The organism is Streptomyces coacervatus, from assembly GCF_029223485.1.
Taxonomy (GTDB): Bacteria; Actinomycetota; Actinomycetes; order Streptomycetales; family Streptomycetaceae; genus Streptomyces; species Streptomyces coacervatus.
The window spans coordinates 401,688-459,358 of record NZ_JARHTP010000008.1 but is presented as its reverse complement, the minus strand read 5'-3'; the positions used below and the strand labels follow the sequence as shown (position 1 = coordinate 459,358).

Below are 57,671 nucleotides of genomic sequence, written 5' to 3'. Positions count from 1 at the left end.
CCGCCCGCCGACGACCCCGAGCGCACGGCCGAGGTGACCCGCGTCCCGCTGGGCGTGGTCGGCGTGATCGTGCCCTGGAACTTCCCGCTGCTGCTCGCGGCCCGCTCCCTCGGCCCCGCGCTCGCCCTCGGCAACACCGTCCTCCTCAAGCCCGACCCGCACACCCCCCTCAGCGGCGGCCGCCTCTTCGTCGAAGCCTTCGCCGACGCGGGGCTGCCGCCGAGCGTGCTGGAGGTCGTGCACGGCGACGCGGACGCTGGCTCGGCGCTCGTCCAGGCGCCCGACGTGGCCATGGTGTCGTTCACCGGGTCGACCGAGGTGGGCCGCGAGATCGGCGCCGTCTGCGGGCGGCTGCTCAAGCGGGTCGTGCTCGAACTCGGCGGCCAGAACGCCCTCGTGGTCCTCGACGACGTCGACGTGGAGCAGGCCGCGGCCGCCGGGGCCTGGGGCTCCTTCCTGCACCAGGGGCAGATCTGCATGTCCGCCCGCCGCCACCTGGTGCACCGGGCCGTCGCCGAGGAGTACACCGAGGCGTTCGCCCGGCACGCGGCCGCCCTGCGCGTCGGCGACCCGTACCGCTCGGACGCCCAGATCGGTCCGGTCATCGACCGGCGCCAGCTCACGACCGTCGCGAACGCCGTCGAGCAGGCCGTCGCGCAGGGCGCCCGGCTGGTCACCGGAGGGCGCCCGCAGCCGCCGTACTACCCGCCGACCGTCCTCGCCGACGTCACCGAGCAGATGGACGTCTTCCACACGGAGGTCTTCGGACCGGTCGCCACGGTCACTGCCTTCACGGATGACGCGGAGGCCATCCGCCTCGCCAACACCAGCGACTACGGCCTGACGGCCGCCGTCTACACCAGCGACACGCCGCGCGGGGAGTTGATTGGCCGTCAACTTCGTTGCGGAGTGACCCACATCGGCGACCAGACCGTCGTCCAGGACGCCGCCCTGCCCTTCGGCGGTATCGGCGCCTCCGGCAACGGCTCCGGCTTCGGTGGGCGCGCGAGCCTGGAGGCGTTCACCCGCTGGCACACCCTCACCACCAGCACCCCACCGCGCACGTACCCCTTCTGAGCCTCACCGAGGAGACTTCGTGGCAGCCAAGGTCGAGTTAGTGCCCCAGGTGGCGGACCCGCCCGAGGGAACCGTCGTGTTCCTCATCGGCATGCGGATCAACAGCTTCTGGAAGGTGCACCGCTGGCTGCCGTCCTTCGTGGCCATGGTCCCGATGCTGGTCGAGCTCAACAAGCAGAAGGAGTACGGCTTTCTGGGCGCCCGCACCTGGATGGGCCGCACGGTCGTGGTGATCCAGTACTGGCGCTCCATGGACGAGCTGATGGCGTACGCGCACGACACGAGCGCTTCCCACCGGCCCGCCTGGGGCCGCTTCAACCGCACCGTCGCCGACAACGGGGCCGTCGGCATCTACCACGAGGCGTATGTCGTCGACCCGGCACGCATGCACACCGTCTACCGCAACATGCCGCCGTTCGGCATCGCCGCGGCCACCGAGAGCCGGCCCCAGCGGGCCCTGCCGGTGCCTCGGGAGCGCGGCAGCGGGAGTCGACAAGAGCGGAGCACACAAGAGCGGAGCACAACGTGACGACCACACCAGGGCCCATCCGGGCCGGACAGGACGTCCAGTGGCGCCGGTGCGCCTCCTGCGGCGCGTACATCTACGGCAAACGACTCGACCGCAACCGCAAGGTGTGCCCCGAGTGCCAGTTCCACTTCCGTATCCCGCCCGACGTACGGACCGCCCAACTCGCCGACAGCGGCAGCTTCGAGGCGTTCCCCGACACGTACGCCCCGCGCGACCTGCTCGGCTTCCGCGACAGCAAGCCGTACCCGGACCGGCTCCGCGACGCCCAGGCAAGGACGGGCCGTCAGGACGCCGTGCTGGCCGGAAAGATGAGCGTGCACGGCCGCCAACTGGTCGTCGCCGTCCTCGACTTCACGTTCATGGGCGGCAGCATGGGCACGGTCGTCGGGGAGACCGTCGCCGCCGCGGCCCGCACCGCCCTCGCCGAACGGCTGCCGCTGCTTCTGATCGCCGCCTCAGGCGGGGCCCGGATGCAGGAGGGCGCGCTGTCGCTGATGCAGATGGCCAAGACCTCCCAGTGGATCGCCGCCCTGCGCGAGGCCCGCGTGCCGGTGATCAACCTCAACACCGACCCGACCTTCGGCGGGGTCAGCGCCTCCTTCGCGATGCTCGGCGACGTCGTCCTCGCCGAGCCCGGCAGCCTCCTCGGCTTCGCCGGACCCCAGGTCATCCGCAACACCATCCGCCAGGAGCTGCCGGCCGGTTTCCAGAGCGCCGAGTTCCTGCTGGAACACGGGATGATCGACGCCGTCGTACCGCGGGAGAGCATGCGGGAGCAGCTGGCGCGACTGCTCTCCCTGCTGGGACCGTCCGTCCCCGAACTCCCTGAAGGGTCCGGGGATTCGGTGCTCGTGCACCCGGTACCCACCACCCGTACCACCCGCGAGACCGTCGCCCTCGCCCGCGACATCCAGCGGCCCACCACCCTGGAGTACATCGGCTATGTCTTCGACGACTTCGTCGGCCTGCACGGCGACCGGGCCTTCGGCGACGACGCGGCGCTGGTCGGCGGTCTCGCCCGGTTCGGCGGGCAGAGCGTCGTGGTCCTCGGGCACCAGAAGGGCCATGACACGGCCGAGCTGGTACGCAGCAACTTCGGTATGCCGAACCCCGAGGGCTACCGCAAGGCGCTCAGGCTGATGCGGTTCGCCGACCGGTTCGGGCTGCCGGTCATCGCGTTCATCGACACGCCCGGTGCCTTTCCCGGCATCGGCGCCGAGGAACGCGGCCAGAGCGTGGCCATCGCCGAGTGCATCCTCGAACTGTCCCGGCTGCGCGTCCCGGTCGTCTCCGTGGTCACCGGCGAGGGCGGCAGCGGCGGTGCGCTCGCCCTCGGAGTCGCCGACGCCGTACTCATCCTGGAGAACGCCTACTACTCGGTCATCAGCCCCGAAGGCTGCTCCACCATCCTCTTCGGTACGGCCGAACACGCGGGCCGTGCGGCCGACGCCCTGCGCCTGACCGCCTCCGAACTGCTCCGCCTCGGCGTGGTCGACGGCATCGTGCCCGAACCGCCCGACGGAGCCCACACCGCCCCCCACACCACCGCGCTGACGGTCAAGAGCGCCCTCGCGCGGACCCTCGCCCCCCTGCTCGACCTCTCCGGCGAACAGCTCGTCGACGCACGACGGAGGCGGTACGACCGCTTCGGGGACCCTCAACTGCAGCCCGTAGTGGACTGGGAGACGCACGATGACCACTGAGGTGACCACCACCGCAACCGAGGAAGGCCCCGACACGGCGGCGGCCGGGATGACGGTGGAGGAGCTGCGGGCCCACACCCTGCGCCTCGCCGGTGAACTCCCCGGCACACTACGGCGGATCACGGTGCGGGCCGGCGCCCTCAGTGTGGACGTGGAGTGGGAGAACACACCTGTGCCGCCCGCGTCGGCGGCTCCGGCAGCACCGGCGGCCCCCGCGGCCGCGGCCGCCGCTCCGGTGGAGACGGACACCGCCCCTGCCGACCTGGTACGGGTCTCCGCGCCCCTCGTCGGCACCTACTACCAGGCCTCCTCCCCGGGCGCCGAGCCCTTCGTCAAGGTCGGCGACACCGTGGAGGCCGGGCAGCAGCTCGCCATCATCGAGGCGATGAAGCTGCTCAACTCCATCACCGCCGAGGTCAAGGGCACCGTGCACGCCATCCACGTACAGGACGGGGACGTCGTCGAGTACGCGCAGCCGCTCATCGACCTCGTCCCGGCCGGCTGAGACGAGGCGGACGACGACATGTTCGACAAGGTGCTCATCGCCAACCGCGGCGAGATCGCGCTCAGGATCATCCGGACCTGCCGCGACCTCGGGGTCCGTACGGTCGCCGTGTACTCCACCCCGGACGCCGACGCGCAGTTCGTGAAGTCCGCCGACGAGGCCGTGCACATCGGTCCCGGCGCACCCACCCGCAGCTATCTCAACATCCCCAACATCATCGGTGCCGCCGTGAAGACGGGCGCCGAGGCCGTCCACCCCGGCTATGGATTCCTCTCCGAGGACCCGTACTTCGCCGAGATCTGCGCCGACGACGGCATCACCTTCATCGGCCCGCCGCCGGACGTGATGGAGAACGTCGGCGACAAGGCCACGGCGCGCAAGCTCATGACGGCCGCCGGTCTTCCGCTGCTCCCCGGCACGACCGAGCCCGTCGACTCGGTCGAGGCCGCCGAGGAGATCGCACGGGACATCGGCTACCCGGTGATCATCAAGGCCGCGGCGGGCGGCGGCGGGCGCGGCATCACGGTCGTACGCCGCCCGCAGGACCTGCGCGACGCCTACACCACGACCCGGGCGAACGCCCAGGCGGTGTTCAAGAACAGCGCCGTCTATATCGAGCGCTACCTCACCGACACCCGCCACATCGAGATCCAGGTCCTGTGCGACGACTTCGACGGCGCCGTCCACCTCGGCGAACGCGACTGCTCCGTGCAGCGCCGGCACCAGAAACTGGTCGAGGAGTCGCCCGGGCCCGGCATCCCGTCCGAACTGCGCGCCAGGCTGGGCGCGGCGGCCGTCGCCGGGGCGCGCGCGGTCGGCTACCGGGGCGCGGGGACGGTCGAGTTCCTGCTGGAGGCGGACCCGGCGGCGCAGAACGCCTTCTGGTTCATGGAGATGAACGCCCGTATCCAGGTCGAGCACCCGGTCACCGAACTCGTCACCGGCGTCGACCTGGTCAGCGAGCAGCTGCGCGTGGCCTCCGGCTCCCCGCTCACCGTCAAACAGGAGGACATCGAGATCAGCGGCCACGCCGTCGAGTGCCGGATCAACGCCGAGGACCCCGACCGCGGCTTCGCCCCGACCCCGGGTCTGCTGGAGAAGTACCGTACGCCCGGCGGTCCTTGGGTCCGCGTCGACACCGACTACGTGCCCGGCTCCCGGGTCAGCCCCTACTACGACTCCATGATCGGCAAGCTCATCGTCTGGGGCCCGGACCGCACGACCTGCCTGGACCGGGCCCTGCGCGCCCTGTCGGAGTTCGAGGTGGCGGGCCCGGGCGTCCACACCACGATCGCCATGCACCAGGAGATACTCGGCCACCCGGAATTCCGCCGCGGAGGCGTCGCCACGGATTTCCTGGAACGGCACTTCGCCCTGTAGAGACCCGGAGGCGGACGTGTTCGCCGACATCGAAGTGGCGATACTGCGGCAGCTGGAATGCGGCAGGTCCGACGAATCCATTTCCCGCAGCCTGGGCGTCTCCACCCGCACGCTGCGCCGCTATCTGGCCGGAATGTGCACGAAGCTGGGCGTGAAGACCCGCTTCCAGCTGGGCGTTTCGGCCACGCGGCTGGGTCTGCTCGGCACTCCGTACACCCCGGTCACTCCGGACAGCTGACGTATGGAAATTCCTGGTCGTCGGCCCGGGAAATCCGTTCGGCGGCACCTGTACATTTCCCCGGGCGAATCCAAGAGTGAAGGTATGTCCCTGCGAATCGTCGTATCCAGCGTCTCCTCCGACGCGCACATGTGGAATCTGGTCTATCTTCAGCTCCTTCTCGAAGAGGCCGGGCACGAGGTGACCAACCTCGGAGTCTGCCCGCCGGACGGCACCGTCATGGACGCCTGCCGCGGCGCCGACCGGCCCGACCTCCTGGTGCTCAGCACCGTCAACGGCCACGGCCACCTCGACGGCCTGCGCCTGATCCGTGCCCTGCGCCGCGACCCCGAACTGGCGGCCCTGCCTGTCGTCATCGGCGGCAAGCTCGGTGTGCGGGGCGCGGACGCCGAGGAGGGCGGGCGGCTGCTCGACGCAGGTTTCGACGCCGTCTTCAACGAATCCGAGGAACCGGCCGGCCGTACTCTCGCCGCCTTCGGTGACTTCCTCGCCAAGCTGGCCCAGACAGTGGCCGTACGGGAACCCCTCGTCGTCGGAGCGCCGCACTGATGCCCCGGTTCGCCGACTTCGTCCGCACGGCTACCGCGGCGGGCCGACTCGTCGTACAGCCGCGCATGGGCTTCGGCGAACTCGCCCGGATGCGCGCCGGGTTGACCGCGGTGCGCGACTGCCGGGCCACCACCATCGGCACCGTCACCCTCGACAGCTACACCCGGGTCGGCGACTACGCCTCCGCCCGCCGCGCCCTGCGCGAGGGAGCCGAGCTCAACGGCTTCCCGCTGCTCGCCCACGGCGCCGGCACCGTACGCGACCTGCTGCGCGAGGTGTCCGGGGACGCCTTCCCGGTGCAGATACGGCACGGCTCACCGCTGCCCCTCGACCTGTTCCGCACCATGGTCGCCGCGGGCGTCGACGCCACCGAGGGCGGCCCGGTGTCGTACTGCCTGCCCTACGGCCGGGTCCCCCTCCCCGAGGCCGCCGACAACTGGGCCCGCTGCAGCGAACTCGCCGCCCGCGCCCCCGACCCCATGCACCTGGAGACCTTCGGCGGCTGCATGCTCGGCCAGCTCTGCCCGCCCTCCCTGCTGGTCGCACTCAGCGTCCTGGAGGCGATGTTCTTCCACGAGCACGGGCTGCGTTCGATCTCCCTCAGCTACGCCCAACAGGTGCACCTGGGGCAGGACTTGGAGGCCCTGGCCGCGCTGCGCGAGCTTGCCGCCGAGCGCCTGCCCGGCGTCCAGTGGCATGTCACGTTGTACACCTACATGGGCGTCTTCCCGCGCACCCCCATCGGCTCCTACCGCCTCGTCGAGGACAGCGTCCGCCTCGCCGTGCACAGCGGCACCGAGCGCCTCATCGTCAAGACGCCCGCCGAGGCCCGCCGTATCCCCGCGATCGAGGAGAACGCCGAGGCCCTGGAGTTCGCCGACGCCGTCGCCCGGCAGGCCGCCGCCGACTGCGCCGACACCAACTGCCCGCCGCCCACCCGCACCGGCCTGCTCACCGAGGCCCGCACCCTGATCGACGCCACCCTCGAACTCGGCCGCGCGGTCGGCTCCGCCCTGGTCACCGCCTTCGCCCGGGGCGTCCTCGACGTGCCGTACTGCCTCCACCGCGACAATGCCAACGCCGCCCGCGCCGTCATCGACGAGCGGGGGATGCTGGGCTGGTCGAAGGCGGGCGGCATGCCGGTCACGGTGCGCGACAGCGACGCCGTCTGCACCTCCCCGCTCACCGCCGACCGGCTGACCACCATGCTCGCCTACAACGAACGCCGCTACGACCGCGAGGACCTGGTCGGCTCGCTGCTGCGGAGCTCGGCATGAGGGCCCGCACGGTTGTCACCGACTCCTCGGCCGTGCTCGGCGGCCGGGTCTGTCGCGGTCGGTGCGCTCTCTTTCTGCGGGGCGCGGACGCGGCATGCACCGCCATGCTGACGTCCGACCGGCCGCCGGCCGTGTCGGCCTGCGACGAACGCCGTGATGACCGCGAGGACCTGGTCGGCTCGCTGCTGCGGAGCTCGGCATGAGGGCCCGCACGGTCGTCGCCGACTCCTTGGCCGTGCTCGGCGGCCGGGTCTGTCGCGGTCGGTGCGCTCTCTTTCTGCGGGGCGCGGACGCGGCATGCACCGCCATGCTGACGTCCGACCGGCCGCCGGCCGTGTCGGCCTGCGACGAACGCCGTGGCGACCGCCGGCACTTGGTCGGCCGGCTGCTGCGGGGTGCCGCATGACCGCCCGTACGGCCCTCGCCGGCACCCTCGCCGCCGTCCGCACCCTCGCCGCCGTCCGCGCCCACGGCGCCGTGCGCGCCCTGGTCTCCCAGGGCCAGCCCGGGCTCTCCCTGTGCGCCGCCGACGGCCGGTGGACCGGCCTCGACGCGGACATCGCCCGCGCGGTCGCCGCCGCCGTACTCGACGACTCGGAAGCTGTCGACTGGCGCCCCGCGGGATCTGCCGCCCGGCTCAGCCGACTCGCCGCCGGACAGGCCGACCTGACGGTCTGCAACGTCAGCTGGACCATGGGCCGCGAGGCCGCCCACGGACTCCTCTTCGCCGGAGTCACCTGCTACGACGGCGAGGGCTTCCTCGTCCCGGCCGGCTCCGGTGTCGACGACCCCGCCCAGCTCGCCGGCCGGTGCGTGGCCGTGCACACGGGCTCCACCTCGCTCGCCAACCTCACCGCCTGGTACGAGCCCAGGGGCCTGGCCGTCCGGCCCGTCGCCTACGACCGCCCGGCCGATGCGCTGCACGCCTACGCCGGTGGCGAGTGCGCCGCCTACGTCCTCGACAAGGTGGCCCTTGCGGGGGCGCGCCGCACCCTGAGCGACCCCGACGCGCATCGGATCCTGCCCGCCGAGATCTCCCGCGAACCGATGGCCGCCGTGGTGCGGGACGACGATCCCGGGTGGTTCCGCATCTGCCGCTGGGTGCTCCAACTCCTGTTCGCCGCCGAGTACGAGAGCCACCGCACCGGCAGCGCGGGCCGCGAGGCCGTCGCCCGCCAGGCCGGCCGGCACGGGCCCGCCGCCGGCCTCGACGAGCGATGGGCGGCCCGCGTCCTCGACGCGGTGGGCAGCTACGCCGACCTGTACGAACGCAACCTGGGCCGCACCTCGGGCCTCGACGTGCCACGCGGCCCCAACGAGCTGTGGACCAGAGGAGGCCTGCACTACGCCGTGCCCCTGCACTGAGCCGCGGATCCCCAGGAGAAGAGGTACCGACCGTGAGCACTCCCAGCAGTCAGCAGCAGACCAGAGGAGCCGTCGAACTCACCGCGGCCATGGTCCTGTCCGGCACCCTCGGCGTCTTCGTCGTCGAGTCCGGCCAGCCCAGCTTCAACGTGGTCTTCTTCCGCTGCGTCTTCGGCGCCGTCGCCCTCGCCGCGTACTGCCTGGCCCGCGGCCTGTTCAAGCACCACAACTTCACCCGCCGCACCTTCGCCCTCGCGGTCCTCGGCGGGGTGTGCATCGTCTTCAACTGGGTGCTGCTGTTCAGCAGTTACACCAAGACGTCCATCTCGGTGGCGACGGTCGTCTACCACACCCAGCCGTTCTACGTCGTGATCCTCGGGCTCGTCCTCTTCAAGGAGAGGCTCAACCGCCACCAGGCCGGCTGGATCGTGCTCGCCTTCCTCGGTGTGCTGCTGGTCGCCGACCTCACCTCGGCCGACGGCAAGAAGGGCGACGCCTACTTCGTGGGTGTCGGCCAGGCACTGCTGGCCGCGCTGCTGTACGCCTTCGCCACCGTCATAGCCAAGCACCTGAAGTCCGTACGGCCCGAACTGACCGCCCTCACCCAGGTGTTGGTCGGCATCCCGCTGCTGCTGCCGTTCACCGCGCTCGGCAGGACCGCCGGTCTCGGCGCCGGCTGGGCCTGGCTGGTCGGGCTCGGCGTGATCCACACCTGCGTGATGTACATCCTGCTGTACGCCTCGTACCAGAAGCTGCCCACCGCGAAGATCGCGGTCCTGTCCTTCGTCTACCCGGCGGTGGCGATCCTCGCCGACTTCACCGTCTACGGACACCACATCACGCTTCTGCAGGCCCTGGGCGTCCCGCTGATCGTCGTGGCGGGCCTGGGCGTGAACCTCGGCTGGCGGCTGCTGCCGGCCGGCGGCCGCCGCACGCCCGGGGACAAGACGGCGGCACCCGCGCTCACCCGGATCGGAGAACCCCGATGACCTTCGTCAGCGACAGCAAGGCGCCGAGCATCGCCCTCGTAGGAGCGACGGGAGCGGTCGGCCACACCCTCATCGAGCTGATCGAGACACGGCGCCTGCGCCACAACGGCGTACGTCTCGCCGCGTCCGCACGCTCGGCGGGACGGCAGATGGAGGTCGACGGGCGCACCTGCACCGTGGAGGACCTGGAGGGCTTCGACTTCTCGGACGTCGACATCGCGTTCTTCTCCGCCGGTACGTCCGTCAGCGAGAAGTGGGCCCGCCCGGCCGCCGCGCAGGGCGCGCTGGTGATCGACAACACCAACGCCTTCCGCATGGACCCGGACACCCCGCTGGTCGTCCCGCAGGTCAACGCCGACGTGCTCACCGGCCGCCCGGCGAGCGGCATCATCGCCAACCCCAACTGCTCCACCATCCCGCTGGTGCGGCTGCTGGGGACCGTGGAACAGCGGTGGGGGATACGGCAGGTGGTGGTCAGTACCTACCAGGCGGCCTCCGGGCAGGGGCAGCACGGCATCGAGGAACTCCAGGAGGGCAGCGAACTCGCCCTGCACGACCCGGACGCCGAGCTGCCCGCCGAGCGGTTCAGCAAGCCGCTGGCCTTCAATGTGGTCCCCTTCATCGACCGGCTGCTGGACTCCGGATTCACCATGGAGGAGCAGAAGATGCTCCAGGAGTCCCGCAAGATCCTCGGCCTGCCCCACCTCGACGTCACCACCACCTGCGTACGCGTCCCGGTCGTCAACTCCCACTCCGAGGCGGTGTGGGTGGAGGCCGCGGCCCCCGTCGACCGCACCGAACTGGTCGACCGGCTCGCCGCCCTGCCCGAGGTCACCGTCCACGACCGGGACGTCCCGGGCCGCTTCCCGACCCCGCTGACCGCGGGCAACCCGGACCACGTCCATGTCGGCCGGGTCCGCGTCGCCCCGCACAACCCGCGCGGCTTCTGGCTCTGGCTGGTCGCCGACAACCTGCGCATCGGGGCCGCCCTGAACGCCGTACAGATCGCCGAAACCGTCCTCGACCGGGGGTTGCTGTGAGCGACGCTGCCATTCTGAAGTTCGGCGGCTCCACCTTCCGTACCCATGCCGCCTACGACAAACTCGCGGCCGGCCTCGAAGCCCGACTGGAGCGCGAGGGGCGCCGGCTGGCCGTCGTGGTCAGCGCCATGCAGGGAGAGACCGAGCAGCTTCGGGGCCGCCTCCACGAGGTCAACGCGCACCCCGACGACGCCACCCCCGCCGGCATGCTCGCCACCGCAGACCTGATCAGCGCCCATCTGCTCGCCACCGCCCTGCACCGCAGGGGCCGCACCGCGACCGTGCTCGCCGGCCACCAGATCGGCCTCATCACCAACTCGTCCTTCCTCTGGGCACGGGTCATCGAGACCGACCCCGGACCGCTGGACAGGACCCTCTCCGAGTACGAGGTCGTCGTCGTCCCCGGCGGACAGGCGATCGACGCGCACGGCAGGCCCACCTGGCTCGGCAAGAACAGCTCCGACCTGTCGGCGATCGCCGTCACCCGCGCCGTGGGCGGCACCGCCTGCGAGATCCACTCCGACGTCGACGGCATCTACACCTCCGACCCGCACCTGGTCCGGGGCGCACGGCTGCTGCCGAAGGTCTCCTTCAACATGGCCGCCCTGATGTCGCTGTACGGCGCCAAGGTGCTGCACCGCCGGGCCGTGCAGCTCGCCCTGCGGCACGGTATCGAGATCGTCTGCCGCTACAACCGGGCGCCGTTCTCGCGCGGCACGACCATCAGCCGGGAGGGCGACCAGATGGCGGCGATCGTCTTCAACCAGCGCTCCGTGGTGCTCGGTTACGACTCCGACGACTGCGCCGACCTGGCCCACGGAGTCTTCCACGCGGCAGGCATCGACACCGTACGGCTGACCGAGAAGCCATGGGTGGCGGTGGTCGGCGGGTTCGTCGACCTGGAGGCGGTACAGCGCCGTCAGAACCTCAAGCCGGGCACCCATGTCGGCGTCCCGGTCGCCGAGATCCGCGGCTCCAAGGTCATCACCCACATCGCCGAGAGCGGCGAGGACGCCCTGCACATGGCTCAGCGCCTGCACGACCGCATCGACCTGCCCCTGGTGGACCTCGCACCGCAGCAGCCCCACCTCGCCGGAGTGTGACCGCCTTGACCTTCGCCGACCTCGAACTGCCCGACCGGGTACGCGACACCATCGGTACGGAGCTGTGCCTGCTGCCCGACCCGAGCGCGGACGTCGACCGGGCCCTGACCCGCTACCACCGCATCTTCGCCGCCCTGCCCACCGAACTCCTGCAGCAGATCATGGACTTCGGCCGGCACAACGACGCCCCGGGCGTGATGCTCGTACGCAACCTGCCGCTGGACGAGGACCTGCCGCCCACCCCGGTCGACGGCGAGCCGAGCCCCGCCAAGGCCAGCTTTGTCGCCGAAGGCGTGCTGCTCGGCCTGACCGGACTGCTCGGCGAGCCGATCGGAGTGCTCACCGAGAAGGACGGCAGACTCGTCCACGACGTCGTCCCCGTGCCCGAGGGAGCGCGGGCGCAGACCAACCAGGGCTCCGCGGTCTTCCTCAACTTCCACAGCGACATCACCTACGACACCACCGGCCGCTACGACGTGGCCAACCCGGACTTCCTCGTCCTCAACTGCCTGCGCGGCGCCGCGGGCAACGACGCCTTCACGTACTACGCCGACGCCCGCGACCTGTGCCGGCACCTGCCGGACCCGCTCGTCGAGACGCTGCGCAGCCCGCTGTACCGCCTCAACGCGCCCGGCAGCTACACCCGCAGCGTCGGCGAGGACGTCCTGTCCGAACCGGTGCCCATCCTCAGCGGCGCGGCCCGCTTCCCGGAGATCACCGTCTCCGCCAACGGCACCCGCCCGCTCACCCGCGGCGCCCGCACCGCCCTCGACGCACTGCAGGACGCCTGCCGGGCCGTCGCCCACGCCGTACGGCTGGAACCGGGGCAGGCCCTGCTGATCAACAACCGCAAGGGCGTCCATGCGCGCTCCACCTTCCGGGCACGTCACGACGGCCGCGACCGCTGGCTCCAACGCACCTATATCCGCCGCAACTTGTGGAACGTGCGCTACAGGGCCACCTCGGAGGACCGGCGCGTTCATTACTGAATGCGACCCCGCACCTAACGCTCTCAAGCCGGCGTGCGCCGCACGGGAGTTCGGGTCGGGAAGGAGTCCTAGGCTGGAGAGACATTCGTAGGGGGGTGAGGAATTGACGGACGAGATTCCTCTTCTCGACGACCTTGCGGCGAAGGCCTACGAAACGGCTCTGCAACTGGGCCGCTTCGACGACGAGGAGATCGCCGCCGCCCTCAGTAGGGAACTCACCGGCGTCGAGGAGGTCCGCAAGTCCCTGCAGGATCTGCATCTGCTCAGCCCCAGCGCACCCGGACGGCCCGTCGTCCCCCTGGACCCCGAGGTCGCCGAGGCCGAACTGGTCACGCCGCTGGAGGTGGAGATCGGCCGCCGCCGACGCGAAATCGGCCGTATCCACGAGGAGTTGCGTTCCCTCGCCGCCGACTACCGTGCCCGCCCGAACGGCTCCTCCGCCGACGTGCCCATCACCGTTCTCGACGACGTAGAGGAGGTGCGCCGAGAGATCGACCGCGCCCGCTACGGCTGCATCGCCGAGCGCATGAGCCTGCAGTCCGGCGGCGGCCGCCCGCCCGAACTCCTCGAGGCCGACCGGGAACACACCCTGGAACTGCTGCGCAGGGGCGTCCGCGTGCGCACCCTCTACCAGCACACCGCCCGCACCAGCCTCGCCACCCGCACCTACGTCCAGGAGATCACCCGACGCGGCGCGGAAGTACGCACCGTCGACGAACTCTCCGAACGGCTCATCATCTACGACCGCAGAATCGCCTTCATCCCCAAGGAGCGCACCGGCCGGCAGCCCCCCGGCGCCGCCGTGATCACCGAACCGACCGTCGTCGGATATCTGGCCCGCACCTTCGAGTCGGTCTGGCAGATCGGCCGCCCCTTCGAGGTGGACCAGCAGACCGCCGAATACCCGCAAGTCGCGGAAGAGGTACGGCATTCCATCATCCGCCTCATGGCCCTCGGCCTGAAGGACGAGGTCATTGCCCGCAGGCTCGGCATGGCGACCCGGACCTGCCGCCGCCACATCTCGGCGATCATGGAGGAAATGGGGGCGGTCAGCCGATTCCAGGCAGGCCTGATAATCGGCCGCGAGAACCGCGAGAACCAGGAATACGGCGATGTTGGCCGCTAGCTGACGTCGCCTGTCCCCAAGGGGACATCGCCGGGACATGGCGCCCGTGCCCGCCCCGGTGATTCGCTGGAACAGGAAATCCATCCGTCGTCGTCCCGTACAGGAGAAGACCATGGACATCAGGCAGCTGGCAGCGTTCCACAAGGTGGCCACGCTGCTCAGTTTCTCGAAGGCGGCGACGGAGCTGAAGTATGCGCAATCCAGCGTCACCAGCCAGATAAAGGGACTGGAGATGTCCCTGGGCGTCGACCTCTTCGACCGGCTCGGCGGCCGCATCCAGCTCACCGAGGCGGGACAGCGACTGCTGCCCTACGCCGAGCAGATGCTCGCCCTGGCCGGCGAGGCACGCGGCGCCACGGTCGGCTCCGGGGACCCCTCCGGCGTACTGACCATAGGCTCGATGGAGAGCATCACCTCCTACCGGATGCCGCCCCTGCTGGAGTTCTTCCACCACCGCTACCCCGCCCTGCACATCGTGCTGCGCCCGAGCCTGTGCGCGGAGACCTGCCATGCACTGCGCCAGGGCATGTTCGACATGGGCTTCCTGATGGAGGCGGAGACCCAGCACCCGGGCGTACAGACCGAGGTCCTGGGCTCCGAACCGCTCACCGTGGTGGCAGCCCCCGACCACCCCCTGACCCAACTGCCGAAGGTGACGACGGAGGAACTACGCCGCACTCAGGTCATTTCCGCGGAGGCCGGCTGCGCCTATCGGGAGCTGTTCGAGGCCGAGTTGAACGACGGGACGGGGGAGGCGTTGCCGTTTTTGGAGTTCGGAACGATTGAGTCCATCAAGCGGGGGGTTGCCGCCGGGCTTGGGATCAGTCTGCTGCCGACAACCTGTGTTCAGGACACCTTGGATTCCGGCGTCCTGGTGAAGCTGGACTGGGACATCCCATTCGAGGTGTTCACACAGCTGGCTTGGCGCCGCGGAAAGAACCTCACACGTGAGATGCGAGTCTTCACGGACCAATCAATCCGGTTCCTGGCAGAGGAATACGCCCGCTGAAGGCTCTTGTTCTTAGGGGCGCGGGGAACTGCGCGACCAGCCCCCACCGACCCGCAGCTCACTCACAAGCGACTGGCCCCAATTCTCGCAACGCACTCCGGAGCATCCTGATGTGGTCGTCAACGGTCGCCAGCCCCAGCCCCATCGTGCTCAAACAAAGATGCGTCGCCCCCAGATCCCGCCAACCCGCCACAAACTCCGCCCACTTGCCCTCCGACACCTCCGCAAGCTTGAGGCGCGCCTCGAACCCGAGCACACCGGGATCACGCCCGGCCTGCAAGGCATACGACCGCACACGGCGCACCATGGCCCGCGCCGTCTCGTCCGGTGGACGTTGAGGGAGCCAGCCGTCGCCAAGGGCGCCGGCCCGCCGCAACACCGCCTCCGCATTGCCGCCGAACCACACAGGGATACGCCCACGCACCGGACGGGGCAGGATCCCGGCGTCCTCGATCCGGTGCCAGCGCCCCTCGTACGTGACTGTGGGCTCCGCCCACAACGCCCGCAGGACCTCGACCTGTTCGGCGCTACGGGCGCCCCGGTCGGTGAAGGTCGCGCCCAGGGTGTCGTACTCGACCCGGTTCCAGCCGATGCCCACCCCGAGCCGCAGCCGGCCGCCGCTGAGCACGTCGACCTCGGCGGCCTGCTTGGCCACCAGGGCGGTCTGCCGCTGGGGCAGGACGAGAACCCCGGTGACGAGCTCCAGGGTGCGGGTGACGCCGGCGAGGTAGCCGAACAGCACGAAGACCTCGTGGAAGAGGTCTTCGCTGGTGTAGCCGTACCAGCCGGGGCGGGTGGCGGTGCCGGCGCCGAGTACGTGGTCGAAGGCGACCGCGTGCGCAAAGCCCAGCTCCTCCACGGCCTCGGCCCAGGCGCGTACCGCGCCCGGGTCCGCGCCGATCTCCGTCTGCGGGAACACCGCTCCGATACGCATGCTCAGCCGACCAGACCCCAGCCGTCGTCCTCTGAGGACGTGGTCCGCAGTGCCCTGGTGTTCACCATCAGTGCCTCCTCGTGGGTCGATCCGGTCGTCCCACCGTCCCCAGCCGACCCGCCCCCCGGGCGGCGCCGCGCCGCCGGTTCCGGCACTCCGTCACACGCCGAATGACACTGCGTCAAGTGAGCGGTCAGATCGAATGAACTGACGTAGTACCCGGGCGGAGCTCGCAGAGTGTGCCGGGCGGACCCGGCGCCACGGCCTCGCCTCCGGCCCCGTCACTAGCGTCGGCCGGGACCGATCGTCCCGCACGCCCGCCACCGACTCGGGTGCGTCCCCACGGAGTTGCCCATGACGTCCGCCGAAGACCGGATCGACGTGATCGAGACCTGCACCAGGATGCTATGGCACGTCGACCTGCGCCAGTGGGACGCCCTGCCCGCCCTGCTCGCGGAGAAGGTCACCCTGGACTACACGAGCCTCTTCGGCGGGCAGCCGGCGGTCAGCACCCCCGACCGGATCATCGCCGACTGGCGGGCCGGGCTCGGCCACCTCCAGGCCACCCAGCACCTGATCGGCAACCAGCTCGCCGAGGTGCACGGGGACGAGGCGGTCCTCACCGCCCACTTCCAGGCCACCCATCTGCTGCCCAACGCGCACGGCGGCCCGACCTGGACGCTCGGCGGCCGCTACCGCTTCGACCTGACCCGCACCGCGTCCGGCTGGCGCATCGCCGGCGTGGTGATGACGGCGCTGTGGGCGGACGGCAACCAGCAGATCATGACCCCTCCGGACAGCCAGTAGGACCGGCGGTCCGGACATAAGGAGAAGACATGAGCGACCTCACCGAGCAGACCCGGGACGTTGCCAAGCGGTGGTTCGCCGCCCTGACGAGCGGCGACTTCGGCACCGCGCTCGGGCTCCTCGCCGACGACGTCGAATGGATCAACTACCGCCCCGTGCCCGGCTACAACGACGACATGAAGTGGATCGGCACCCTGCACAGCAGCGCCGAAGTCGCCGACAGCGTCGGGGTGTTCGCCGGACAGTGCGACGTGATCTCCGAAGAGCTGCTCGATCTCGTCGTCGACGGCGAGAAGGCCGCCGGGATCATCCACGAGATCTCCCGGGTGAAGGAGACCGGCATCGACTTCGAGATCATCTTCACCCACTGGCTGACCGTCCGCGACGGCCGGATCGTCCGCTGGGAGTCGCACACCGACCCCTCGCAGATCATCCGCGCGATCCGGGGCACGGCGGTGGCCTCATGAGCGCCGAACTGATCGCGGCCGTACGCGGCCGTTCCGTCGACGGGGTGCGGCGGCTGCTCGACGCCGGCGCCGACCCGAGCACCCGGGAGCACTCCTCCGGCCTCACCGTCCTGATGATCGCCGCGGGCCAGGCCGACCCGGCCACGGTCGAGACGCTGCTCGCGTCCGGCGCCGACGTCCACACCGCCGACACCAGGGCCGGCGCGACCGCGCTGCACAAGGCCTGCCAGGGCGGCAGCCTGGACGTCACCCGGCAGCTTGTCGAGGCGGGTGCCTTCGTGGACGCCGTGGCCCCCACCACCGGGCACACCCCGCTGATGGACGCCCTCTGGTACAAGTACCCGGACCTCGTGGAGTACCTCCTCGACCAGGGTGCGGGCCTCAAGCTGCACACCCACTACGGCTTCTCGCTCGAAGAGCACTTCGCCTACGAGCTCAACGTCAACACCTTCGGCAAGGACAAGCTGCTGCGCGCCGAGCAGCTCCTGAAGGAGCGCCGGGAGCACGACGCCAGCGCCGTCGAGGCCCAGCCCCTGATGGCCGCCACCGCCGCCGGGGACACCGAGGCGGTACGTCGACTCCTCGCCGACGGCGCCGAGATCGACGCCCGCGCGCCTTTCCTCAACGGCTTCAACGACGCCCACACCCCGCTGCTCGTCGCCTCCCGCGACGGCCACGGCGAGATCGTCCGGCTGCTGCTCGACGCGGGCGCCGACATCAACGCGGTCGAGCCCTGCTTCGGCGCCGTGCCCCTGCACAAGGCCGTCTACAACGGCCACGCCGACATCACCGCCGACCTGGTCGACTGCCCCGGCATAGACCTCGACTTCCAGGGCGCCACCAACGGCTACACCCCGCTGCACGACGCCCTGTGGCACGGCTACGCCGACTGCGTGACCGTCCTGCTCGACGCCGGCGCCCGCACCGACCTGGTCGGCCACGACGGCAGGACGCCGTACGACCTGGCCGTCGAGGTCTTCGGCGAGAACGACCCGATCACCACGCGGATAGCGGCACTCGCGGCGGCCTGAACCCCCAACTGCCCTAAGGAACCCCCATGTTGTTCTACGTCCAGATGCGCTGGAACCACGAGGGACGGATCTCCCTGGACGAACTCTGGGAGATCGAGCGCGAAGAGGCCGAACACGCCCAGGAGACCCTCGACTCCGGATTCGCCGTCGGCCTGTGGAAGGTCGCCGCGCAGAAACGGGTGATCGGAATCATCGAGTCCCCGAGCGCCGAGGAACTGGACCGGACCGCGCTCGGCCGGCTGCCCATGCGCGAGTACCTCGAGTTCGAGGAGGTCTGGCCGCTGCGGGAGTACCTCGGCTTCGCCGAGGACGTCAAGAAGGCCTACAAGGTCTGATCACGGAGGAAGCCATGATCCACCAGCTGATCTTCGCCCACCCCAAACCCGGCATGTCCGAGCAGGAGTTCCAGGACTACTGGGTCGACGTCCACGCGGTGCAGTACGCGAGCAAGATCCCGCAGATCAGGAAGTACCTGATCGACACCCGTATCCCCTTCGGGCCGGAGCCCGACGACCCGCTGTGGAGCGGTATCGCGGAGATCTGGCTGGAGAACGACGAGGACCAGCTCGCTTCGCTGCAGACCCCGGAGTTCCTGGAGGGCGCCCGGCTCGACGAGCCCAGGTGGGCCGCCTTCTGGCGCACCGTCGTCCTCGACACCGACGCCCACGTCCTGCGGGCCGGTGACCACCCTGCGCCCGAGGACGGCGTGAAGATCGTCGCCCTGGTCAAGCGCACCGAGGGCACCACCGTCGAGCAGTTCCGCGAGCGCAGCCTCGGCGAGCACGCCGAGCTGATGCTCCAGGTGCCGGGCCTGCGCCGCTACCTCCAGTGCTTCACCCGGGACGGCGCCTACGCCATCGGCGAGGCTCTCCTCGATGCCGCGTACCTGCTCTCCTTCGACAGCCTCGAAGACCTGGAGAAGGCAGTGGCCTCCGAGGAGTACGCGAAGGCCAAGGACGACCTCGTCACCTTCGTACAGCCCCGCTATCTGCACCACATGGCGGTCAAGGAGCACTGGATCATCGGCTCGGAAGGCGAAGCACGTGACCACCGCTGAGCACACACAGGAGGACCAGGCGCGTCGCACCCGACTCGCCCTGGGGACCCTCGCCCTGGGCGCGTTCGTCATCGGCACGGCGGAACTCGTCATCGTAGGAATCCTGAACCTCATCGCCAAGGACACCGGTGTCTCGGTCGGCACGGCCGGGCTGCTGGTCACCGCCTACGCCCTCGGCATCTGCATCGGCGGCCCCCTGCTCACGGCGGTGACCATCCGGCTCGGCCGCCATCTGCTGCTGTGGTCGGCACTGTCCGTGTTCCTCGTCGGGAACCTCCTCGCAGCGGTCACGACCAGCTTCGGCGCCCTGATCGTGGCGCGCGTCATCACCGGCGCCATCCACGGCCTGTTCATCGGCGTGGCCTCCGCGCTCGCCGCGCATCTGGTGCCGGCCGGGCAGCAGGGCCGGGCCGTGGCGATGGTGTTCGGCGGGATCGCCGTCTCCACCGTCATCGGCGTGCCGCTGGGCACCCTGGTCGGCAACGCGATCGGCTGGCAGGCCACCTTCGTCGGCATCGTCGCCCTCGGCGCGCTGGCTCTCGTCGCCACGCTCGCCTTCGTGCCACGGATCGGCATCACCGGCCCGACCGGGCTCGGCTCGCAGGCCCGACACGCCTTCGCGTCAAGGGTGTTGGCCCAGCTGGGCGTCGGACTGCTGCTGCTCGGCGGCCAGTTCGCCGCCTTCACCTACCTCGCCTCCTACCTGGAGGACGTCACCGGCATCTCCGGCGGCGCGGTCAGCGCCTTCCTGCTCGTCTACGGAATCGCCAGCGCCGTCGGCGTGTTCGGCGGCGGCCGGTTCGCCGACCGGGGGGCGGCCACCACCCTCGTGGTGGCCAATGTCGCGCTCGCCCTCATCCTCACCGCCCTGCACTACGTCGGCCACAACCCGGCCCTGACCGCCGTCGCGCTCGCCGTGTGGGGGCTGGTCGGCTTCGGCCTGGTGCCCTCCTTCCAGCTGCGGGTGATCACTTTGGCCGGCCCCGGCGGCGACCTCGCGGCCACGCTCGGCGCCTCCGCCGTCAACGCGGGCATCGCCGGGGGAGCGGCCGCGGGCGGCTGGGCCGTCGAAGCCCACGGCGTCGACTCGGTGTTCGTACTGGCCCTGATCGTCATGATCGTGGCCCTGCCCGCGACCTGGGCCGCCACCCGCCTGCGGCCGGCGCCCGCCGAACCGCACGGGAGGGCAGCCGAGAAAGCCGCTCCCGTCGCCGACCCGGTCGCCGATCCCACCTAAGGACCGACCCATGCAGATCATCGCTAAGAACAGCCTGCCCACCGTGCAGATCAACGGCGAGGTGGCCGCCCACATCCTCAACGCGAGCGACCATCCCGGCATCGGCGTCTCGGCGTTCATCGTCGACGTCGCCACCGACGCCGGGCCCCCGCGCCACACCCACCCCTACGAAGAGATCTTCGTGATCGTCGAGGGCACGGTGCGGCTGGAGGCAGCCGGGGACACGATCGACGCGACGCCGGAGGAGATCTGCGTCGTACCGGCCGGAGTGCCGCACAAGTTCGCCAACCTCGGCCCCGGCCGGGCCCGCATGGTCAACATCCATGCCGCCAAGGACGTCGTCACCGAGTTCGTCCCCGACGAGGCCGACACCAACGAGTCGTACGCCTACAACCGCCCGGGCAGCTGAGAGGACGCGTCACATGAGGATCGGCATCCTGGGCAGCGGCGAGATCGGCTCCACCCTTGCCCGGCTGCTCACCGTCGCCGGACACGAGGTCGCCGTCGCCAACCGGCGCGGCCCCGGCTCGCTCGCCGGGCTGGTCGCCGAACTCGGCGGACGAGCCCGGGCGGCCACCGTCGAGGGGGCGATCGCCTTCGGCGACCCGCTCGTCGTGGTGGCCATCCCCTTCGGCGCGTACGAGAGCCTCCCGGCCGACGCGCTGGCCGGGAAGGTCGTCGTCGACACCACCAACTACACGCCCGGCCGGGACGGCACCTTCCCCGACCTGGAGTCGGACCGCATCACGTCGTCCGAGCTGATCGCGGCCCACCTCCCGGGCGCCCGAGTGGTCAAGGCGGTCAACACCCTCAACTACAAATACCTGCTCGACCTCGCTGGGCCCGGCGCGCCCCGCGAGCAACGGACCGCTCTGTTCGTCGCGGGCGACGCCCCCGAGGCCAACCGGCTCGTCACCGAACTCCTCGACGAACTCGGCTTCGCACCCCTGCCGACGGGCTCCCTCGCCGGGGGAGGCCGCCGGCAGCAGCCCGGCACCCCCGTCTTCAACCGCCCCCTCGACTCACGTCTCGCCCAAGAGAGGTGGAGCACATGACCACTGTGGAGACCATCCGGTTCAAGCTGCGCGAGGCCGTCGCCGACGCCGAGTTCCAGCAGCTGAACGGCACGATGGAGAAGGAGTACATGCAGGTCCGGGCCGGCTTCCTCGCCCGGTGGACCGCCCGGAGCGCGGACGGCGAATACCTCGTGACCGTCCACTGGGCGTCCCCCGAGGACGCCGAGGCCACCATCGCGGCCTTCTTCTCCGCCCCCGAGACCCAGGCCTTCCTCGCCGCCGTCGACCTGGAGACCGTACAGCCGGGCCGGTACGAGCTGATCGAGAGCTGAGGCCTTCTCCCCGGGCCTTCTCCCCGAGCTTTCTCCCCGGCCGGGCCGGCCTCCGGACTGTGAGGGATCCGGAACCGGCCCGGCCCACCTGGTACTGCGTCTTCCCGGGGGCTGTGACATCAGCGGCTTCGCCGCGGGCCCCCGGACCCCCTGAAGAGAAGTGGTGGAGCCATGGCACCCTCAACGACCACTCCCGCGTCGGCGGCCGCCGTACGCGCACTGCGCACCACGCTGCGGGGGCATGTGCTCGCGCCCGGCGACTCGGCGTACGAGGCAGCGCGGCGCCTGTGGAACGGCACGGTCGACGCACGCCCCGCGGTCATCGTCCGGCCCGCCGACGAGACCGACGTGACCTGGGCGGTCCGCATCGCCCGCACCCACCGGATGCCGCTGGCCGTCCGTGGCGGCGGCCACGACTGGGCGGGCCGGGCGACCGTGGACGGCGGACTGGTCATCGACCTCTCCGCGCTGCGCCGGGTCACCGTCGACCGGGCCTCCCGCACCGCCGTCGTACAGGGAGGTGCCCGGGCCGGTGACCTAGTCGAGGCGACCCGCGCCCTCGGGCTCGCGCCCGTCACCGGCACCGTCAAGGCGGTCGGCTTCGCCGGCCTCGCCCTCGGCGGCGGCTACGGACTCCTTGCAGGCCGGTGCGGCCTCGCCCTGGACAACCTCCTCGCCGCCCGGGTGGTGCTCGCCGACGGCCGCCCCGTCGTCGCGAGCGCCGACGACAACCCCGACCTGTTCTGGGCGCTGCGCGGCGGAGGCGGCAACTTCGGCGTCGTCACCGAACTGCACGTCCGCCTGCACCCCATCGGCACCGTCCTCGCCGGCATGATCCTCTACCCCCTCGCCCAGGCGGCCTCCGTCCTGCGCGGCTACCGCGAGGTGACCGCCACGGCGGCCGACGAACTGACCGTCATGACCGGCTTCTTCGGCGGACCCGACGGGCAGCCCCTGATCTACGTCCTGCCGGTGTGGTGCGGCGACATCGCCCGGGGCCGCCCGGTCATCGACCGCTTCAAAGCCCTCGGCACACCCCTGGCCGGACAGGTCTGCCCGCAGGAGTACGCGGGCGTCCTCGGCATGTTCGACCAGGTCGTCGTCGACGGCCGGCACAACGAGGTCGGCACCCGGTGGCTGCCCGAACTCACCGACGGCGCAATCGACTTGCTCGTCGAAGCGGCGTCCACCGCGACCTCGCCGTACTCCGGCATGTACGTCCACCACTTCCACGGCGCCGCCAGTCGCGTACCGCCCGGGGACACCGCCTTCGCGCTGCGCCGGGACCATCTGCTCGTCGAGATCGGCGCGGCCTGGGACGGCGCCGAACAGGCGGCACCGCACCGGCGCTGGGCGCGCGAGGTGTCCACCGCGTTCGCCGGGCACGCGCTGCCCGGCGGCTACCCCAATCTGCTCGGCCCCGACGAGAGCCGGCGCGCCGCGGCGGCGTTCGGCCCGGGGGCCGCACGGCTGCTGAAGACCAAGGAACGCTACGACCCGGACCACCTCTTCAGCGCGGTGGCGGCGCTCGAACCGACCGATACCAACTCAGGAGCCTGATCACCATGACCGTCACCAACGACGAGGCACCCGCCGCCCGCACCGTGCGGGACGCGACGCTGGACGTCCTGCGCGCGTTAGGCCTGACCACCGTCTTCAGCAACCCCAGCCACACCGAGATGAAGCTGTTCGAGTACTGGCCCGAGGACGAGTTCCGCTTCGTCATGGGCCTGCAGGAGGCCGCCGTCGTCGGCATGGCCGACGGCTACGCCCAGGGCACCGGCGAACCCGCCCTCGTCCTCATCAACGGCGCAGCGGGCCTCGGCAACGCCATGGGCAGCGTCTACACGGCGGCCGCGGCGAACACGCCGATGGTGATCCTCGGCGGGCAGCAGGCCCGCAAAATGCTGCTCGGCGACCCGTTCCTGGTCGCCAAGGACGCCACCCAGCTGCCGAAGCCGTACATCAAGTGGGCAGGGGAACCGGGCCGTCCGCAGGATGTGCCCGCGCTCATCGCCCAGGCCTACCAGATCGCCAAACAGGCCCCGCAGGGCCCGGTGTTCGTGGCCGTCCCCGAGGACGACTGGGTCCGCCCGGCCGACCCGGAGCCGGTGCGGATCGCCGAGGTGGAGAGCGCAGTCGTACCGGACCCGGCGGTCCTCGCCCGCATCGCGGAGGCCCTCAACGGCGCCGAGCGGCCCGGTCTGGTGGCCGGCGGCCCGGTGGACGCGCAGGGCGCGCGCGGCGCCCTGGTCGCGCTGGCGGAGAAGCTGAACGCGCGCGTGTGGGGCGCCCCCGTGTGGAACCGCGGCGCGTTCCCGGAGAACCACCCGCTGTTCGCCGGCGTCCTGCCGCCGATCCCCGAACTGGTCAACGAACGTCTTGCAGCGCAGCACGACGTGGTCGTGGTCCTCGGCGGCCCGGCGTTCACGCTGTTCACGGCCTGGGACCTGTTCTCGACCGCGCCCGCGGACCTGGACAGGACGCCCAGGCCCCAACTCACCCCGGACGTACGGTTCCTGCACGTCACCGACAACCCCCAGGCTGCCGCGGCGACCCTTGCGAACCAGAGCTTCGTCGCCCCGCCCGGCGCGGTCGTCAAGGGCCTGGTGCCGCTGGTGGAGGAGCGCGAGCCCGTCGAACTCGCCCCGGTGCGCGAGCCGGTGGCGGTCCCCGAGCCCTCGACGCCGCTCACCCAGGCGTACCTCTTCCACGTCCTCTCCCAGGAACTCCCCGACGACGCCCAGCTGTTCGAGGAACTGCCCATCGCCCGCGCGGACTTCCACGAGCAGATCCCGCTCGGCGCGGACAACGGCTACTTCGCCACGGCCAGCGGCGCCCTCGGCTTCCCCTTCGCCGGAGCCGTCGGCTACGCCCTCGCGCACCCCGAGAAGCGTGCCGTGGTCGTGGTCGGCGAGGGCTCCGCCCAGTACACCCTGCACGCCCTGTGGACCGCGGCCCAGCACCGCCTGCCGGTCACCTTCGTCATCCCCGACAACTCCGGCTATCTGTCCCTGAAGTACTACCTCCAGGACCAGAAGTCCTGGCAGAAGGGCTGGGACCTCAGCGACGTCGACATGGCCCAGCTGGCCCGAGGCTTCGGCGTGCGCGGCGAACGCATCGAGACACCCGAGAGCCTGCGCGAGTCCCTGCGCAGCGCGCTGACCGCCGACGGCCCGGTCCTCCTCGACGTCGTCGTCGCCGACCCGGGACTGTTCCGCCTCTGACCCGCAGACCGACACCGACACAGACACCGATTGTCGACGCCCTCCGCCCGGCGGGGGGCGTCGTTCGTTGCGCATTGGACAACAGCCCCGGCCACGGCCCGATTTGCCGTAGTGCGGTCTGCCACTTGGGGATGTGCGGCACCCGCGGCCGCCGCTTCTGGTATTGGCCAAAGCCCAAAAACTAGACATGAGTTCGGCAGTTCGCGTGACCGAACCGAATGCCGACCCAGCCGACCGAGAGGAACCCCATGAGCAGGCGCATCCTCGTCGTCCTGTCCGAGTACGGCTACTGGGGCGAGGAACTCATCGGCCCCCTGGAGACCTTCGACAAGGCGGGATACCACCTCACTTTCGCCACCCCGACCGGCAAGCGGCCCGTGGCGCTGCCTCCGAGCATGGACCCCGACTACGTCGACCCGCCGCTCGGCCGCTCCGTCACCACCCCCGAGATGGCCGCGAAGGTCAAGGCCGTAGAGGCCTCCGACCGCCTCGACAACCCCCTCGACCTGTCCTCCTGGCTGCCCGACCGGCCCTACCGGTCGAAGCCGTACTTCCTGCGCGACTGGGAGGCGTACAACAGCCGCGTGGAGAAGGTCCGCGACCAGATCGCCGACCGCTACGACGCCCTCCTGATCGTCGGCGGCAGCGGCCCGATCGTCGACCTCGCCAACAACTGGCGCGTCCACGACCTGATCCTCGCCTTCCACCACCTGGACCGCCCGATCGCCGCCGAATGCTACGGCGTGGCCTGCCTCGCCTTCGCCCGCGACCAGGAGGACCGGGAGAGCATCATCCGCGGCAAGCATGTCACCGGCCACTGCATCGAGTACGACTACCTCGACGGCACCGGGTTCGTCGGCACCGACTTCAACATGGGCCCGCCGCCGTACCCGCTGGAGTACATCCTGCGCGACGCGACCGCGCCCGGCGGCGCCTACCACGGCAACTTCGGCAAGACGACCTCCGTGATCGTCGACCACCCCTTCATCACCGGGCGTTCGACCCCCGACTCCTACCTCACCGGCCAGAAGACCGTCGAGGTCCTCGACCACGGCCTGCGCCAGTGGGGCTTCAGGGCCGAGGCGTAGCCACCGATCCGGACGAGAGGCGGAATCACCATGGACAGCAGGCCGGCCCGGGCGGCGTTCCTCGAACAGCTCGCCGTCGAGGGGGTGCCGTACATGTTCGGCAACCCCGGCACGGTCGAGCAGGGCTTCCTGGACGAGCTGCGCCACTTCCCGGCGATCGAGTACGTACTGACTCTCCAGGAGGCCGTGGCTGTCGGCATGGCGGACGGCTACGCCCGCGCCACCCGCCGCCCGGCCGTCGTCCAGCTGCACTCCGGGGTGGGCCTCGGCAACGGCATCGGCATGCTCTACCAGGCCATGCGCGGTCACGCCCCGCTGGTCGTCCTGGTCGGCGAGGCCGGTCTGCGCTACGACGCCATGCAGGCGCAGATGGCCGCCGACCTGGTGGCCATGGCCGAGCCGGTGACCAAGTGGGCGACGCGGGTCGTCGACCCCGACTCCACGCTCAGGGTGCTGCGCCGCGCGTTCAAGGTGGCCGGCACCCCGCCGTACGGGCCGGTCCTCGTCGTGCTCCCCGCCGACGTGATGGACCGGCCCACCAGCGAGGAGGCGGTGCCGGTGTCCTACCCCGACACCGCCTCCGCACCAGACCCGCAGTCGCTGGAGCGTGCGGCCCGGCTGCTGGCCGGGGCACGCAGGCCGATCGTGATCGCGGGTGACGGGGTCCACTTCGCCGGCGCGCAGGAGGAGTTGGGCCGGCTGGCCTCGGTGTGGGGCGCCGAGGTGTGGGGCGCGGACTGGGCCGAGGCCAACCTGTCCGTCGAACACCCGGCGTACGCAGGCCAGTTGGGCCATATGTTCGGCGAGAGCAGCCGACGCATCACGGGCGCGGCGGACGCCGTCCTGCTGTGCGGCACCTACGCGCTGCCCGAGGTCTTCCCCGCCCTGGAAGGCGTCTTCGGCGACGGCGTCCCGGTCGTCCACATCGACCTGGACACCGACGCCATCGCCAAGAACTTCCCCGTCGACCTCGGCCTGGCGGCCGACCCCAAGCGTTCCCTCGCGCTGCTCGCCGACGCGATCGAAGCCCGGATGAGCGACGCCGAGCGTACGGCGGCACAGGACCGGCTGCGCCGAGGCGCCGCCGAACGCGCCGAGGCCCGCGCGGCCGCCGTCCGCGGCGCCCGCGAACGCGCCGATGCCCAGGAACTCCCGCACATCGCCTTCGCCGAGGAGCTGGCGGCCCGACTCCCGGACGACATCGTCCTGTTCGACGAGTCCCTCACCGCCTCCCCGGACCTCTTCGGGCCCCTCCCGGCGGCCGAGCCCGGCCGCTGGCACCAGACCCGCGGCGGCTCCCTCGGCGTCGGCATCCCCGGCGCACTGGGCGCCCAACTCGCCCACCCCGACGCCACGGTGGTCGGCTTCACCGGCGACGGCGGCAGCATGTACACCTTCCAGGCGCTGTGGACGGCGGCCCGGCACGACATCGGCGCCAAGTTCGTTGTCTGCAACAACAGCAGCTACCGGCTGCTGGAACTCAACATCGACCAGTACTGGAGGGAGCAGGGGATCCCGGAGCACACCTACCCGGGGATCTTCGACCTCTCCCGGCCCGCCATCGACTTCGTCGCCCTGTCGAGGTCCCTGGGCGTGCCCGCCCTGCGCGTGGAGAAACCGGGCCAGGTCGCGGCGGCCGTCGCCGAGGCGCTGTCGCACCGCGGCCCGTTCCTGATCGACCTGGTCACCGAACGGGGGAGGGGACGGTAACGGTGCGACTGACGGGTCACAAGATCGCCGTACTGATGGAGAGCGACTTCTACGAACCCGAGATCCTCTACTACCTGCACCGCTTCCCGGAGGAGGGCGCCGAGGTCCACTTCCTGTCCCGGCTGTGGGGCGAGAAGGAGATGACCTTCCGGGGGCACGAGCACCGGATGCCCTTCACGGTCACCGAATCCTTCGAGGACGTCGACGAGTTCGCGCTGAAGGAGTTCAGCGCGGTCATCGTCCCGTCCGGCATGGTCGCCGACCGGCTGCGCTACACCGAGGACCCGGCCCAACTCCCGCCCGCCGCACGGTTCCTGCGTCGCGCGTTCGCCGACCCGGCGATCCTCAAAGGCATCATCTGCCACGGCATGTGGCTCGCGGCCCCGGTCGCCGGCCTGGTCCGCGGCCGGCGGGCCGTGGTGCACAACAACCTGCTGGGCGATCTGCGCAACATGGGCGGCTCCTACGTCGACCAGGACGTCGTCGTCGACGACGACCTCGTCACCGCCCGCACCGGCGAGCACTGCCACCTCTTCGCGCGCACCATCATCGACCTGCTCGCCGCACCCGGGGCGAGAAGCCCCGGCACCGGCCTGTGGGCGCGGTGAGCCGATGAGGACTCACGGGGGAACGCGCCGAGCCGGTCGGCCCGAGCACAGGCTCTCAGCCCTGGTGCTGCTCGGCCAGGGCCTGCGCGGGATCGTACGTCGTGGGCATCCCGGAGGCCTGCAGCGCCTGGTCGTAGGCGTCCAGGGCCTCCTTCGCGCGGCCCTGGCGCTTCCACACGTCACCGAGGTGGCGCCACTCCTGCGCGGTCTCGTACGACGGCGCGAAGTGCCGCAGCTGACGGGTCGCCGCGTGCAGGCCCTGCAGGCCCTCCTCCGACTCCCCGCGCAGCAGATGGATCTCGGCGATCCTGACGCGCGCTCCGACTGCCTCCACGCGCGGACCCGAGCTGAGCAGTCCGAGGGCGCGCCGGGCGTGGGAGACGGCCTCGTCCCAGCGGCCGAGCTGGGTGTTCGCGTCGATCAGACAGATCTCGCACCTGGCCTGTTCCACGGCGGTGCCGAGCTCTGCGAGGGTCTGGCCGGCGTCCTGGAGGAGTTCCAGCGCCCGGGCCGGGTCGGGCACGTCGGACTGCAACTCCAGCCAGGCGACCGTCATCTTGAGCATCGCCACATGCCGCAGGTTGTCGTCGTCGGCCATCATCGCCAGGGCCCGCTCGGTGAGCGCGAGCGCCTCGGGGAGCTGCCGCCGGGAGAGGGCGACCAGCCCCGCGTTCCAGTACACCGCGCCGCGGCCGGCCCGGCCGCCGTGGTCCTCCGCCACCGGAATCAGCTTCTGGGCGAGGAGATGGGCCCGGGTGATGTCGCCGCGCATGAGATACGACCCGATGAGCGTCGCCCCGACCTGGATATGGTCCACGGTGACGTCCAGACCGAGCGCGTCCAGCGCGGCCAAGGCCCGCTCGCCGATCTCGATGCTCAGGGTGATGTCGCCCATGTTGCGGTAGCAGCGGCTGAGGGCGACCTGGACGCGGCACCACTCGTCGGAGCCGGCGGCCAGAGACGGGTCCTTGCCGAGCTCCTCCAGGACGGGGATCGAGGCCTCGATACGGTCGAGCTTCTCCAGCGAGGTCGCCTGACCGATACGGGCGCGCAGCCGCATCTGCGGGTCCAGCAGGGCCGGTTTGGCGAGGAGTTCACCGAAGGCCTGGAGGGCCTCCCCGTTGTCGCCGTTCCGCAGGGCCATTTCCGCGAAAGACAGCTTCAGCCTGGTGTCCTCCAGGACGTGCTCGTCACGGCCGGTGCGCAGATGGTCCGGCGAGCACCCCAGTTTCCCGGCGAGAGCGGAGAGCACCGGATCCGAGGGAGCCCTTTTCCCCGATTCGATGAGCGAGATGTAGCTCGCGGAGATATCCGAGGAGGCCAGATCCTGCTGCTTCAGCCCGAGTTTGACCCGAAGGCTCCGGATGCGCCTGCCCACCTCGACCGGAGATGCGCTTTCCGCTTGATCCATTTGGCTTCCCAGGAGTGAGCACATGACTTGAGATGTCATAGATCACAATACCAGCATGACTGGGCCACGCCAATGGGCTTGACCGGGCTGTGGCCCGGAGCGGCCGAAAACACCCTGCTCCGCTTGTGTTCGCCGGGTGTGCGAACAGGACCTGGAAATTCCGATTCCAATAATCCCCATTTTGCATAATATGGACTTGACTAGCGATGTAATGTTCGATTGACTCACATTGTCAATAAAAACCTCTAGGGGGAATGGAGAAAAGGAGTGATTCACAAACTCGCCGCAATACTTGTGGCTCTGCTGTTTGTCGCCGGACTGGTCGGCGGTGGGACCTTCCTCGCAGAAGGAGGGGCATCCGCGCAGACGGTCAAGCCGGCGAGGGAAAACGGCCCGGCGGGCGGCGGCTGCTGCTGAACCGGCCGGTGCAGCTCAGCCGGCCACCGGAAACGAGTCCTGCCCGGATCCGTCCCGAGGGTGCGTGAGCGGAAAATGACAGGCGACAGAACGGCCACCCCCCACAGCCGTCTTCAGGGTCGCCGGTATTTCCCGTTCACATCTCTTCTGTTGCTCCCGTCGAAGTGATGCGAACACGGGGCAACGTGTCCGGAATCGGCATCCCGTCATGTGCTCGCCGGCCGCCGGCGGATCGCCCCGCAGGACCACAGTCGTACGTGTTCGCTGCAGCGCGGGATCCGGCACGGACACCGCGTCCAGCAGCGCCCTGGTGTACGGGTGGGCAGGCCGCTCGAACACCTCCTTGACCTCGCCGGTCTCGACGACGCGACCGGCATGCATGACCGCGACCCGGTCGGCGATGTGTCGCACCACGGCCAGGTCGTGCGAGACGAACAGACAAGAAGGGCCGGGACCCTCTCTCAGCCTGCGCAGCAGATCGAGGATTCCGGCCCCCACGGACACGTCGAGCGCCGACAGCGGCTCGTCCAGCAGCAGCAGTTGCGGCCGGGCGGCCAACGCCCGGGCGATGGCGATGCGTTGTCGCTGGCCGCCGGAGAACCGGTGCGGGCAGGCGGACATGTCGTCCGGGCCGAGCCCGACGAGCCGCAGCACTTCCGCCACGCGCGCGGCGACGCGGTCGGCCGGCATCCGCTGCACCCACAGCGGCTCGGCGACTATGTCACCCACCGGCATCCGCGGATCCAGGCTCGACATCGGGTCCTGGGGAACGAGCTGCACCGCACCCCGCAGTCGCCGCGCCGCGTCGCGGGACAACGACGAGGTGTCCTGCCCGAGGATCTCGATCGTCCCGGTGCGCGGAGCCGCCAGAGAGATCACTTCGAGGAGCGTGGTGGACTTCCCGGCCCCGGACTCTCCCACCAGCCCCAGGGTCTCCCCTCGGCGCACTTCGAGATCGACCGACTCCAAGGCCGGTACGACGTGTTGCGCGGTGTTCGTCCGCCCTCGCCACGGGCTCCACTGTCCGAAGCCGCGGGGCGCGGGAAAGGACTTGGCAAGCCCGGCGATCCTCAGCACAGGCTCCGGCTCGGCCCCTTTCTCCGGGGGTTTCCGGTACCCGCTCGGCGGAAACAGCTCGACGGAGCCGCGCATCGCGGCCTCGTCGGCCCGATGGCAGGCGACGAAGTGCCCGCCGTCTCCCGTGAGTTCGGGCAGCCGCGCCCGGCAGCTCTGCTCGGCGAGCGGACACCGTGGGGCGAAGGCGCAGCCCGGCCCGATGTCGCCCACCGCCGGCGGCTCGCCCGGCACAGGGGCGGGCGGGGCCTCCCCGTCGACGCGGGGCACGGACCCGATCAACCCCATGGTGTAGGGCATCCGGGGCCGCGCGAACAGTGCGTCGGTGCCGGCGCTCTCCACGATCCGCCCGCCGTACATCACCGCGACCCGGTCCGCCGTCCCCGCCACCACCCCCAGGTCGTGGCTGACCAGCAGCAGCGCCGCACCCGTGGCCCGACGCGCCGTCGCCAGCGCCTGAAGCACCTGGGCCTGCACGGTGACGTCCAGTGCGCTGGTGGGTTCGTCGGCCACGATCACATCGGGGCGGCCCGCCATGGCCATGGCGATCATGGCGCGCTGCCGCATCCCGCCCGACAACTGGTGCGGGTACGAACGGGCGGCCCGGTCCGGCTCCGGCACCCCGACCGTGTCCAGCAGCTCGATCGCGGCCCGCAGTGCCGACTCCCGCCCCGGCCGCGGGCGTTGATGGATGCGCAACACCTCGCCGATCTGATCACCCACCCGCTGCACCGGAGTGAACGCGGTCAGCGCGTCCTGGAACACCATGGCGATGTGCCGCCCCCGCACCCGGGCGAGCTCCCGCACGGGCAGCCCGACCAGCTCCCGCCCGAGCAGCCGCACCGAACCGCTCACCTCCACCCCCGGCGGACAGAGACCGAGCAGCGCCAGCGCGGTAAGGGTCTTGCCCGCCCCCGACTCGCCCACCAGCCCGAGGACTTCCCCCCTGCACAAACGAAGATCGACCCCGCGCACGAGCTCCGGCCCGGGCGACCGCCCCGCTCCCACCACCCCGACCCGCAGCCCACGGACGTCGAGCAGCGCATCACCCGTCATGCGCGGCCTCCGGATCCAGCGCACCCCGCAACGCATCGCCGATGAGATGGAACGCCAGGACAAGCAGGACCAGCAGCCCCGCCGGGAGGAAGAACATCCACGGATACGTCGTCGGCACGTCCGCGGCGTCGGCGATCAGGGTGCCCAGCGACACGTCCGGCGGCTGCACCCCGAAGCCGAAGTACGACAGACCGGTCTCACTGATGACCGCTCCGGCCACGGCCACCGTCGCGTCCGTGATGAGGAAGGACGCCATGTGCGGGAGGATGTGCCGCCGGACGACCGTGACCGGGTGTACCCCCATGTGCCGGGCCACCAGCACGAACTGACGCTCCTTCAGTGACCGGGTCGTCGCCCGTACCGCACGCGCGGTGATCATCCAGCCGAACGCGGCGATCAGCCCGACGTACGCGAGCCAGCCGAGAGCCCGCAGCCGCGGTGCCAGCACGACGAGGACCAGGAAGGACGGAACCACCAGCATCAGGTCCACGAGAAGCATCAGCGCCCGGTCCACCCAGCCCCCGAAGTACCCCGCGCACACCCCTATGACCGCCGCGAGCCCCGTCGAGAAGCCCGCCGCCAACACCCCGATGAACAGCGACTTCTGCAGTCCCCGGGCGCACTGCGCGTAGACGTCCTGGCCGATCCGGTTGGTGCCGAGCCAGTGCCTGGCGTCCGGCGGCCGGTGCAGCGCCGAGTAGTCGATGTCGGCGTAACCCCACCCGGACAGGTGCGGTCCGGCGAAGGCGAACAGGAACAGGCCCAGCAGCAGCGCCCCGCCCGCCATGGCTCCCGGTGAGCGGACCAGCCGCCGCCGTACCAACGCCCCGCGCGCGGATCTCACGCGTACCGCACCCGAGGGTCGAGCGCGCCGTGCAGCAGATCGGCGACCAGTCCGGCCAGCAGGACGAGCGCGGCGCTGAACACCTCGACCGCCATGGCCGCGTTCACATCGCCCCGCTGGACGGACTCGATGAACCAGCTGCCCATGCCGTGCCAGCCGTAGATCTTCTCCGTGAACACGGCGCCCGTGAACAGCGTCAGAAATCCGAAGGAGAAGAACGCCGTCAGCGGAATCAGCGAGGTCCGCAGCCCGTGCCGGAGCAGCGCCCGTCCGGGGGTGAGCCCCTTGGCCTGGGCGGTGCGCAGATGGTCCGAGGCGAGGACGTCCAGCGTGGCCCCCCGCTGGTAGCGGCTGTACGCGGCGATCGCCCCGAGCGCGACCGAGATCGTCGGCAGCGCCAAGTGCACTGCCGCGTCACCGAGTTGGGAGGCCGGACCGCCCTCGAACCCGGGCGTCCGCTCACCGGTGTACCGGATCACCGTGCGGCCCGCCGCGTCATTGACCGTGAGCGCTCCCGCCTGCAGCAGCAGCCCGAGCACGAACGGCGGCACCGACAGCACCACGAAGGAGAAGAGCGTCAGCGCCCGGTCGGGCAGCCCGCCCCGTCGCACTGCCGCCCACACCCCGGCCAGCACCCCCAGCACCGTGCCCACGACCGTCCCGACGATCAGCAGCCGTGCGGTGACCCCCACCCGCCGCCCGAACTCGGCGTTCACCGACGTGCCGTCGAGCGTGCGCCCCAGATCCCCGTGCAGCGCCCGCCACGCCCAGTGGCCGAACCGCTCGGTGACCGGAGTACCGCGGTCGAGGCCGAGTTCCGCAAGCCGCGCATCGACAACCGCCGCGGCCGGCCGGGGTGTCCGGTCCTCGAAGTAGGCCCGCGGGTCAAGAGCAACGGAAGAAATCAAATAGCAGAGAAATGTTGAAGCGAGAAGCAATACGAGGCAGTTCGTCAGGCGTTTTGCCAACAATGCAAGCATCGGGTGTCGGACTCCTCGGCGGTCCTTGGGCAACCCCTCGGCTTCACGTACTTGACATGGGCCAATGTTAGGCTCGCGCCCGCTCCTTGAAGACATGTTTGCGCTTTCCTACGGCAGACTGCCCGACGGAGAGAACTTCACAACGGGGAGAGGGCATCGCAATGACGGGGTTCCTCATACGCGACAGACGGTTGTGGCCCGTACTCGTCTGGTTCGCCCTCTGCGCTCTGCTGGGCGGCTGCACCGGAGCCCATGGCCGCGCCGCCCCCGGCGACAGCAGCTCCAGCGCGGCGGTTCCGGCCTACGGCCGCACCGACGTCAACCCCCGCCCCCCGGGCGAACTCCGGCAGGGCGGCACCCTGACCCTGCCGATCTACCAGTGGCTGACGCAGTTCAACTACTACCAGGTGGACGGCACGCTGGATGACGTCTTCACGGTCATGAGCATGCTGGAGCCACGCCTGTTCGCCCGCGATGCCGAAGGCGCTCCCCAACGGGTGCCCGACTACCTCCGCTCCGCCTCCGTCACCTCCACCACCCCCCAGACGGTCACCTACCGCCTCAACCCCGAAGCCAAGTGGTCCGACGGAAAGCCGCTCGGCTGGCGGGACTTCGCGGCGCAGTGGCGTGCTCTGGGCAGAGGCGACGCGCGTTACCAGGTCGCCGATCCCAGCGGCTACGAGGACATCGCCGCGGTGCGCCAGGGGGCGGACGCGCACGAGGTGAAGGTCACCTTCAAGCGGCCGTTCGCCGACTGGCAGCGCCTGTTCACGCCGCTGTATCCGGCCGCAGGCTTCGCCGACCCGGCAGATTTCAACACCGGTTGGCAGGGGGAGGCGCCGGTCACCGCGGGCGCCTTCCGGATCGGCTCGCGGGACGACACCGGCCAGACCCTGACCCTCGTACCCGACCCCGCCTGGTGGGGAACCCGCCCCCGCCTCGACCGGATCGTCCTGCGCACCCTAGACCCCACGACCGCCGTCCAGGCCTTCCTCAACGGCGAGATCGACGCGGTCAACGCCGCCTCCGCCGACCTCTACGACCGGCTCAGGAACGCCCGCGATACCGACATCCGCACCGGCTCCGCCTGGGACGACGTCCAGGTCGCCCTGAACGGCGCCGCGGGCCCCCTCGCGGACGTCCAGGTGCGCCGGGCCGTGCTGCGGGCCATCGACCGCCATGCCCTGGCCGAGGTGGCCGGCACCGGCCTCCCGGTCGGAGTGCCGCTGCTCGGCAATCACTTCTTCATGACCAACCAGCCCGGATACGCCGACAATTCCGGCTCGCTCGGCACATACGACCTGAAGGGCGCCGAACGAATTCTGGATCAGCAGGGCTGGCACCGTACCGGCGGTAGCGGCACCCGTGCCAAGAACGGGCAGGAGTTGCGTCTGCGTTTCGCTCTCAGCCAGTCCACCAACAGACTTGGTCTCGACCTCTCCCAGTTGATCCAGCAGATGCTCCGGCGCGCGGGAATTGCGGTGGAGATCCAGAAAGTCCCGGCCGACGACTACCTGCCGAAGTACCTCAACCGCGGGAATTTCGATCTGGCGATCTTCCGATTCACGGGATTGACCTATCCCAGCACCCTCTACCCCGTCTACCGGCAGCCGAGCGGCGACCGGTTCTACGAGAACTACGGCAGGATTTCCAGCCCCGGGATCGACTCCCTGCTGAGCCGGGCCGTGCACACCCTGGACGCAGGACGCCGCGACCAGCTCTACAACCAGGCCGACCGCCTGATCTGGCAGCTGGGCCACGACGTCCTGCTCTACCAGCGTCCGCAGGTGCTCGCGGTCAGGAAGGGCCTCGCCAACTACGGTGTGCCGGGCCTCGGCGACATCGACTTCACCGCGGTCGGCTGGCAGCGGTAGGGCCGGCTCAGCGCGTCGTAGCCCATCGCCACCGAGGCGAGCGTGACGTGATGGTGCCAGCCGCGGAAGGAGCGGCCCTCGAAGTCGGCGAGTCCGAAGTCCTGTTGAAGCCGGCCGAGGCTCTCGCCCGACAGCGCCCGCAGCTGCGCCAGCGGCAGCACGTCCGACAGCTTGCGGCCGGGCAGGTTGGTCAGCCAGTAGGTACGCGGGGTGGACCGGCCGTACGGCCAGTCGGTGACCAGATGCCTCGGCCGCTGCGGCGGATGCGCCCCGGCGGACCGGGCACCCGCACCCCCGCCGTGGGGCGCCTCGGTCAGCAACAGGGCCGGTGCGGACAGCACCTGCGACTGCCGCATCCGGGCCGTCGCCCGGTCCTGCCAGGCGATCGGCATCCGCTTGCGGTGCTGCGCGGCGTGCACGGCGAGCTCCGTCAACGTCCCACTGCCGTACGGGGATCCGGCACACGGCCGCGGCAGGGTGACCGCGGTGCTGGGCGAGGCCTCGACCAGATACGCCAGCCCGCGCGCCTCCAGCCCGCGCAGCAGGGGCGCCACATCGGCCTCGCCCCGCCAGTCCACCAGCACCGGTAGCGGATCCAGGTACCAGTCCTCCAGCATCTCGTCCACGGCCTCCAGGATGTACCGCCAGCGCGGCCTGGAGCGCTCCTCCGGCGGCAGGTGGGCCTGGGTGCGCAGCCGTTCGTCGCGGTCCCAGCGGGCCGGCAGCATCAGCCGCCAGCTGACCGGGACCCCGCCGTGCCGGCCCACCAGCGAAGTGGCCAGCGCCAGCTGGCAGTTGACGGTGCGTTCCATCGAGGGCGCGTACTGCCGGGCCACCCCCACGGAGCGGTCGCCGTTCTTGGCGAAGACGACCTCGTCGACGCACCAGGCGTCCGAGCGGAAGGCCCGGCTCAGCTGCCCGGCCAGCCGTCGGCGCACCGGACCGCAGGGCCATGGGCTCTGGTTGACGAACTGCTGGATCTGCTGCACGGCCCGGCGGCCCAGCACCTGCTCGGAGATGCGGGCCGGGGTCTTGCGGCCGGGCACGCCGAGCAGTCCACGGACATAGACCTCGCCCCAGCGTCGCTGGTCGGAGCGGCTCAGGGCGCCGAAGAGGTCCTGGCAGTAGACGGAGAGGTCCACCGGCTCTACGGGCACCTCGTAGGGCGGGCCGAAGTCCGGCTCCGCGGCAAGGATTCCGGGGGGCAGGGTGGTGGTCACGGTTCAGTCCTCCTCGCCCTCTAGCAGGAAGGCGTCGGTGGCCATCAGGGCTTCGCGGACCTCGGGCAGGACGGAGCCGACGACGACGAAGTCGACGTCGAGCCCTGCCTTGGTGCGCTGCACGAGAAGTTCGTTGACCGCGGGCCGGCACATCTCGCTGACCTCGGACAGATGGAACTCCACACGCCGGGGACCCGCGGCCATCACCTCGCCGAGCACCCGGCGGAACTTGTCCAGTTCGCCGCCGTCGACCGCGCCGCCGCAGCGGACGTGCGCGGTGCCGCCGTCGAACTCGCTGCGCATCCTCAGACGCATCTGCACGGGCTCCAGCTCCACCCGCACCCGCACCGGCCCGTCGCTCTCGGGGAGCTTCACGGTCAGCTGCTTGGGGTCGAAGTGATGGTGCTCGCGCCCGTCGACCCACACCCGGGTCAGCTCCACCGACCCGGGCGGCAACAGGTCGGGCGCCACCCGCAGTTCACGCTCCGGCAGGTCGTCGGGGCGCGGCCGGAAGTACAGCGTGAGCGGCTCGTGGCTGATCAGCAGACCGGTGTAGGCGGCCGCCAGATAGCACAGCTCCAGCGAGTGGTAACCGGCCATGGCGTGCGAGCCCTTGAGCCGCTCGGTGCCCACCAGATACGGGATCCCGTCGGCCAGCACATTGAAGTACACGCCGCCGTCCTGATGGTCGAGGAAGAAGGCGTTGTAGAAGGAGGCCGCCTCCCGCGCAAGCCGCAGCGACTCGGGGTCGTCCGCCGTCCCGGCGAGGATCAGATAGGCGAGGATCGCCTGCTCCTGCTGCCACCAGGCCTTGCGGTCGTGCCACACCATCCGGTGGATGCCGCTGTCCGCATCCGCCCGCCGCTCCACCACGTCGTACCAGCCGCCGCGCTGCTGGTCGCTGCCGACCGGCGGCATGATCTCGCCGATCCGCCGGGCGGCCTCGGCGTACTCCTGCTTGTCGTGCAGAGCCCGGATCCGGGTCAGATTCCAGGCGATCTTCAGGTTGTGCCCGACCACCGCCCGGTCCTGCTGCCAGCCCCAGGTCCGGTCCGGACTCCAGTCCTCGTGGAAGCGCTCCTGTACGAACGGGCTGTCCGGCTCGTCCGGGAAGCGCTCCACGATGGTGTCCGCGGTCTCCTCCAGCAGCGCGGCGAAGTCCTCACGCCCGGTGGCCAGATAGGCGTTGATCAGATAAGCGGGGGCGTGGTCGCCGACCGAGTTCCAGTTCTTGCGGGAGCGGTTGCGGCCCAGCGCGTCGTCGCAGGGGCTGAGGTTGATCGGGTCGATGTGCGAGAAGAAGCCCCCGCGCTCCTCATCACGGAAGTACCGCTGGAACAGCGCGACCGTCCGGTCGATGTCCTGAAGGATCCGCGGATCGCCGGTCACCCGGTACGTCTGGGTCGGCCCGGCCAGCGCATAGATCTGCTCGTACATCGGGATGGCGTCGAAGTCGTCCCCGAACTCCGAGGCGTAGACCTTGCGCCGCCCGGTCGGCGTGATGTCCATGCCGTGGTACCAGTAGACGATCCCGTCCTGCTTGTCGTCGACGCGCATGTACTGCCGTAAGTACTCGGTCCCGCTCTCGGCCGCGTCCAGGAACCGGTCCTCGCCGGTCAGCAGATACGCCGTCGAAAGGCCGTACACCAGCCGGGAGATGGTGTCGGTCTCCTGCCGCACGTTCTCGCCCGCGTGCTCCGGCAGATGAGCACCGTCGAGCGTCAGGTGCGTACGGTAGTTGCGCCAGTCGAACTTGCCGTCGGGGAACTGGCCGCGCAGATAGAAGTCGGCGATCGCGGCGGCCTGCTGCACCCACCAGTTGGGGTGCTCGAAGACGTAGTGGCCGCGGCTCTCCTCGGGGAAGGTGATCTCCTTCGCCTCGAAGCGCGCGCCGCCCTCCCACTCGTAGAAGATCCCGTACGCGAACAGGAAGCGCCCGGTGCCGAGCATGTCCCGGGTGCGCGCGGTGGTGTCGTGGTAGGGGTCGCCCAGATTGCGGACGATGCGGGATACGACGTTGCGGGCCAGATGCACGGTGAACTCGCGGCCGTCGGAGGTGCGCAGCCCGAAACGGTGCTGGGTGGGGCTGTGGTATGTCACATATCCCGCGAGGGTGTCGGAGAAGATACGGCGGTCGGTGGTGGCACTCATCTCGTCACGTGCCCTTCTCGTCGGGTAGCGCCACAAGCAGGACGACACTGCGGCCGTGGGCGTGGAGGACGGCCCCGTCGACCGGTTCCTCCGCGCCGGCGGGCAGCAGGTCGTGCGGCCCGGAGCAGGCCGTGTCCAGAACCCGGAACCAGCGGTGGCCCTCGATCGGCGGCAGCTCGAAGTCCAGGCCCAGGTGGTACATGTTCAGGATCAGATGCAGATCGGGGTCGCCGTCAAAGCCGCCGAGCGTGCAGGCCAACACCCGGGCGTCGTCGTGGTCCCAGCCGGGACACAGCAGCTTGGTGCCGTGCCAGGTGACGTCGGCCTGCCCCCGCTCGTTGCGGCGCTCGGTGAAGAAGCGGGCCTCACGGAAGGTCCTGAAACGCCTGCGCAGCCCGATGACCCGCTCGGTGAAGGAACGTATCTCCGTTTCCTTCTCCGCCTGGCCCCAGTCCAGCCAGGAGGTCTCGTTGTCCTGGCAGTAGGCGTTGTTGTTGCCCTGCTGGCTGTTGCGGAACTCGTCCCCGGCGAGCAGCATCGGCACGCCCCGGCTGAGCATCAGGATCGACAGGAAGTTCTTGATCTGCCGCACCCTGAGCCGCTCCACCTCCTCGGAGTCCGTCGGGCCCTCCACGCCGCAGTTCCAGCTGAAGTTCTCGTGCGCACCGTCGGCGTCGGACTCGCCGTTGGCGTGATTGTGCTTGTGCTTGTACGAGACCAGGTCGCTCAGGGTGAATCCGTCGTGGCAGGTCACGAAGTTGATGCTGTTGGTGGGCAGCACCTGCTGCGGGAAGAACAGGTCGGCAGAGCCGCCGAGCCGGGAGGCGATCTCCCCGACCAGCCCGGCGTCCCCGCGCACAAAACGCCGTATATCGTCCCGGAACGGACCGTTCCACTGCGCCCAGCGCTTCCCCGGGAACCGGCCCACCTGGTACAGCCCGCCGCCGTCCCACGGCTCCGCGATGATCTTCGTCTCGGCGAGCACCTGCGACAGCTCGATCGCCCATAACGCGGGCGGTACGGCCATCTCGTACCCCATGGGCCCGCGGGACATCTCGGAGGCCAGATCGAAGCGGAAGCCGTCGACATGGTGCTCGGTGACCCAGTACTCCAGGCATTCCAGGATGAACTTGGTGACCATCGGGTGGTTGGCGTTGACCGCGTTCCCGCAGCCCGTGAAGTCCATGTAGCGGCTGCGGTCCTGCGGCCACAGGTGGTAGTACGCCTCGTTGGCAAGGCCCCGGAAGCTGATCGTCGGCCCGTACTCGTTGCCCTCGCTGGTGTGGTTGAAGACCACGTCGAGGATGACCTCGATGCCCGCCCGGTGCAGCGCCTTGACCATGTCCCGGAACTCGGTGATGTGCCCGGCCAGATGGGGCTCGGCGCAGTAGCCGGTGTGCGGGGCGAAGAAGCCGTACGGGTCGTAGCCCCAGTAGTTGCGCAGAGCCGTGCCGTCCGGGCCGGTGCGCAGGATCTGCGTCTCGTCGAAGTCGAAGACGGGCAGCAGCTCCACGGCGGTGATGCCGAGCCGCTTCAGTTCCGGGATCTTCTCCACGACCGCCGAGAAGGTGCCGGGGTGGGCGGCGCGCGAGGTGGGCGACGCGGTCAGGCCGCGGACGTGCATCTCGTAGATGACCGTGTCCGTCATCGGCGTACGTAACGGACGGTCGCCCTCCCAGTCGTAGTCGTCGAGGTCGACGACCAGGCTGCGCATGCAGTGCTCCACGTTGTCCCCGCCGCCGATCGCATGCGTGCGGTCCCAGCAGCTGTTGATATTGGCCCGCGCGTACGGGTCGAGGAGCACCTTGCGGTGGTTGAAGCGGGCCCCGGAGTGGTGGGTGTTGCGGGGGCCGTCGATCCGGTACGCGTACACCTGCCCCGGACCCACCCCTGCCACATGGCAGTGCCAGAAGTGGAAACTGCGGTGCCGCTCGGGGTGCAGGCGCACGATCCGGGACGGCAGGGGCGCATCACAGCGGTCGAACAGCAGCAGGTCGACGCGCGTCGCGTGCTCGGAGAAGAGCGAGAAGTTCACGCCGTCGGCGTCGACGGTGGCGCCCAGTGGCTGGGGGCGCCCCGGAGTGACTCTCGAGACGGCCTCCGGCCGACGCTCCATCGTCAGGCTTCCCTCGGTCTTCACAGAGCTTCACCTCTTGTCACCTGGGAGTCACTGGCTCCGAACCAGTCAACAAGCCCTGTAAGGTCGAGTCAAGTGAATTGTAAATCCGGAGGGCGTCACGGAGCCCGGCGCACGCCGGAGCACATGGGGGGAGCTGGGCCTTCGTCGAACTTCGGGGAATCTTGCGGAACCTGCGCGCAAGCGGCGGCGAGCGGCGGGTTGTGGCCAGAGCGGCCGTGAACGCACGGCGAAGCCCCCGGCCGCTGAGCGGCCGGGGGCTTCGGCTGGTGGGTCGTTCACGAGATCCGCTGACCAGGGTTGATGATCCCAGTTGATCAAGCAGTTCCCAGCGACGTGGAGATCATTCCCCGAATAGCTGCGCGCGCATGTACCTGCTTTCTCTGAGTCACACCGGTAGCGCGTGACCCTCCGGGCTTGGCAGTGCACCGCTGCCAGGCGAATAGGGGGTACGCCTACGGCGTCTGCCGTTCGATCTGGAATTGCAGCGTGTCCACACCAGCTTGCGCGCGAGTGGCCGCTTCTTTGGGAGACCCCCCGAGTGCCCAGACAAAGGCGGCGCGGGATCCTGATCCGGTGAGCTGCGTCACATCCGATCCGGGTTCCTTCAACACCGTGACCTCTTGGACTCCGGGCAGCTTCCGGGCTGCGTCGATGCCGTTCACCGCCGTTACCCGGCCGATGGCGGACGGTAGGGCGTAGCGGATGGCCGCGCACTGCTTGTCGGCTGCCGCCTCGTACGCGTCAACCGCGCGGTCGGCCGCAGCCAGGACCTGCTGGCCGAGATAGCGACGCGCCGCCGCCTCCGGCATGTCGACGCCCTTGACGGCGGCCACCATGTTGGTGATCCGGTCGCCACCGCATCGCAGGTGCGTTTCCACGATGCGTACGTCATCCTCGGTGACAATGATCTCTGTGTGCGTCGCGGTATCCCGTACTCCCAGCGCGTCGAGCATCCGGGGCACGGTGTCCGTAATGCGTGCTGCCGTCTCCGGGGCCAGCTGGGCCGGCACCACATGGCCGAGTTCGACGAAGTGATCCCTGTCCACGGACTTCTCCGTAACGGAGACGACGAGGTGGCGGCCGTCCTCGCTGAGGCATTCGACGCTGTACTCGTCACCGGTGTGGAAGCGCTCGACGATGAGGTCGGTCGAGTCCAGGTCGTGAGTCCCCGAGGAACTCCAGGCGAAGGCCTCGTCAAGGTCTTCCGGTCCGGTCAGACGGCTGATGCCCTGGCTGGAGATGCCACGGCGAGGCTTGCAGATCAATGGATAGCCCAGCCGCCCGGCTGCCGCACGCAGGTCCTCGGGTGACTTCACGAGTTCGCATGGGGTGTCGTCGACTCCAGCGGCCTGAAGCCTCCGTCGCATCTGGAACTTGTCGCCCACCGCCAGTACGGACTCGAGGCTGTGCCAGCGGATATTGAGGTCGGCAGCGATGATCGCGGCCTTGTCCAGATCCTTCTCGGTGAAGTTGGCTAGGGCGTCGATCGGGTCCAGGACATGGATCGTGCGAGCCAGAGCCAGCCACTCGTCGTCGCCCGTGTCATCGGGAAGGACGATGACACGTTCGAACTTTTCCATGTCCCATACCCTGTGCCACATTTCCTGCCGGGTGATGAGGCTGATCCGTAGGCCCGGGGACACGCTTCGCGCCCGGTCGGGCTGGTCTTTCGCGCCGGTGACAATGAGAAGGTGCTGACTGCGCACGGTTTCGTCTCCCTCTTCGTGCTGGATGTTCGGGTCGACCCACGGGGAGTGCCTAGTCGGCCCACACTGTGTTGTCGTAGAACCACTGCGCGACTTCCTGCAGACGCTTCTCGACCTCTTCTTCGCTGGATCCGGCCACCATCACCATGGCGACCTCGTCGTTGGATCCGCGCATCAGGGAGTAGCGCTGTCCTGCAGGCTTGTGCTTGTAGTCCAGCACCCAGTCGAAGGGGCAAGACGACGGAACTTCTTCGAGGAATCCCGCCCGGGGAGAAATGACGACGTGTCCGGCGAAGCGCTTCTGCAGCTTCTCCGGAGAGGGCCAGTCCGGCGTGCCGAGACCGCACAGAGCGCGCACGGCGGCCATCTTGTAGTCCACTTCGAACCCGAACCGGTTCTCTTCGAAGATGGAGATGCCTCCCAGCCGTGCACCCACCTCACCGAATACGAATTCGCCGTCCGGCCGCTGCCAGATCTCCATGTGGAACATTCCCTCACGGCCGAACGGCAATGCGTTCTCCAGGATGTTCTGGGCGAACGAGACGATTTGCCGTGAGAGTTCGCTCCCCGCGTCCAAGAGCGAGTTCGCGAAGTGACGGCCGTTCATGAACTCGAGATTGGTGCCGATCAGCCGGGCCGCGGTGATGTACTGGCACTTTCCGTCTGCGTAGAATCCGTCGATGCGGTACTGCTGTCCATGGATGAACTCCTCGGCGAGCAGCTCCGGCATCTTGTCGACGATGAACCCCGAGAAGTAGCCGGCGGCGAGGACCTCGTCCAGCTCCTGCTCCGACTCGATGACGTACGTGTGCATCGAACCGGCGCCGCACACGGGCTTGAGCACAATGGGGTAACCCACTTCTGTGACGAAGTCACTGACATCGAGCGCGTTCCGTACCTTGCGGTACCGGGGGATCGGGATTCCGTGGTCCTTCAGGGACTCCTTCATCAGGTACTTGTCCCGCATGCGGATGGCTTGGTCCGGGGTGAGGCCTGGGATGCCGTGCCGTTCTCGCAGGAGGGCCGCTCGCATCACGTCCGCCTCGGACATGGCGATGATGCGACGGAAGCTGCCCCGGGAAACGATCTCGTCCACGCGCTTCAGGACGGAGTCGTTCATGGTGTAGTTCGGGTAGGCGTGAATGGCGGCGAAGGCCGATCCGTAGTGCTGCGTGAGCCATCCCGTGTCATGCGTGGCATCCGTGCCGGTGACCAGAGTGGCTGTGCCCCCTGTGGCTGCCAGCCACTCCTCAGGCGTGCTGCGCAGAAGCACCTTCAGATTGCCGAGTATGAGGTTGTCCACTTGTGCTCCTGGGTCGTGCATCGGATGGGCCGTGGGTATGGGGGACGGTTCTGGGCTAATGACGCCCGCCAGCAGGGGCCGCGGGAGGGGGAAGGCGCAGGCAGGGAGCGGACAGCCTCAGCGCGGCGGCCGGTTGGCGCGACGAGCCGTCACACGGCTGTCGGCGGCACCGGTCCCGCCACACGGCGGCTGTCCGCTCCCGTCCTGAGCGGGGTCAGGCGTCGAGAGCCGCCTTGCCTATGCCGAGCCGGGGCTCCATGACCAGGTAGAAGCCGTTGTCCGCGTCGTACAAGTCATTCGTGTCGATGGCCGTGTCGGGCGTCAGGCGCTCGTGCGGGTCGGCCGCCAGGCGGGCGCGCTCCTGAGCCTCCGCTGCGGCATCCAGCAGTTCCTGCACCGGCGACTTCCGCTGCTGCTGGTCGGTGATCACCTTGTCGATGGACTCACTAGCCTTACCACTGGCGTCCGCCGCCTCACGCATGTCGGTGCCGCCGGAGATGATCTCGCCGAAAGCCACATCAGGGGTGTTCTCCGAAACACCCTCGTCCCTGGCCAGCGAGTCGGCAAGGGCGAAGTACCGGTCCTTGCCGGCGTGCTTCTGATAAAAGCCAGACACCAGCGTGAAGAGCCGGACGTAGGCGTTGCGGAAGAGGGTCTCGTAGAAGGACTGTGCCTCGGTCTGCGTGACGTCGCCATGACTGAGGGCCGAGATGGAGGCCGCAGCCAGCAGGCCACTGTACATGGCCAGGTGGACGCCAGTGGACAGCAGTGGGTCGAGGAAGCAGGCGGCGTCGCCCATGAGGAAGTAGCCGTCTCCACAGAACCGGTCGGCCACGTAGGAGAAGTCCTGCTCCACACGCGCCTGGCCCTGGAAGGTGCCCTGGGCCATGAGGCCCTTGACGGTGGGCGATTCGGCGATCATGGCGTGGAGCATGTCCTCGGTGGAGGTGAACTCCTTGCGGCGCTCGACGAAGTTGGTTTTGTGGGTGACGAAGCCCACGCTGAAGCGTTCTCCGCTGAGCGGGATCACCCAATACCAACCGTCGTCGGAGGAGACGACGTTGATGCCACCAGTGGGGCTGTTGGGAAGCAGCTCGCCACCGTCCCAGTAGCCCCAGATCGCGACGTTGCGGAAAATCTCGTGAGGCTGGCGGTTGTTGAAGTGCTGCGCGCCGATCAGACCGGCGCGGCCCGATGCATCGAGGACGAAGTCGGCGTGGGTGGTAAGGGTTTCGCCGCTCTCGGGGTCGACCCACTCGACGCCGATGGCTCGGCCGTTCTCGAAGATGACCTTCTTGACGCGGGCGCCCTCGACGACGTCGACACCGCTCTCCCGGGCGTGCTCGAGGAGAACGTGGTCGAAGTCGGCGCGCTCGACCTGCCAGGAGCGCATGTCGGGGCCGAACTGCTGGGTCCAGTCGATGACCCAGTCGTCTTCCTTGCCCCAGCGCAGCAGCGCGCCCGACTTTGAGGTGTAGCCGCGCGAGTTGACCTTCTCCAGGGCTCCGAGGTAGTCGAGTATTCCGCGACACGAGGTCGTGATTGACTCGCCGATGTGGTAGCGGGGGAATACCGCACGCTCGAGGAGTTTCACGGACATGCCCGCCCTGGCGAGGAGAGCGCCGGCCGTCGATCCGGCGGGCCCTCCGCCGATGATGAGTACTTCAAAATTCTTACTCACGAAACCTACTCTCTTGGTGTTCGGTCGCGTCCAGTCGCAGCAGCGGTCACGCTGATGGAGGGAACGCGCTTGTGTGGTAGGGCACTCCGGCCACTCTTCTTGGTCGCGATTCATCACCTGATTCAGAGGCGATGAGAACGGCACTCGAAGGTGAAGAGAAATGGCGCGTGGCCTGCCGAACTGAATTCGGTTGAGGCAGTGGGCGACTGCCAATGCCTGGTGAAGACCGTGCACTCGGTCAGTGATTCCGAAAGAAAGGCGGAACTTCACCTAGCTGAACTCGACGACGTGCGTTCAGAGTTGATCCTGCACAACGGAATTACCCGCTGTCAACCCGACATGCATCACATCTGGATCTGTAGCGAACTTCGAAGGCTGGGGATACGGAAACGGTGAAGGAACTCACGGATTTCTCGCAGGCTCTCCGGACGAAGTCGTGGCTGACGGCTCTTGAGCCCGCGTCATAAAGGACACGAACACGTGCCGCGGTCCGGATAGCCGATGACGACGCGCAGCCGCGGGAGGTCCGCGGACGGCCGCGCCCGCACGGCGGGCGATGCTGGGGTACTGCGCAGCCCGTCCTCAGACGACGGTGTCCGGCGTCTGGTCAGCCGGTTTCCATTCGAGCACCGACCGGTCGTGCAGACGAAGCTGCTCCTCGGCCGTGTGCTCGATGCGGCGCATGGTCCAGCGCAGGATGGGAGCCGCCATGAGCGACGTGGCGATGGCGACGAGTACGACGAGTGTGTACGTCGTCGCATTCAGCACGCCGATCCGCAGGCCCACCGTCGCGATGACGAGCTGGATGACTCCACGGGCGTTCAGGGCCCCGCCCAGTGCGAGGGACTCCCAGGCGCTCAGCCCCACGGCCCTGGCACCTGCGAAGACGCCCGCGACCTTGCCGAGCACGGCGATCAGCAGCAGCACTGCCGCCGCCGCGAGTGTCGCGGGCTTTTCGAGGGCGCCGAGGTCCAGGCGCAGGCCCGCGGTAGCGAAAAAGAGCGGGGCGAACACCGCCAGGACGACGGTTCGCAGAGGAGCGAGTCGCGCACGGACGGCCCGGGGGCCCGAGCTAATGAGCGTGCCCGCGAGGAAGGCGCCGAACATGGCCTCCAGGCCCAGCGCGTGCGTGGCGGCCGCCGACAGCAGGATGAAGGCGGTCACACTACCCACGACGGTCGCGGTGTCGGAAGTGCGCTCGGCGGCCTTCATCGCCCGGCCGACGAGGGGCCCGAGGATGAAGAAGGTGACGGCCAGTACCAGGGTCGTGGCGAGGAGCGGCGTGACGATGCTGTCCCGCCCGGCTCCGCCGACGGCCATAGCCGATACCACGGACAGAAGGATCCAGCCGATGACGTCGTCCACCATTCCGGCGGCCAACGTGACCTGGCCGACGTTGCGGTGGATGAGGTTCATGTCGGTGAGAGTCTTCGCGATGACAGGCAGAGCACTGACGCACAGCGCGACGGCGAGGAAGAGGGCGAACACGAGGCGGTGGGTGCCGTCGGGCAGGAGACTGGCAGGAGTCGCCCAGCCGGCGGTGAAGCCGAGCCCGAAGGGCAGGACCAGGCCGCCGAAGCCGACGCTGAGGGCGGTGGTACTGCGACGGCGCAGCAGCGACATGTCCATCTCCATGCCCGTGATTCCGACGAGCAGGACAACGCCGATCTGGCCGAGCGCGTCGAGTAGATGAAACTGTCCGGCATCGCGGGGCAAAAGCCAGTTCGCGGCGGACGGGGCGATGTTGCCCAGGACGGTGGGCCCGAGCAGGATGCCGACGCACAGTTCCCCAGCCACGGCAGGCATCCGGAGCCGGGTCGCGAGCCGTCCGCAGAACACGGCGAGCAGCACGAGCAGTCCGGCCTGGAGCAGGAAGACGAAAAGTTGATGGGCCGGGAGGGGTGGGATCGGAGGAGCTGCGAGGGGCATTGGGTTCAATCTCCGGGTGAAGTACGCAGTTTGCTGCGGGGCGTGCCCTGGAGGGTGTTCCGGACACAGGGTTGTACGAGCCGCATGAGTGGGTCCGGTGCTGTCACCCGACAACGCGGGTGAGGCTGGCCGAGGCCTCACCGTCACCTGTAGTGATGGAGATGTGGGAGACGGCGGCCGCGGCCGCGTCGGCGGCGGCGGCACTGTGGGGCCCCACCGCCACGACGAATCCCTGTCGCCCGAGCCAACTGCTGCGCAGTGAGGGAATGACGTCGCCTTCGTGGACGGAGAGACTGACCTGTACAACGCCGGGCACCGCCCGTGCCGTGTCGGTTCCCGTGATGTGCGTGACCATGCCAGGGAGGGAGGTGAGGAACGCGATCGCGGCGCCCTGACGGGCCTGCCCTGGAGGTTGGGGGGTGTCTCCTGCGAGCAGGCTCCAGGCCGTCTGTACGAAGCTGAATCCGTAGGCCTGGTTGATCAGTTCGCAGATGTTGTCCCCGGGGGCGCGGCCGGCGCATTCGATGACGATCGGCTGCCCGTCCTGGACAATCCACTCGGCGTGCAGGATTCCGGTGCCGTAACCGACGGCTGCGATCAGCCGGCGCATGGACTGAAGAAGCGCTTCTGACACAGGCTCGGGGATCGGGGCGGGAACCACGTGCCCGGTCTCGACCGGGTGCGGACCGGCGGCGACGCTCTTCTGAGTGATGTTGACGAAGATCATCTCGCCATCGGATGCCAGCGCTTCAACACTGAACTCCGGCCCGTGAAGGCGCTCCTCGACAATGTACCGGTGCTTCCAGGGGCGATCCGCCACTTGGCGGGGTTCCTCAGCGGAGACGAGCTCCCGCCATGCGTAGTCCACTTCGTCGACGCTGTCGATGAGGGTGACCCCGAGGCTGGCCTGGCGGTTCGCCGGCTTCAGCACCGCTTGGCCTGACGTCTGGGCGACGAATGTGGCGACGTCCTCGAGGCTGCGCACTTCCTGGAAGCGTGGGCCCGGCATACCGGCCGCGGTCGTCGTGCGGCGCAAGGCCAGTTTGTCGGAGAGGGTGCCGGCGGCCGTGGTGCCCGCACCCCGGAGCCCCAACCGTTCGGCGATGAGTGCAGTCGGCGCAACGGCGTACTCCTGGCCGGGGACCACTGTGGTGAAGGGGGTGCGTGCGTGAGCAGCCAGGACCGGGCCCAGACAGGCTTCGGACTGCTGGTAGGGAGCGAGTATCACTTCGCCTACGCAGGAGAGGGACTGGCGCGCCCTTTCCAGGCCCTTCTTGCGGTAGACGTCCGCTTCTTCGACGACCGTGAGGCTCCCGGCCGGCAGGAACGAGTCGAGCTCGGTGACGAGCGCGCGGTTGAAGCCCACCAGGAGAGTTCTCCCCGTCGTGGGCATCTGGAAGCTGTGCGGAATCTGCGGCATGGGAACCTCACTTACGTTGGCCTGGGTGTGGCACGTTTTCTTGGGGCGGCCGTTCATGCTTTGGCTTCGCGAATCGCAGCGGTCGAGGCCCCCTGACGGCGGAGTGCCCACTGGACGGCGGGCGCCATGGCAAGGCCAGTGATCAGGAAGATGACCCCAAGGACCATCCATCCGCAGGCACCCCAAGTCACGATGAGCGGAATGAGGATGGCCGGGGCGATCATCTGGGCGAAGGACATCCCTGTATTGAAGAAGCCCTGGTACTGGCCATGCTTGTCGGCAGGCGCGAGGTCATAGCTGAGCAGTGCCGCAGCAGCGGACTGCACCATCTCGCCGTACACGTGGATGGCCACCGCGACCACGAGCACGATGGCGGTCGTCACGGCCGATCCCACGGACGACACAGCGAAGACGAGACAGGCGAGCAGGAGCGTCACTCCCGACCGACGCCAGCTGCGAACGGCCTCAGCCACGTTGGATATGCCCCGGCTGACCCGAACCTGGAAGAGCACCACAGCGATGGTGTTGAACAGAACGAGTGCAGCCACCATGGACGGGGGCGCCTTCGTGTGCCGGGCCAGCCAGAGAGGAAGTGCGATCTCCGTGATCTGGAAGTGCACCATCATCACCACGTTGATCAAGGTGACGATCGCGTAGGGGGCATCGCGTACCACGTCCAGCGGGGGGAGGGCCGGGCGCCTGCCCCCGTTTCCCGACGTGTCGGTCAGCGAACGCGGCAGCCGCAGGATGATGAGGGGGCACAGGGCCAGGCACAGCGCGTTGAACCCCATGACGCAGAGGTACGCGACGCGGGTGTCGACGGCCAAGGCGACGCCCGCCACTCCCGTACCGATACCGATACCGACGTTGCCTATTGATCGCAGGTAGGCCCGGGTGGCGACCGCCTCCGCCCCTTGGACTACCTGGGCCAAGGCCGCCTGGCGTGCGGCGCTGCCTCCCCCCTGGAACAGGGAGATAAGACACGCGCAGACGAGGAAGGGCCAGAAGGAATCCACGACGAGGAGCCAGACGCTGGCCGCTGCTGCCAAGGCCAGCAGGATCGCCGCGGTCTCGCGTGGCCCCCTCCAGTCGGCCAGGTATCCAAAGGGAACCCCGGAGAGCAGGCCGCAGACGGCGGCGGCGGTGAGCCCCGTGCCGAGTTCGGTGAGGGACAGGCCCACGATCCGTGTGAAGTACAGAGTCGAAGCGGTGATGAACGCCCCGCGGCCGGCTGCGTTCGCGAGGGAGACGAAGGCCAGGATCCGAGCGTTCCGGTCGGTGGGCAGGGGGAATCTGACCATGGGGGTCAACGGCCAATCGGTCGATGGCGTGGGCGCTATGGGGGAGAGGCCGTCGTGGAATGCCGCGGCGTGCGCCACACATCCGCGGAGAGGACACCGGGCCTGCGCGCGACGGTGTGAGCTCCGGGACGGCCCGCTCATTGACGGGCATACAGAAACCGCGCTCCAGGGCCCCGTCATGGAAGACGCGGGCAGGCGGCACGGTGACTGCGTACGAGATGGTGCGGCGTGAGGCGCTGCGGAACTGCTACCGATGCGGCAGGACCTCCATGCGGCCGCTCCCAGTGGCGAGACCGTTGTGGACATCCCAAGGAGTGCGGCCAACTCGTCGCCGCAGACAGGGCGCTGGCCCACCGCGGCTCGAGCAGCGGCTCAGAGGAAGCGCTGTGCCGCCCTACGAGCGGAGCGGAACTTCCCAGGCTCGGGGAGAGGTCTTCGTTGGCGCATAGATGGGTCCTTGTACTACTGCGGATGACGTTCTGTCCGGGTCACTGACAGCGACGGGATTCGCGAGATGCCTCGGCATTTGTAACTGCGCTGAATGATGGCATCAATTCATTTTTTCGAAACTCTTTCGAAGATCGTTCCATAGTCTCGAAATCGACGCAACGATGTGTGATCCACTTCACAATTCTATCTGGAATGTTGAATATTCAGCTTTCTTTTCGCGCGGAGATGCAGGGGTAGGGCCGGACATTAACCCTTTCGGCGCCCCTTCTCTACGAGATCCCCAAGCCCGAGTCAATCAAAGGTAAAAGAGAAGTGTCAAAAGTTGGACATATGAGCACCAGGCGGGGTGAACGGTATCCATCTATGAGCTTGACAGCAGGTTGCGGGGAGTGATCGTCTTCTGGCCATCACCGGCGCGACTGGCGCCCTACGAATTGGTGATACGGGGATGTTGCGGGTGAGGCTGAGGCCCCTGCTTTCAACGGCGACTTATTGCCGTTTTCGCGAGAATTTGAAAGGCGTCGCCATGGAACATCGCATTGCGCGAAAGCTCGCCTGTATCGAGCGATCCGCGACAATGGCGCTGGCCGACCGGGCTCGCTCGCTGAAGGAAAGCGGACGAAAGGTCATCAACCTCGCCGGCGGAGACCCGCACTTCGCGACACCGGGACATGTGGTGGACGCGGCCCGGGGTGCGCTCGATGAGGGGTTCACGCACTACACGTCGAGTCGTGGACTGCCTGATCTGCGAGCCGCAGTGGCCGATCGCCTGAGGTGCCGGTCTGACGTCACGCGTGATCCCGAGCATGAGATCGTCATCACGCCCTCGGCCAAGCACGCGGTCTTCGTGTCCCTCATGGCAGTGCTCGACCCTGGCGACGAGGTCCTGATTCCCACGCCGAGCTGGGTGAGCTACGGACAGATGGTACGTCTTGCCGGAGCCAAACCCGTTTCCGTCCCGTTGTGCGCCGATGACGGGTTCGTGCTCTCGCGGGAACTCCTGGAAGCAAGACTGACGCGGAAAACGAAAGCGATCGTGCTCAACTCGCCAACCAATCCGACCGGCAGAGTGCTACGCGCGCCCGAACTGCGTGATGTTGCCGAGTTCTCGGCGGATCATGATCTCGTCGTCATCTCCGACGAGATCTATGAAGACATAGTCTTCGACGGAAACAGGCACCACTCACCATCTGAATATCCGGAATGCACGGAACGGACGCTGACTGTCAGCGGATTTTCGAAGAGTTATGCCATGACGGGCTGGCGACTCGGATATGTCTCCGGGCCGCAGAAACTGATGCAAGCCGTACTCAAGGTACAGGAACACTCGGTCGGAGAGGCGGGATCCTTCATTCAGCGCGGAGGGGTGGCCGCGCTGACGGGTGACCAGTCACCAGTTCTGCACATGGTGGAGCAGTACCACCATCACCGGGAATGGGCGCACACCGCGTTGCGGCAGGTGCCCGGCATCGAATGTGCTCTGCCCGAAGGCACCTTCTATATATTTCCTGACATATCCCGTCTCGGTTTTTCCGACTCCTACGCCTGCGCCCAATGGCTCATTGAGGAAGCCGGTGTCGTCGTAACCCCCGGTTCGGCCTTCGGACCTGGCGGCGAGGGACACATCCGCCTGTCGCTGGCAGCGTCCACAGCCACCGTGGAAGCCGGAGTCAGCCAGCTGTCCGACGTCCTTTCCGCACTCGACTGAACACCTGACTCCGTATCCACTTGCTTGCACGGGAGGAAACATGCACCACCAGGCGACGTCCAAGAGGGTCCGTGTGTTCGACACGACCCTGCGCGACGGGGAGCAGGCCCCGGCCAACGGCATGACGCCGGACCAGAAGCTGGAGATGGCACTGCGCGTCGAGGCGCTGGGCGCCGACTGCGTAGAGGCGGGCTTTCCCGCCTCCTCCCCCAGCGACTTCGAGGCCACGCGCAAGATCTCGCGTGCCCTGACCAAGTGCCGGTTCGCCACGTTCTCCCGGACCCGTCGCGAGGACATCGACCTCGCGGTCGAGGCCGGCGGCACCGAGAACCATGAAGTGCAAATGGTGGCGACCGGCAGCGACATCCACCTGAAGTACAAGCGCGGTATCAGCCGCGCCGAGGCCGTCTCAGAAGTCTCCACGACGGTTTCGCACGCGGCAGCACTCGGCGTCACCCACATTTCCGTCGGGATCGAGGACGCCAGCCGCAGTGACGACCAACTTCTCAAGGACCTCACGGAGACGGCGGTCTCGTCCGGGGCGACCTGCATCATCCTGGCGGACACCACCGGCTGCATGGTCCCGCAGGAGTACGGCGAACTCATCGGCAAGATCCGCAGCTGGGTACCCGACGCCGTCCGTGTCTCCACCCATTGCCACGACGACTTTGGTCTCTCCCTCGCCAACGCCCTGGCCGGACTCGAGGCCGGTGCGGACGAAGTGCAGGTCACGCTCGGGGGAATCGGCGAGCGCGCGGGCAACACTCCTCTGGAGGAACTCGCGGCCGTTCTTTCCTACAAGAGCGACTTCTACGGGATGCACACCGACATTGGCCTGGACGGCATGTACGAGGCGTACACCGCATTGCGGAAGATGATCGCCCTGGCGGAACCCCGCAACAAGCCCGTCTTCGGAACCTACGCTTTCGGCACGGTCGCAGGCATTCATCAGCAAGGAATCCTCAGCAACCCCGCGACCTACGAGTACGTAGAACCGGCTGTGTTCGGTCGCGAGCGATCGCTCCTGATCGGCCGCCACTCCGGCCGCAGCATTCTGCGCCACTTGCTGGAGGGCCTGGGCGCGGGTCTCACCGAGACCGAAATCGACGACCTTTACCGCAGGCACATCGCGGAACGCCGTGGCAGTGACTGCGAGGACCTGGAGGTTCTGCGCCAGCGGCTCGCCCTGGAGCTCGGCCGTCGCGAGGTCCACCCGTTGCCCGAACTCAAGCCCGAGCTGGCCGGGTGACGGGCACCGACACATGAAGTACACCTATCTGGGCCCACCGGGAACCTTCACGGAGGCGGCGCTGCGGAGCCTACCGAACGCGTCGGGGATACAGGCAATGCCCCGTACGACCGTGCCAGCCGCGCTCTCGGCCGTACGCTCCGGCGAGAGCGATTGCGCGGTAGTTCCTCTGGAGAACTCCGTCAAAGGTGTCGTGCCGGCCACCCTGGAGGAGCTCGTCACGGGTGACGGTCCCCTCCACATCGAAGCCGAGGTACAGCTGCCTGTGACCTTTCACCTCATGGCGCGCCCGCAGCAGACCCGCGGAGACATCACCACCGTGTTGAGCCACCCGCACGCGCACTCCCAGTGCCGCAAGTGGCTGGACCTGCACATGCCCGACGTCGACACCGTCTTCTCCACCTCCACTGCCGCAGCGGCGCGGACGGTCGCCGAAGGCAGTGACCAGAACGTGGCGGCCATCGCTTCGAGTGCCGCAGCGCAGTCCTACGGTCTGGACGTGATCGCCTCCGACATCGGCGAACACACGCACGCGGTCACGCGTTTCATCGTTGTCACGGGCGGCGGGACACCCCGGGCCCGCACGGGAGACGACCGCACCACCCTAGTGGTGTCGGCTGAGGGTCTGGCTGCTGGAATCCTCGTCGACATCCTCCAGCAGTTCTCCTCGAGAGGAGTCAGCCTGACCGGTATCCAATCGTGGCCCACCGGGTCGGAGCTAGGCAGTTACTACTTCTTCCTCGACCTGGAGGGACACATCCAGGATCCGGCGGTGACAGACGCCATCGGGGCGGTCAGATGCCGGGCAACGGCCGTGCACGTACTCGGTAGTTATCCACGGCACCAAGCCGGTCGGCCCGACAGTCTGCGGCCGCAGATGGCCGCCGTCTGAGCCGCCAGGCCCCCGCCTGCGGTGCCACTGGTCCGGGCACCGACAACTCCCCCTGCACGAACACCTCCACAGAACTGGTGACACACCACCCATGCACACATCACTGGCTCCGCACCACGCGCTGCCGGGCGACGATCCGTGGACCGTCGCCGTCATCGGCAGTGGCCCTCGCGGCCTCAGTGTCCTGGAACGCATGGCGCTCCACCTGGCCCAGTCCCCGCCTTCGGTTCCGGTGATCATCCATCTCATCGACGCGGTCGAAGTGGGCTGTGGGCGTGTCTGGCGCACCGAACAGCCCGCGTATCTGCTGATGAACACGGTGGCGGACGAGATCTCTATGTTCTCCGGCCCGCCAGAGCCGGGGGAAGGGAGCAGGCCTGGGGCGGGGCCCTCGCTCGCGCAGTGGTGGCAGCAGCACGCGACGGGTTTTCCAGGTCCCAACTCCTATGCTCCGCGGGCCCTGTACGGGCGTTATCTCCACTTCGTACTCGACAGCATCGAGACATCACTGCCGGACCGGGTCACGCTGGTGCGGCGGCAGCAGAGCGTCAGCCGGCTGCGCGGTGACGGCGTCGGGGGCTACCGGCTCGAGCTGGGGGACGGATCCGCCCTGGCCGTGCACCGCGTGGTCCTCAGCACGGGCCACGCCCAGCCGCGTCCGACGGGGCAGTCCCTGGACTTCCGGCGGTTCGCCTCGCGGCACCCCCGCTTGCGGTACCTGCCGGCCGGTCCGGCGGCAGAGATGCGCCTGGACGAACTGCCGGGCGGCTCCGCGGTGGGCGTCATCGGGCTCGGGCTGACCTTCTACGACGTGATGACCGCCCTCACGGTGGGCCGGGGTGGGCAGTTCACCGAGACAGCCGACGGAGAACTGTGCTACCAGACTTCCGGGGACGAACCACGCCTGTTCGCCGGGTCGCGCAGCGGCATGCTGATGCCCGGTCGAGGAGTGAACCACAAGCCACTGGACCAGGTGTACGACCCCGTCGTCTTCACCGAGCAGCGCGTCGAGCTGCTGAAGGCGGGCCCGAGGCTGGACTTCGTTCGCGACGTCTTTCCCTGGCTGCGCGCGGAGATGGACCTCGTCTCCACCCTCGCGCACAACCGGCTGCGCACGGGTTCGGCGCAGCGGGAGCGCTTCGTCCGTGCGGTGGCCGTCGCGGCACGGCATGTGTGCCCCGACATCGCCCTACTGGCCCACCGGCACGGGCTGGTCCCCATGCCCGCCCCCGAACTCGACACGCTGGCACAGCCGTTCGGACAGCGCACCTTCGCCTGCCCGGAGCACTTTCACCACGCGCTCCGGGAGGTGGTGGAAGCCGACCTGCGCGAGGCCGACCTGGGCAACGTGGCCTCTCCTCGCAAGGCGGCACTGGACGTGCTGCGGGACGTACGCTGGCTCATCTGTGCGCTCGTCGATTTCGCCTCCCTCACCCCCTCCTCGCACGAGCGGGATTTCCTGGGTTGGTACGCACAGCGCAGCGCCTTTCTCGTATCCGGTCCGCCACGGATCCGGCTACGCCAGGCTCTCGCACTGATCGACAGCGGTGTGCTGACAGTGCTCGGGCCGGACACCCGCTTCGCCGTGGACGAGACGCGTGGCTGCTTCGTCGGACACTCGGGTTCCGTCGAAGGCTCAAGCGTGCTGCTGGAGACGGTGGTCGACGCACGTGTGCCGCCCACCGACATCCGCCTGGACGGTTCGCCGATGATGGCGGACCTCTACACCCGCGGCGTCGTCCAGCCGTACCGCAACGTCTGGGATCCCCCCCACGGCTCGGAGGAAGAGTTCGAGACCGGGGGTGTGGCGGTCACGCACACGCCATACCACCCCTTGCGGGCCACTGGGGAGGCGGACCGGGGGATCTGCCTCCTGGGCATTCCCACCGAGCACACTCGCTGGTTCATGACCGTGGGCGGGCGTCGCCCCGGCTTCTGGTCGCAGTTCGATCAGGACGCTGACGACGTCGCCAAGAACGTCCTCGTCGGCGCCCTGTCACCGATCCAGTGCCGGCGCACGCCGCGCAGTGATCAGAGGGCCTCGCAGTACCGGGGAGACGAGAGAAGGATTGATGAGCAGCAACACCCAGCAGGCACAACAGACGTTTCCGCCGGCACGGACCTGTCCATTCAGCCCTCCCGAGGAGTACGCGCAGATGCGTCGGGAGGAGCCCGTACGGCAGGTCACGCTCTGGAGCGGACAGCGGATCTGGGCAGTGAGCCAGTACCAGGACGTACGTACGGTCCTCACCGACGAGCGTTTCAGCGCGGACATCACTCGTGAGGGCTTTCCCCTCATGCGTCCTTCGGTGGGGCTCGCCTTCCGCTCCGTCGGGCGCCGGAACTTCATGCGCATGGACGGCCCCGAGCACAGCAGGCTACGCAAGATGGTCACCCAGGACTTCACCGCGAAAGCGGTCGAGCGCTGGCGGCCCGAGATCGAAATGCTGACGGACGGCATCATCGACCGGC

Annotated in this window: 51 protein-coding genes (2 of these 51 cut by a window edge); 37 read left to right on the top strand and 14 right to left on the bottom strand. The window is 69.1% G+C overall.

Translation table 11 applies throughout. From position 1 onward, the window contains the following. From P2Q00_RS22410 to P2Q00_RS22330, 17 genes are all read left to right on the top strand, one after another. Positions 1 to 1,077: the 3' portion of an aldehyde dehydrogenase family protein gene (locus P2Q00_RS22410; protein ID WP_275774415.1), read on the top strand. Its footprint begins 339 nt before the window's first position; the window shows 1,077 of its 1,416 coding nt (coding positions 340-1,416); its start codon lies beyond the left edge, outside the window; it ends in the stop codon at positions 1,075 to 1,077. 19 nt (positions 1,078 to 1,096) lie between these two features. After that, positions 1,097 to 1,606, top strand: a complete 510-nt coding sequence (locus tag P2Q00_RS22405) for a DUF4188 domain-containing protein (protein WP_275774414.1) — start codon at positions 1,097 to 1,099, stop codon at positions 1,604 to 1,606. Beyond that, the gene (locus P2Q00_RS22400; protein ID WP_275774413.1) at positions 1,603 to 3,309 is read left to right on the top strand and encodes an acetyl-CoA carboxylase carboxyltransferase subunit alpha; all 1,707 of its coding nucleotides are present in this window, start codon (positions 1,603 to 1,605) and stop codon (positions 3,307 to 3,309) included. Before P2Q00_RS22405 ends, P2Q00_RS22400 begins: the two co-directional genes overlap by 4 nt. Next, positions 3,299 to 3,814 carry an acetyl-CoA carboxylase biotin carboxyl carrier protein gene (locus P2Q00_RS22395; RefSeq protein WP_275774412.1) on the top strand — a complete coding sequence of 172 codons (516 nt, stop codon included), beginning with the start codon at positions 3,299 to 3,301 and terminating at the stop codon, positions 3,812 to 3,814. Before P2Q00_RS22400 ends, P2Q00_RS22395 begins: the two co-directional genes overlap by 11 nt. A gap of 18 nt (positions 3,815 to 3,832) precedes the next feature. Beyond that, positions 3,833 to 5,194, top strand: a complete 1,362-nt coding sequence (accC, locus tag P2Q00_RS22390; protein WP_275774411.1) for an acetyl-CoA carboxylase biotin carboxylase subunit — start codon at positions 3,833 to 3,835, stop codon at positions 5,192 to 5,194. A gap of 16 nt (positions 5,195 to 5,210) precedes the next feature. Further along, positions 5,211 to 5,432, top strand: coding sequence for a helix-turn-helix domain-containing protein (locus P2Q00_RS22385; RefSeq protein ID WP_275774410.1), 222 nt, complete (start codon positions 5,211 to 5,213; stop codon positions 5,430 to 5,432). Between the two features lie 84 nt (positions 5,433 to 5,516). After that, on the top strand, positions 5,517 to 5,981 hold the full coding sequence (locus P2Q00_RS22380) for a cobalamin B12-binding domain-containing protein (RefSeq protein ID WP_275774409.1): 465 nt from the start codon (positions 5,517 to 5,519) through the stop codon (positions 5,979 to 5,981). Beyond that, positions 5,981 to 7,258, top strand: a complete 1,278-nt coding sequence (locus P2Q00_RS22375) for a methylaspartate mutase (RefSeq protein WP_275774408.1) — start codon at positions 5,981 to 5,983, stop codon at positions 7,256 to 7,258. The genes P2Q00_RS22380 and P2Q00_RS22375 overlap by 1 nt, the downstream gene beginning before the upstream one ends. Continuing rightward, positions 7,255 to 7,461: a hypothetical protein gene (locus P2Q00_RS22370; RefSeq protein WP_275774407.1), complete on the top strand. Its 207-nt coding sequence runs from the start codon at positions 7,255 to 7,257 to the stop codon at positions 7,459 to 7,461. The genes P2Q00_RS22375 and P2Q00_RS22370 overlap by 4 nt, the downstream gene beginning before the upstream one ends. Beyond that, the gene (locus P2Q00_RS22365; RefSeq protein ID WP_275774406.1) at positions 7,458 to 7,664 is read left to right on the top strand and encodes a hypothetical protein; all 207 of its coding nucleotides are present in this window, start codon (positions 7,458 to 7,460) and stop codon (positions 7,662 to 7,664) included. The genes P2Q00_RS22370 and P2Q00_RS22365 overlap by 4 nt, the downstream gene beginning before the upstream one ends. Further along, positions 7,661 to 8,623, top strand: a complete 963-nt coding sequence (locus P2Q00_RS22360; protein ID WP_275774405.1) for a transporter substrate-binding domain-containing protein — start codon at positions 7,661 to 7,663, stop codon at positions 8,621 to 8,623. Before P2Q00_RS22365 ends, P2Q00_RS22360 begins: the two co-directional genes overlap by 4 nt. Positions 8,624 to 8,712: 89 nt before the next feature. Next, positions 8,713 to 9,612, top strand: a complete 900-nt coding sequence (locus tag P2Q00_RS22355; RefSeq protein ID WP_275774437.1) for a DMT family transporter — start codon at positions 8,713 to 8,715, stop codon at positions 9,610 to 9,612. Continuing rightward, positions 9,609 to 10,652, top strand: coding sequence for an aspartate-semialdehyde dehydrogenase (locus P2Q00_RS22350; RefSeq protein WP_275774403.1), 1,044 nt, complete (start codon positions 9,609 to 9,611; stop codon positions 10,650 to 10,652). Before P2Q00_RS22355 ends, P2Q00_RS22350 begins: the two co-directional genes overlap by 4 nt. Further along, on the top strand, positions 10,649 to 11,755 hold the full coding sequence (locus P2Q00_RS22345; protein ID WP_275774402.1) for an amino acid kinase family protein: 1,107 nt from the start codon (positions 10,649 to 10,651) through the stop codon (positions 11,753 to 11,755). The genes P2Q00_RS22350 and P2Q00_RS22345 overlap by 4 nt, the downstream gene beginning before the upstream one ends. Then, complete coding sequence (locus P2Q00_RS22340; protein WP_275774401.1) at positions 11,752 to 12,744, top strand: TauD/TfdA family dioxygenase; 993 nt, start codon at positions 11,752 to 11,754, stop codon at positions 12,742 to 12,744. The genes P2Q00_RS22345 and P2Q00_RS22340 overlap by 4 nt, the downstream gene beginning before the upstream one ends. Positions 12,745 to 12,847: 103 nt before the next feature. Further along, complete coding sequence (locus P2Q00_RS22335; protein WP_275774400.1) at positions 12,848 to 13,870, top strand: LuxR C-terminal-related transcriptional regulator; 1,023 nt, start codon at positions 12,848 to 12,850, stop codon at positions 13,868 to 13,870. 112 nt (positions 13,871 to 13,982) lie between these two features. After that, the gene (locus P2Q00_RS22330) at positions 13,983 to 14,879 is read left to right on the top strand and encodes a LysR family transcriptional regulator (RefSeq protein ID WP_275774399.1); all 897 of its coding nucleotides are present in this window, start codon (positions 13,983 to 13,985) and stop codon (positions 14,877 to 14,879) included. A 58-nt stretch (positions 14,880 to 14,937) separates the two neighbouring features. Here the strand turns inward: P2Q00_RS22330 and P2Q00_RS22325 are convergent, their stop codons facing one another. After that, positions 14,938 to 15,813, bottom strand: a complete 876-nt coding sequence (locus tag P2Q00_RS22325; RefSeq protein WP_275774398.1) for an LLM class F420-dependent oxidoreductase — start codon at positions 15,811 to 15,813, stop codon at positions 14,938 to 14,940. 354 nt (positions 15,814 to 16,167) lie between these two features. On the opposite strand from P2Q00_RS22325, the gene P2Q00_RS22320 reads away from it, so the two are divergent. The 14 genes from P2Q00_RS22320 to P2Q00_RS22255 all read left to right on the top strand — a co-directional run bounded on the left by P2Q00_RS22320 (position 16,168) and on the right by P2Q00_RS22255 (position 28,393). Then, positions 16,168 to 16,620 (top strand): nuclear transport factor 2 family protein, encoded by a 453-nt coding sequence (locus tag P2Q00_RS22320; protein ID WP_275774397.1) that lies wholly within the window; start codon positions 16,168 to 16,170, stop codon positions 16,618 to 16,620. A 29-nt stretch (positions 16,621 to 16,649) separates the two neighbouring features. Continuing rightward, positions 16,650 to 17,087 (top strand): nuclear transport factor 2 family protein, encoded by a 438-nt coding sequence (locus tag P2Q00_RS22315; RefSeq protein ID WP_275774396.1) that lies wholly within the window; start codon positions 16,650 to 16,652, stop codon positions 17,085 to 17,087. Then, a complete protein-coding gene (locus tag P2Q00_RS22310) occupies positions 17,084 to 18,118 on the top strand; it encodes an ankyrin repeat domain-containing protein (RefSeq protein WP_275774395.1) in 1,035 nt (344 codons plus the stop codon). The genes P2Q00_RS22315 and P2Q00_RS22310 overlap by 4 nt, the downstream gene beginning before the upstream one ends. A gap of 26 nt (positions 18,119 to 18,144) precedes the next feature. Then, positions 18,145 to 18,453, top strand: coding sequence for a muconolactone Delta-isomerase family protein (locus P2Q00_RS22305; protein WP_275774394.1), 309 nt, complete (start codon positions 18,145 to 18,147; stop codon positions 18,451 to 18,453). Between the two features lie 14 nt (positions 18,454 to 18,467). Continuing rightward, positions 18,468 to 19,175 (top strand): EthD domain-containing protein, encoded by a 708-nt coding sequence (locus P2Q00_RS22300; protein ID WP_275774393.1) that lies wholly within the window; start codon positions 18,468 to 18,470, stop codon positions 19,173 to 19,175. Continuing rightward, positions 19,162 to 20,412 (top strand): MFS transporter, encoded by a 1,251-nt coding sequence (locus P2Q00_RS22295; RefSeq protein ID WP_275774392.1) that lies wholly within the window; start codon positions 19,162 to 19,164, stop codon positions 20,410 to 20,412. The genes P2Q00_RS22300 and P2Q00_RS22295 overlap by 14 nt, the downstream gene beginning before the upstream one ends. A 10-nt stretch (positions 20,413 to 20,422) precedes the next feature. Beyond that, on the top strand, positions 20,423 to 20,821 hold the full coding sequence (locus P2Q00_RS22290) for a cupin domain-containing protein (RefSeq protein WP_275774391.1): 399 nt from the start codon (positions 20,423 to 20,425) through the stop codon (positions 20,819 to 20,821). 13 nt (positions 20,822 to 20,834) lie between these two features. Then, positions 20,835 to 21,467, top strand: a complete 633-nt coding sequence (locus P2Q00_RS22285; RefSeq protein WP_275774390.1) for an NADPH-dependent F420 reductase — start codon at positions 20,835 to 20,837, stop codon at positions 21,465 to 21,467. Next, positions 21,464 to 21,760 carry a hypothetical protein gene (locus P2Q00_RS22280; protein WP_275774389.1) on the top strand — a complete coding sequence of 99 codons (297 nt, stop codon included), beginning with the start codon at positions 21,464 to 21,466 and terminating at the stop codon, positions 21,758 to 21,760. The genes P2Q00_RS22285 and P2Q00_RS22280 overlap by 4 nt, the downstream gene beginning before the upstream one ends. A 171-nt stretch (positions 21,761 to 21,931) precedes the next feature. Continuing rightward, on the top strand, positions 21,932 to 23,320 hold the full coding sequence (locus tag P2Q00_RS22275) for an FAD-binding oxidoreductase (RefSeq protein ID WP_275774388.1): 1,389 nt from the start codon (positions 21,932 to 21,934) through the stop codon (positions 23,318 to 23,320). 5 nt (positions 23,321 to 23,325) lie between these two features. Beyond that, positions 23,326 to 24,987: a benzoylformate decarboxylase gene (gene mdlC / locus P2Q00_RS22270; RefSeq protein ID WP_275774387.1), complete on the top strand. Its 1,662-nt coding sequence runs from the start codon at positions 23,326 to 23,328 to the stop codon at positions 24,985 to 24,987. 248 nt (positions 24,988 to 25,235) lie between these two features. Next, entirely contained in the window at positions 25,236 to 26,075 is an 840-nt protein-coding gene (locus tag P2Q00_RS22265; RefSeq protein ID WP_275774386.1) for a type 1 glutamine amidotransferase domain-containing protein, read from the top strand. A 30-nt stretch (positions 26,076 to 26,105) separates the two neighbouring features. After that, positions 26,106 to 27,785: a thiamine pyrophosphate-binding protein gene (locus P2Q00_RS22260; protein WP_275774385.1), complete on the top strand. Its 1,680-nt coding sequence runs from the start codon at positions 26,106 to 26,108 to the stop codon at positions 27,783 to 27,785. A 2-nt stretch (positions 27,786 to 27,787) separates the two neighbouring features. Then, positions 27,788 to 28,393: a DJ-1/PfpI family protein gene (locus P2Q00_RS22255; protein ID WP_275774384.1), complete on the top strand. Its 606-nt coding sequence runs from the start codon at positions 27,788 to 27,790 to the stop codon at positions 28,391 to 28,393. 55 nt (positions 28,394 to 28,448) lie between these two features. Here the strand turns inward: P2Q00_RS22255 and P2Q00_RS22250 are convergent, their stop codons facing one another. The 4 genes from P2Q00_RS22250 to P2Q00_RS22235 form a co-directional block, all read right to left on the bottom strand. Further along, complete coding sequence (locus tag P2Q00_RS22250; RefSeq protein ID WP_275774383.1) at positions 28,449 to 29,804, bottom strand: helix-turn-helix domain-containing protein; 1,356 nt, start codon at positions 29,802 to 29,804, stop codon at positions 28,449 to 28,451. A gap of 432 nt (positions 29,805 to 30,236) precedes the next feature. Next, the gene (locus P2Q00_RS22245; protein WP_275774382.1) at positions 30,237 to 32,351 is read right to left on the bottom strand and encodes a dipeptide ABC transporter ATP-binding protein; all 2,115 of its coding nucleotides are present in this window, start codon (positions 32,349 to 32,351) and stop codon (positions 30,237 to 30,239) included. Further along, the gene (locus P2Q00_RS22240; protein ID WP_275774381.1) at positions 32,341 to 33,195 is read right to left on the bottom strand and encodes an ABC transporter permease; all 855 of its coding nucleotides are present in this window, start codon (positions 33,193 to 33,195) and stop codon (positions 32,341 to 32,343) included. Before P2Q00_RS22240 ends, P2Q00_RS22245 begins: the two co-directional genes overlap by 11 nt. Further along, positions 33,192 to 34,175, bottom strand: coding sequence for an ABC transporter permease (locus tag P2Q00_RS22235; protein WP_275774380.1), 984 nt, complete (start codon positions 34,173 to 34,175; stop codon positions 33,192 to 33,194). The genes P2Q00_RS22240 and P2Q00_RS22235 overlap by 4 nt, the downstream gene beginning before the upstream one ends. 161 nt (positions 34,176 to 34,336) lie before the next feature. On the opposite strand from P2Q00_RS22235, the gene P2Q00_RS22230 reads away from it, so the two are divergent. Continuing rightward, entirely contained in the window at positions 34,337 to 36,049 is a 1,713-nt protein-coding gene (locus P2Q00_RS22230; protein WP_275774379.1) for an ABC transporter family substrate-binding protein, read from the top strand. On the opposite strand, the gene P2Q00_RS22225 is transcribed toward P2Q00_RS22230, so the two are convergent. The 9 genes from P2Q00_RS22225 to P2Q00_RS22185 all read right to left on the bottom strand — a co-directional run bounded on the left by P2Q00_RS22225 (position 35,992) and on the right by P2Q00_RS22185 (position 50,900). Further along, positions 35,992 to 37,245, bottom strand: coding sequence for an IS701 family transposase (locus P2Q00_RS22225; protein ID WP_425579509.1), 1,254 nt, complete (start codon positions 37,243 to 37,245; stop codon positions 35,992 to 35,994). The genes P2Q00_RS22230 and P2Q00_RS22225 overlap by 58 nt on opposite strands. A 27-nt stretch (positions 37,246 to 37,272) precedes the next feature. Further along, the gene (locus P2Q00_RS22220; RefSeq protein ID WP_275774377.1) at positions 37,273 to 39,420 is read right to left on the bottom strand and encodes an AGE family epimerase/isomerase; all 2,148 of its coding nucleotides are present in this window, start codon (positions 39,418 to 39,420) and stop codon (positions 37,273 to 37,275) included. Positions 39,421 to 39,424: 4 nt separating this feature from the next. Then, positions 39,425 to 41,560: a glycogen debranching protein GlgX gene (gene glgX, locus P2Q00_RS22215; protein ID WP_275774376.1), complete on the bottom strand. Its 2,136-nt coding sequence runs from the start codon at positions 41,558 to 41,560 to the stop codon at positions 39,425 to 39,427. Positions 41,561 to 42,012: 452 nt separating this feature from the next. Next, positions 42,013 to 43,266, bottom strand: a complete 1,254-nt coding sequence (locus tag P2Q00_RS22210) for an ATP-grasp domain-containing protein (protein ID WP_275774375.1) — start codon at positions 43,264 to 43,266, stop codon at positions 42,013 to 42,015. Between the two features lie 52 nt (positions 43,267 to 43,318). Then, entirely contained in the window at positions 43,319 to 44,569 is a 1,251-nt protein-coding gene (locus P2Q00_RS22205) for an ATP-grasp domain-containing protein (RefSeq protein ID WP_275774374.1), read from the bottom strand. Positions 44,570 to 44,783: 214 nt separating this feature from the next. Beyond that, complete coding sequence (locus P2Q00_RS22200; protein ID WP_275774373.1) at positions 44,784 to 46,250, bottom strand: NAD(P)/FAD-dependent oxidoreductase; 1,467 nt, start codon at positions 46,248 to 46,250, stop codon at positions 44,784 to 44,786. Between the two features lie 582 nt (positions 46,251 to 46,832). After that, positions 46,833 to 48,179 carry a cation:proton antiporter gene (locus P2Q00_RS22195; protein WP_275774372.1) on the bottom strand — a complete coding sequence of 449 codons (1,347 nt, stop codon included), beginning with the start codon at positions 48,177 to 48,179 and terminating at the stop codon, positions 46,833 to 46,835. A 103-nt stretch (positions 48,180 to 48,282) separates the two neighbouring features. Then, complete coding sequence (locus tag P2Q00_RS22190; RefSeq protein ID WP_275774371.1) at positions 48,283 to 49,656, bottom strand: ATP-grasp domain-containing protein; 1,374 nt, start codon at positions 49,654 to 49,656, stop codon at positions 48,283 to 48,285. Beyond that, positions 49,653 to 50,900, bottom strand: coding sequence for an MFS transporter (locus P2Q00_RS22185; protein ID WP_275774436.1), 1,248 nt, complete (start codon positions 50,898 to 50,900; stop codon positions 49,653 to 49,655). The genes P2Q00_RS22190 and P2Q00_RS22185 overlap by 4 nt, the downstream gene beginning before the upstream one ends. Positions 50,901 to 51,876: 976 nt before the next feature. Between P2Q00_RS22185 and P2Q00_RS22180 the strand changes: the two genes are divergently transcribed. The 5 genes from P2Q00_RS22180 to P2Q00_RS22160 all read left to right on the top strand — a co-directional run. Continuing rightward, on the top strand, positions 51,877 to 53,058 hold the full coding sequence (locus tag P2Q00_RS22180) for a pyridoxal phosphate-dependent aminotransferase (protein ID WP_275774370.1): 1,182 nt from the start codon (positions 51,877 to 51,879) through the stop codon (positions 53,056 to 53,058). A gap of 40 nt (positions 53,059 to 53,098) precedes the next feature. Continuing rightward, the gene (locus P2Q00_RS22175; RefSeq protein ID WP_275774369.1) at positions 53,099 to 54,307 is read left to right on the top strand and encodes a LeuA family protein; all 1,209 of its coding nucleotides are present in this window, start codon (positions 53,099 to 53,101) and stop codon (positions 54,305 to 54,307) included. A gap of 13 nt (positions 54,308 to 54,320) precedes the next feature. Beyond that, complete coding sequence (gene pheA, locus P2Q00_RS22170; protein WP_275774368.1) at positions 54,321 to 55,199, top strand: prephenate dehydratase; 879 nt, start codon at positions 54,321 to 54,323, stop codon at positions 55,197 to 55,199. A 91-nt stretch (positions 55,200 to 55,290) separates the two neighbouring features. Continuing rightward, positions 55,291 to 57,483 carry an FAD/NAD(P)-binding protein gene (locus P2Q00_RS22165; RefSeq protein ID WP_275774367.1) on the top strand — a complete coding sequence of 731 codons (2,193 nt, stop codon included), beginning with the start codon at positions 55,291 to 55,293 and terminating at the stop codon, positions 57,481 to 57,483. After that, positions 57,416 to 57,671, top strand: the 5' portion of a protein-coding gene (locus tag P2Q00_RS22160) for a cytochrome P450 (protein ID WP_275774366.1). The gene runs 818 nt beyond the window's last position; 256 of the gene's 1,074 nt are visible here — the first part of the coding sequence; its start codon is at positions 57,416 to 57,418; its stop codon lies beyond the right edge, outside the window. The genes P2Q00_RS22165 and P2Q00_RS22160 overlap by 68 nt, the downstream gene beginning before the upstream one ends.

Coding starts and splice junctions, on each gene's coding strand:
- P2Q00_RS22185 (WP_275774436.1), bottom strand. CDS start 50,900: ATGGTCAGATTCCCCCTGCCCACCGACCGGAACGCTCGGATCCTGGCC.
- P2Q00_RS22190 (WP_275774371.1), bottom strand. CDS start 49,656: ATGAACGGCCGCCCCAAGAAAACGTGCCACACCCAGGCCAACGTAAGT.
- P2Q00_RS22365 (WP_275774406.1), top strand. CDS start 7,458: ATGAGGGCCCGCACGGTCGTCGCCGACTCCTTGGCCGTGCTCGGCGGC.
- P2Q00_RS22195 (WP_275774372.1), bottom strand. CDS start 48,179: ATGCCCCTCGCAGCTCCTCCGATCCCACCCCTCCCGGCCCATCAACTT.
- P2Q00_RS22235 (WP_275774380.1), bottom strand. CDS start 34,175: ATGCTTGCATTGTTGGCAAAACGCCTGACGAACTGCCTCGTATTGCTT.
- P2Q00_RS22310 (WP_275774395.1), top strand. CDS start 17,084: ATGAGCGCCGAACTGATCGCGGCCGTACGCGGCCGTTCCGTCGACGGG.
- P2Q00_RS22305 (WP_275774394.1), top strand. CDS start 18,145: ATGTTGTTCTACGTCCAGATGCGCTGGAACCACGAGGGACGGATCTCC.
- P2Q00_RS22315 (WP_275774396.1), top strand. CDS start 16,650: ATGAGCGACCTCACCGAGCAGACCCGGGACGTTGCCAAGCGGTGGTTC.
- P2Q00_RS22180 (WP_275774370.1), top strand. CDS start 51,877: ATGGAACATCGCATTGCGCGAAAGCTCGCCTGTATCGAGCGATCCGCG.
- P2Q00_RS22275 (WP_275774388.1), top strand. CDS start 21,932: ATGGCACCCTCAACGACCACTCCCGCGTCGGCGGCCGCCGTACGCGCA.
- accC (WP_275774411.1), top strand. CDS start 3,833: ATGTTCGACAAGGTGCTCATCGCCAACCGCGGCGAGATCGCGCTCAGG.
- P2Q00_RS22290 (WP_275774391.1), top strand. CDS start 20,423: ATGCAGATCATCGCTAAGAACAGCCTGCCCACCGTGCAGATCAACGGC.
- P2Q00_RS22220 (WP_275774377.1), bottom strand. CDS start 39,420: ATGAGTGCCACCACCGACCGCCGTATCTTCTCCGACACCCTCGCGGGA.
- P2Q00_RS22250 (WP_275774383.1), bottom strand. CDS start 29,804: ATGGATCAAGCGGAAAGCGCATCTCCGGTCGAGGTGGGCAGGCGCATC.
- P2Q00_RS22395 (WP_275774412.1), top strand. CDS start 3,299: ATGACCACTGAGGTGACCACCACCGCAACCGAGGAAGGCCCCGACACG.
- P2Q00_RS22265 (WP_275774386.1), top strand. CDS start 25,236: ATGAGCAGGCGCATCCTCGTCGTCCTGTCCGAGTACGGCTACTGGGGC.
- P2Q00_RS22245 (WP_275774382.1), bottom strand. CDS start 32,351: ATGACGGGTGATGCGCTGCTCGACGTCCGTGGGCTGCGGGTCGGGGTG.
- P2Q00_RS22375 (WP_275774408.1), top strand. CDS start 5,981: ATGCCCCGGTTCGCCGACTTCGTCCGCACGGCTACCGCGGCGGGCCGA.
- P2Q00_RS22280 (WP_275774389.1), top strand. CDS start 21,464: ATGACCACTGTGGAGACCATCCGGTTCAAGCTGCGCGAGGCCGTCGCC.
- P2Q00_RS22355 (WP_275774437.1), top strand. CDS start 8,713: ATGGTCCTGTCCGGCACCCTCGGCGTCTTCGTCGTCGAGTCCGGCCAG.
- mdlC (WP_275774387.1), top strand. CDS start 23,326: ATGACCGTCACCAACGACGAGGCACCCGCCGCCCGCACCGTGCGGGAC.
- P2Q00_RS22350 (WP_275774403.1), top strand. CDS start 9,609: ATGACCTTCGTCAGCGACAGCAAGGCGCCGAGCATCGCCCTCGTAGGA.
- pheA (WP_275774368.1), top strand. CDS start 54,321: ATGAAGTACACCTATCTGGGCCCACCGGGAACCTTCACGGAGGCGGCG.
- P2Q00_RS22285 (WP_275774390.1), top strand. CDS start 20,835: ATGAGGATCGGCATCCTGGGCAGCGGCGAGATCGGCTCCACCCTTGCC.
- P2Q00_RS22360 (WP_275774405.1), top strand. CDS start 7,661: ATGACCGCCCGTACGGCCCTCGCCGGCACCCTCGCCGCCGTCCGCACC.
- P2Q00_RS22330 (WP_275774399.1), top strand. CDS start 13,983: ATGGACATCAGGCAGCTGGCAGCGTTCCACAAGGTGGCCACGCTGCTC.
- P2Q00_RS22165 (WP_275774367.1), top strand. CDS start 55,291: ATGCACACATCACTGGCTCCGCACCACGCGCTGCCGGGCGACGATCCG.
- P2Q00_RS22380 (WP_275774409.1), top strand. CDS start 5,517: ATGTCCCTGCGAATCGTCGTATCCAGCGTCTCCTCCGACGCGCACATG.
- P2Q00_RS22320 (WP_275774397.1), top strand. CDS start 16,168: ATGACGTCCGCCGAAGACCGGATCGACGTGATCGAGACCTGCACCAGG.
- P2Q00_RS22300 (WP_275774393.1), top strand. CDS start 18,468: ATGATCCACCAGCTGATCTTCGCCCACCCCAAACCCGGCATGTCCGAG.
- P2Q00_RS22370 (WP_275774407.1), top strand. CDS start 7,255: ATGAGGGCCCGCACGGTTGTCACCGACTCCTCGGCCGTGCTCGGCGGC.
- P2Q00_RS22230 (WP_275774379.1), top strand. CDS start 34,337: ATGACGGGGTTCCTCATACGCGACAGACGGTTGTGGCCCGTACTCGTC.
- P2Q00_RS22175 (WP_275774369.1), top strand. CDS start 53,099: ATGCACCACCAGGCGACGTCCAAGAGGGTCCGTGTGTTCGACACGACC.
- P2Q00_RS22260 (WP_275774385.1), top strand. CDS start 26,106: ATGGACAGCAGGCCGGCCCGGGCGGCGTTCCTCGAACAGCTCGCCGTC.
- P2Q00_RS22325 (WP_275774398.1), bottom strand. CDS start 15,813: ATGCGTATCGGAGCGGTGTTCCCGCAGACGGAGATCGGCGCGGACCCG.